This is a genomic window from Leptotrichia massiliensis (assembly GCF_900104625.1).
Lineage (GTDB): Bacteria > Fusobacteriota > Fusobacteriia > Fusobacteriales > Leptotrichiaceae > Leptotrichia > Leptotrichia massiliensis.
In genome coordinates this window covers 1,605,679-1,663,349 of the sequence record NZ_FNVZ01000005.1, presented here as the reverse complement: position 1 = coordinate 1,663,349, position 57,671 = coordinate 1,605,679, and the positions used below count along the sequence as shown (strand labels likewise).

The 57,671-nt window shown below is 29.7% G+C and carries 57 protein-coding genes and 2 tRNA genes (2 of these 59 only partly in view); 38 read left to right on the top strand and 21 right to left on the bottom strand.

Features of this window, described 5'->3' with window-relative positions; all coding sequences use genetic code 11:
• The 15 genes from sufD to hisS all read right to left on the bottom strand — a co-directional run.
• Positions 1–168: the start of a Fe-S cluster assembly protein SufD gene (gene sufD, locus BQ5344_RS11915; RefSeq protein WP_071125475.1), read on the bottom strand. It extends 960 nt beyond the left edge of the window; 168 of the gene's 1,128 nt are visible here — the first part of the coding sequence; it begins with the start codon at positions 166–168; its stop codon lies off the left edge, out of view.
• Between the two features lie 41 nt (positions 169–209).
• Positions 210–1,622 (bottom strand): Fe-S cluster assembly protein SufB, encoded by a 1,413-nt coding sequence (gene sufB, locus BQ5344_RS11910; RefSeq protein ID WP_205408005.1) that lies wholly within the window; start codon positions 1,620–1,622, stop codon positions 210–212.
• A gap of 28 nt (positions 1,623–1,650) precedes the next feature.
• On the bottom strand, positions 1,651–2,397 hold the full coding sequence (gene sufC / locus BQ5344_RS11905; protein WP_021768329.1) for a Fe-S cluster assembly ATPase SufC: 747 nt from the start codon (positions 2,395–2,397) through the stop codon (positions 1,651–1,653).
• A gap of 254 nt (positions 2,398–2,651) precedes the next feature.
• Positions 2,652–3,185: a HEAT repeat domain-containing protein gene (locus BQ5344_RS11900; RefSeq protein WP_071125473.1), complete on the bottom strand. Its 534-nt coding sequence runs from the start codon at positions 3,183–3,185 to the stop codon at positions 2,652–2,654.
• A 147-nt stretch (positions 3,186–3,332) separates the two neighbouring features.
• Positions 3,333–4,145: a pyridoxine/pyridoxal/pyridoxamine kinase gene (gene pdxK / locus BQ5344_RS11895; RefSeq protein ID WP_021768331.1), complete on the bottom strand. Its 813-nt coding sequence runs from the start codon at positions 4,143–4,145 to the stop codon at positions 3,333–3,335.
• A 141-nt stretch (positions 4,146–4,286) separates the two neighbouring features.
• A complete protein-coding gene (metF, locus tag BQ5344_RS11890) occupies positions 4,287–5,162 on the bottom strand; it encodes a methylenetetrahydrofolate reductase [NAD(P)H] (protein ID WP_071125472.1) in 876 nt (291 codons plus the stop codon).
• 334 nt (positions 5,163–5,496) lie between these two features.
• Entirely contained in the window at positions 5,497–6,699 is a 1,203-nt protein-coding gene (locus BQ5344_RS11885; protein WP_071125471.1) for an argininosuccinate synthase, read from the bottom strand.
• 17 nt (positions 6,700–6,716) lie between these two features.
• Positions 6,717–7,316 carry a peptidylprolyl isomerase gene (locus BQ5344_RS11880; protein WP_083378261.1) on the bottom strand — a complete coding sequence of 200 codons (600 nt, stop codon included), beginning with the start codon at positions 7,314–7,316 and terminating at the stop codon, positions 6,717–6,719.
• A gap of 231 nt (positions 7,317–7,547) precedes the next feature.
• A complete protein-coding gene (locus BQ5344_RS11875; protein WP_071125470.1) occupies positions 7,548–7,916 on the bottom strand; it encodes a TIGR02328 family protein in 369 nt (122 codons plus the stop codon).
• Positions 7,900–8,295 carry a YbgA family protein gene (locus tag BQ5344_RS11870; RefSeq protein WP_071125469.1) on the bottom strand — a complete coding sequence of 132 codons (396 nt, stop codon included), beginning with the start codon at positions 8,293–8,295 and terminating at the stop codon, positions 7,900–7,902. The genes BQ5344_RS11875 and BQ5344_RS11870 overlap by 17 nt, the downstream gene beginning before the upstream one ends.
• Before the next feature lie 353 nt (positions 8,296–8,648).
• Entirely contained in the window at positions 8,649–9,053 is a 405-nt protein-coding gene (locus BQ5344_RS11865) for a MarR family transcriptional regulator (RefSeq protein ID WP_071125468.1), read from the bottom strand.
• A 213-nt stretch (positions 9,054–9,266) separates the two neighbouring features.
• Positions 9,267–9,479: a zinc ribbon domain-containing protein gene (locus BQ5344_RS11860; protein ID WP_083378260.1), complete on the bottom strand. Its 213-nt coding sequence runs from the start codon at positions 9,477–9,479 to the stop codon at positions 9,267–9,269.
• 53 nt (positions 9,480–9,532) lie between these two features.
• Positions 9,533–11,314: an aspartate--tRNA ligase gene (aspS, locus tag BQ5344_RS11855; protein WP_071125467.1), complete on the bottom strand. Its 1,782-nt coding sequence runs from the start codon at positions 11,312–11,314 to the stop codon at positions 9,533–9,535.
• 40 nt (positions 11,315–11,354) lie between these two features.
• Positions 11,355–12,053: a DUF554 domain-containing protein gene (locus BQ5344_RS11850; protein WP_021769287.1), complete on the bottom strand. Its 699-nt coding sequence runs from the start codon at positions 12,051–12,053 to the stop codon at positions 11,355–11,357.
• 8 nt (positions 12,054–12,061) lie between these two features.
• A complete protein-coding gene (hisS, locus tag BQ5344_RS11845; RefSeq protein ID WP_071125466.1) occupies positions 12,062–13,315 on the bottom strand; it encodes a histidine--tRNA ligase in 1,254 nt (417 codons plus the stop codon).
• 237 nt (positions 13,316–13,552) lie between these two features.
• On the opposite strand from hisS, the gene BQ5344_RS11840 reads away from it, so the two are divergent.
• The 6 genes from BQ5344_RS11840 to BQ5344_RS12330 all read left to right on the top strand — a co-directional run bounded on the left by BQ5344_RS11840 (position 13,553) and on the right by BQ5344_RS12330 (position 19,588).
• On the top strand, positions 13,553–14,533 hold the full coding sequence (locus BQ5344_RS11840; protein ID WP_071125465.1) for a KpsF/GutQ family sugar-phosphate isomerase: 981 nt from the start codon (positions 13,553–13,555) through the stop codon (positions 14,531–14,533).
• Positions 14,534–15,085: 552 nt separating this feature from the next.
• Positions 15,086–16,546, top strand: a complete 1,461-nt coding sequence (locus tag BQ5344_RS11835) for an oligosaccharide flippase family protein (RefSeq protein ID WP_071125464.1) — start codon at positions 15,086–15,088, stop codon at positions 16,544–16,546.
• 35 nt (positions 16,547–16,581) lie between these two features.
• Positions 16,582–17,460 carry a glycosyltransferase family 2 protein gene (locus BQ5344_RS11830; protein WP_071125463.1) on the top strand — a complete coding sequence of 293 codons (879 nt, stop codon included), beginning with the start codon at positions 16,582–16,584 and terminating at the stop codon, positions 17,458–17,460.
• Between the two features lie 57 nt (positions 17,461–17,517).
• The gene (gene mnmA / locus BQ5344_RS11825; protein WP_071125462.1) at positions 17,518–18,624 is read left to right on the top strand and encodes a tRNA 2-thiouridine(34) synthase MnmA; all 1,107 of its coding nucleotides are present in this window, start codon (positions 17,518–17,520) and stop codon (positions 18,622–18,624) included.
• Positions 18,625–18,644: 20 nt separating this feature from the next.
• A tRNA-Cys gene (locus BQ5344_RS11820) sits at positions 18,645–18,719 on the top strand.
• Positions 18,720–19,414: 695 nt separating this feature from the next.
• The gene (locus BQ5344_RS12330; protein WP_162840189.1) at positions 19,415–19,588 is read left to right on the top strand and encodes a hypothetical protein; all 174 of its coding nucleotides are present in this window, start codon (positions 19,415–19,417) and stop codon (positions 19,586–19,588) included.
• Between the two features lie 98 nt (positions 19,589–19,686).
• Here BQ5344_RS12330 and BQ5344_RS11815 read toward each other — a convergent pair whose 3' ends face one another.
• Positions 19,687–20,544 carry a YitT family protein gene (locus BQ5344_RS11815; RefSeq protein ID WP_021769295.1) on the bottom strand — a complete coding sequence of 286 codons (858 nt, stop codon included), beginning with the start codon at positions 20,542–20,544 and terminating at the stop codon, positions 19,687–19,689.
• Between the two features lie 451 nt (positions 20,545–20,995).
• On the opposite strand from BQ5344_RS11815, the gene BQ5344_RS11810 reads away from it, so the two are divergent.
• The 10 genes from BQ5344_RS11810 to queA all read left to right on the top strand — a co-directional run bounded on the left by BQ5344_RS11810 (position 20,996) and on the right by queA (position 33,365).
• Positions 20,996–21,619 (top strand): MliC family protein, encoded by a 624-nt coding sequence (locus tag BQ5344_RS11810; RefSeq protein ID WP_071125461.1) that lies wholly within the window; start codon positions 20,996–20,998, stop codon positions 21,617–21,619.
• Between the two features lie 154 nt (positions 21,620–21,773).
• Positions 21,774–24,242, top strand: coding sequence for a helicase C-terminal domain-containing protein (locus BQ5344_RS11805; RefSeq protein WP_071125460.1), 2,469 nt, complete (start codon positions 21,774–21,776; stop codon positions 24,240–24,242).
• A 50-nt stretch (positions 24,243–24,292) separates the two neighbouring features.
• Complete coding sequence (locus BQ5344_RS11800) at positions 24,293–26,341, top strand: HD family phosphohydrolase (protein WP_071125459.1); 2,049 nt, start codon at positions 24,293–24,295, stop codon at positions 26,339–26,341.
• A gap of 19 nt (positions 26,342–26,360) precedes the next feature.
• A complete protein-coding gene (gene ybeY, locus BQ5344_RS11795; protein WP_083378259.1) occupies positions 26,361–26,822 on the top strand; it encodes an rRNA maturation RNase YbeY in 462 nt (153 codons plus the stop codon).
• 36 nt (positions 26,823–26,858) lie between these two features.
• Positions 26,859–27,698, top strand: a complete 840-nt coding sequence (locus tag BQ5344_RS11790) for a diacylglycerol kinase (protein ID WP_268872986.1) — start codon at positions 26,859–26,861, stop codon at positions 27,696–27,698.
• 146 nt (positions 27,699–27,844) lie between these two features.
• A complete protein-coding gene (locus BQ5344_RS12540) occupies positions 27,845–27,973 on the top strand; it encodes a hypothetical protein (protein WP_268872985.1) in 129 nt (42 codons plus the stop codon).
• Between the two features lie 852 nt (positions 27,974–28,825).
• Positions 28,826–29,908 (top strand): peptide chain release factor 1, encoded by a 1,083-nt coding sequence (prfA, locus tag BQ5344_RS11785; protein ID WP_071125457.1) that lies wholly within the window; start codon positions 28,826–28,828, stop codon positions 29,906–29,908.
• Positions 29,901–31,037 carry a peptide chain release factor N(5)-glutamine methyltransferase gene (prmC, locus tag BQ5344_RS11780; RefSeq protein ID WP_071125456.1) on the top strand — a complete coding sequence of 379 codons (1,137 nt, stop codon included), beginning with the start codon at positions 29,901–29,903 and terminating at the stop codon, positions 31,035–31,037. The genes prfA and prmC overlap by 8 nt, the downstream gene beginning before the upstream one ends.
• A 121-nt stretch (positions 31,038–31,158) precedes the next feature.
• Positions 31,159–32,244 carry a hypothetical protein gene (locus tag BQ5344_RS11775; RefSeq protein ID WP_021770278.1) on the top strand — a complete coding sequence of 362 codons (1,086 nt, stop codon included), beginning with the start codon at positions 31,159–31,161 and terminating at the stop codon, positions 32,242–32,244.
• Positions 32,245–32,342: 98 nt separating this feature from the next.
• Positions 32,343–33,365 (top strand): tRNA preQ1(34) S-adenosylmethionine ribosyltransferase-isomerase QueA, encoded by a 1,023-nt coding sequence (gene queA, locus BQ5344_RS11770; RefSeq protein ID WP_071125455.1) that lies wholly within the window; start codon positions 32,343–32,345, stop codon positions 33,363–33,365.
• A gap of 282 nt (positions 33,366–33,647) precedes the next feature.
• Here queA and BQ5344_RS11765 read toward each other — a convergent pair whose 3' ends face one another.
• Positions 33,648–33,899 carry a hypothetical protein gene (locus tag BQ5344_RS11765; protein ID WP_071125454.1) on the bottom strand — a complete coding sequence of 84 codons (252 nt, stop codon included), beginning with the start codon at positions 33,897–33,899 and terminating at the stop codon, positions 33,648–33,650.
• 334 nt (positions 33,900–34,233) lie between these two features.
• Here BQ5344_RS11765 and BQ5344_RS11760 point away from each other — a divergent pair, with 334 nt between their 5' ends.
• Genes BQ5344_RS11760 through BQ5344_RS11750 form a run of 3 tightly spaced genes read left to right on the top strand, consistent with a single transcriptional unit; the run spans position 34,234 to position 36,989 of the window.
• Complete coding sequence (locus BQ5344_RS11760; protein WP_071125453.1) at positions 34,234–35,286, top strand: TFIIB-type zinc ribbon-containing protein; 1,053 nt, start codon at positions 34,234–34,236, stop codon at positions 35,284–35,286.
• Positions 35,287–35,316: 30 nt separating this feature from the next.
• Positions 35,317–36,003, top strand: coding sequence for a PspA/IM30 family protein (locus BQ5344_RS11755; protein ID WP_071125452.1), 687 nt, complete (start codon positions 35,317–35,319; stop codon positions 36,001–36,003).
• A 20-nt stretch (positions 36,004–36,023) separates the two neighbouring features.
• The gene (locus BQ5344_RS11750) at positions 36,024–36,989 is read left to right on the top strand and encodes an SPFH domain-containing protein (RefSeq protein WP_071125451.1); all 966 of its coding nucleotides are present in this window, start codon (positions 36,024–36,026) and stop codon (positions 36,987–36,989) included.
• A gap of 364 nt (positions 36,990–37,353) precedes the next feature.
• On the opposite strand, the gene BQ5344_RS11745 is transcribed toward BQ5344_RS11750, so the two are convergent.
• Entirely contained in the window at positions 37,354–37,854 is a 501-nt protein-coding gene (locus BQ5344_RS11745; protein WP_071125450.1) for a TlpA family protein disulfide reductase, read from the bottom strand.
• 244 nt (positions 37,855–38,098) lie between these two features.
• On the opposite strand from BQ5344_RS11745, the gene BQ5344_RS11740 reads away from it, so the two are divergent.
• The 3 genes from BQ5344_RS11740 to BQ5344_RS11730 all read left to right on the top strand — a co-directional run bounded on the left by BQ5344_RS11740 (position 38,099) and on the right by BQ5344_RS11730 (position 40,229).
• Positions 38,099–39,109 carry a YiiG family protein gene (locus tag BQ5344_RS11740; protein ID WP_071125449.1) on the top strand — a complete coding sequence of 337 codons (1,011 nt, stop codon included), beginning with the start codon at positions 38,099–38,101 and terminating at the stop codon, positions 39,107–39,109.
• 107 nt (positions 39,110–39,216) lie between these two features.
• The gene (locus BQ5344_RS11735; RefSeq protein WP_071125448.1) at positions 39,217–39,669 is read left to right on the top strand and encodes an OmpA family protein; all 453 of its coding nucleotides are present in this window, start codon (positions 39,217–39,219) and stop codon (positions 39,667–39,669) included.
• 17 nt (positions 39,670–39,686) lie between these two features.
• Positions 39,687–40,229 (top strand): OmpA family protein, encoded by a 543-nt coding sequence (locus BQ5344_RS11730; RefSeq protein WP_071125563.1) that lies wholly within the window; start codon positions 39,687–39,689, stop codon positions 40,227–40,229.
• 183 nt (positions 40,230–40,412) lie between these two features.
• On the opposite strand, the gene BQ5344_RS11725 is transcribed toward BQ5344_RS11730, so the two are convergent.
• Positions 40,413–40,488: transfer RNA gene (locus tag BQ5344_RS11725), tRNA-Thr, on the bottom strand.
• 150 nt (positions 40,489–40,638) lie between these two features.
• On the opposite strand from BQ5344_RS11725, the gene BQ5344_RS11720 reads away from it, so the two are divergent.
• From BQ5344_RS11720 to BQ5344_RS11700, 6 genes are all read left to right on the top strand, one after another.
• Entirely contained in the window at positions 40,639–40,896 is a 258-nt protein-coding gene (locus tag BQ5344_RS11720) for a SemiSWEET family transporter (RefSeq protein ID WP_071125447.1), read from the top strand.
• Positions 40,897–41,086: 190 nt separating this feature from the next.
• On the top strand, positions 41,087–43,732 hold the full coding sequence (locus tag BQ5344_RS11715; protein ID WP_071125446.1) for a valine--tRNA ligase: 2,646 nt from the start codon (positions 41,087–41,089) through the stop codon (positions 43,730–43,732).
• Positions 43,733–43,976: 244 nt separating this feature from the next.
• Complete coding sequence (locus BQ5344_RS11710; RefSeq protein ID WP_036072041.1) at positions 43,977–44,576, top strand: hypothetical protein; 600 nt, start codon at positions 43,977–43,979, stop codon at positions 44,574–44,576.
• A 59-nt stretch (positions 44,577–44,635) separates the two neighbouring features.
• On the top strand, positions 44,636–44,746 hold the full coding sequence (locus BQ5344_RS12245; RefSeq protein ID WP_158663028.1) for a lipoprotein: 111 nt from the start codon (positions 44,636–44,638) through the stop codon (positions 44,744–44,746).
• Positions 44,747–44,790: 44 nt separating this feature from the next.
• Entirely contained in the window at positions 44,791–45,216 is a 426-nt protein-coding gene (locus tag BQ5344_RS11705) for an NfeD family protein (protein WP_071125445.1), read from the top strand.
• A 35-nt stretch (positions 45,217–45,251) separates the two neighbouring features.
• Positions 45,252–46,166: an SPFH domain-containing protein gene (locus tag BQ5344_RS11700; protein WP_021770292.1), complete on the top strand. Its 915-nt coding sequence runs from the start codon at positions 45,252–45,254 to the stop codon at positions 46,164–46,166.
• Between the two features lie 711 nt (positions 46,167–46,877).
• Here BQ5344_RS11700 and BQ5344_RS12325 read toward each other — a convergent pair.
• A complete protein-coding gene (locus tag BQ5344_RS12325) occupies positions 46,878–47,051 on the bottom strand; it encodes a hypothetical protein (protein WP_162840188.1) in 174 nt (57 codons plus the stop codon).
• 119 nt (positions 47,052–47,170) lie between these two features.
• Here BQ5344_RS12325 and BQ5344_RS11695 point away from each other — a divergent pair, with 119 nt between their 5' ends.
• Together BQ5344_RS11695 and BQ5344_RS11690 are read left to right on the top strand one after the other, a co-directional pair.
• Positions 47,171–47,509: an AbrB/MazE/SpoVT family DNA-binding domain-containing protein gene (locus BQ5344_RS11695; RefSeq protein WP_071125444.1), complete on the top strand. Its 339-nt coding sequence runs from the start codon at positions 47,171–47,173 to the stop codon at positions 47,507–47,509.
• A gap of 2 nt (positions 47,510–47,511) precedes the next feature.
• A complete protein-coding gene (locus BQ5344_RS11690) occupies positions 47,512–47,811 on the top strand; it encodes a type II toxin-antitoxin system RelE/ParE family toxin (protein WP_071125443.1) in 300 nt (99 codons plus the stop codon).
• A 483-nt stretch (positions 47,812–48,294) separates the two neighbouring features.
• On the opposite strand, the gene BQ5344_RS12320 is transcribed toward BQ5344_RS11690, so the two are convergent.
• Positions 48,295–48,465, bottom strand: a complete 171-nt coding sequence (locus tag BQ5344_RS12320; protein ID WP_162840187.1) for a hypothetical protein — start codon at positions 48,463–48,465, stop codon at positions 48,295–48,297.
• Positions 48,466–48,731: 266 nt separating this feature from the next.
• On the opposite strand from BQ5344_RS12320, the gene wzy reads away from it, so the two are divergent.
• The 8 genes from wzy to mutS form a co-directional block, all read left to right on the top strand.
• On the top strand, positions 48,732–50,126 hold the full coding sequence (wzy, locus tag BQ5344_RS11685) for an O-antigen polysaccharide polymerase Wzy (protein ID WP_071125442.1): 1,395 nt from the start codon (positions 48,732–48,734) through the stop codon (positions 50,124–50,126).
• A 16-nt stretch (positions 50,127–50,142) separates the two neighbouring features.
• The gene (locus tag BQ5344_RS11680) at positions 50,143–51,093 is read left to right on the top strand and encodes a hypothetical protein (protein WP_071125441.1); all 951 of its coding nucleotides are present in this window, start codon (positions 50,143–50,145) and stop codon (positions 51,091–51,093) included.
• 21 nt (positions 51,094–51,114) lie between these two features.
• Positions 51,115–51,588, top strand: coding sequence for a GNAT family N-acetyltransferase (locus tag BQ5344_RS11675; RefSeq protein ID WP_071125440.1), 474 nt, complete (start codon positions 51,115–51,117; stop codon positions 51,586–51,588).
• Between the two features lie 9 nt (positions 51,589–51,597).
• Positions 51,598–52,365, top strand: coding sequence for a glycosyltransferase (locus BQ5344_RS11670; protein WP_071125439.1), 768 nt, complete (start codon positions 51,598–51,600; stop codon positions 52,363–52,365).
• Between the two features lie 168 nt (positions 52,366–52,533).
• Positions 52,534–53,307, top strand: coding sequence for an endonuclease/exonuclease/phosphatase family protein (locus tag BQ5344_RS11665; RefSeq protein ID WP_071125562.1), 774 nt, complete (start codon positions 52,534–52,536; stop codon positions 53,305–53,307).
• A 22-nt stretch (positions 53,308–53,329) separates the two neighbouring features.
• Positions 53,330–54,163, top strand: a complete 834-nt coding sequence (locus tag BQ5344_RS11660) for a glycosyltransferase family 2 protein (RefSeq protein WP_071125438.1) — start codon at positions 53,330–53,332, stop codon at positions 54,161–54,163.
• Positions 54,164–54,179: 16 nt separating this feature from the next.
• Positions 54,180–55,373, top strand: a complete 1,194-nt coding sequence (locus tag BQ5344_RS11655; RefSeq protein ID WP_071125437.1) for a CDP-glycerol glycerophosphotransferase family protein — start codon at positions 54,180–54,182, stop codon at positions 55,371–55,373.
• Between the two features lie 651 nt (positions 55,374–56,024).
• Positions 56,025–57,671, top strand: the 5' portion of a protein-coding gene (gene mutS / locus BQ5344_RS11650; RefSeq protein WP_071125436.1) for a DNA mismatch repair protein MutS. The gene runs 1,038 nt beyond the window's last position; 1,647 of the gene's 2,685 nt are visible here — the first part of the coding sequence; the start codon lies at positions 56,025–56,027; its stop codon lies beyond the right edge, outside the window.

Genomic DNA, 57,671 nt, shown 5'->3' with positions numbered 1-57,671 from the left:
ATTTCCATGCTTTATTTCTAGATTATTAAATTTCTTAAATGTTTCAGGCTCTTCGTATTGATAGCCTACTCTTGTCCAATTAACTTTTTCAAGCTTTTTATATTGTTCAAACTTTTTCAGTCTGTATTCACTATTTTCAAGATTTTGTATGCTTGATTTTTCTAACATTTTTGCTCCTTCCATTTTTCAGCAATTTGAGTTTTGCCTGTTTATCCGATTGTTCCTTCCAGCTCCAGCTCTATCAATTTATTAAGCTCTACAGCATATTCAAGCGGAAGCTCCTTAGAAATTGGCTCAACAAATCCTCTTACAATCATCGCCTTTGCTTCATCTTCGCTTATACCTCTTGACATAAGATAAAATATTGCTTCGTCGCTTATTCTTCCGATTTTTGCTTCATGTCCAATATCTACGCTATCATTATTTATATCAATTATTGGTATAGTGTCTGATGTTGATTCATTATCCAGCATTAATGATTCACATTCTACTGTTGATCTTGCTCCAGTTGCTTCTGGCAATACTTTTAAAAGCCCTCTATAAAATGCTGTTCCTCCATTTTTGGAAATTGATTTTGAATGAACTGTCGAACTTGTCTGTTTTCCTTGATGAACAATTTTACATCCTGTATCCAAATATTGTCCAGCTGCTGCAAATGTAACTCCTGTAAATTCACATCTTGAACGATCGCCTTTTAGAATACTCATTGGGTAAAGCATCGAAACTCTTGATCCAAATGATCCAGAAATCCACTCAACTACTCCATCATCTTCCACTATTGCTCTTTTTGTATTAAGATTGTACATATTTCTTGACCAATTCTCAATTGTTGAATATCTTAATCTTGCCCCTTTTCTTACAAATAATTCAACCGCTCCCGCATGCAATGCATTTTTTTGATATTTTGGAGCAGAACATCCCTCGATATAATGCAAATCAGCTCCTTCGTCCACAATAATAAGCGTATGCTCAAATTGTCCTGCTTCAGGTGCATTCAATCTAAAATATGATTGTAAAGGCATATTTACCTTTACTCCTTTTGGAACGTAGATAAATGATCCTCCAGACCATACTGCTCCATGTAATGCCGCAAATTTGTGATCATTAACCGTAATTAATGTCATAAAATATTCCTTTAGCATATCTTCATATTCTACCATAGCAGTTTCAATATCTGTATAAATTACACCTTGTTCTTTCAATTCTTTATGAATGCTGTGATAAACTACTTCCGAATCATATTGTGCTCCTACTCCTGCAAGTGACTGCTTTTCAGCCTCAGGAATTCCAAGTCTGTCAAATGTATCTCTTATATAGCTTGGTACATCATCCCAGTTTTCATTCATAGGTGCCGAATCAGGTTCTAAATAATGCACAATATCATTTACATCAAGATCTGATAAATCTGGACCCCAGTCAGTCATAGGTTTTGAATTGTAAACTTCTAATGCCTTTAATCTAAATTCTCTCATCCATTCAGGCTCATTTTTTCTTTCTGAAATTTTTTTGATAATTTCAGGAGTAAGTCCCTTTTCAGCCTTATATTTATAATGTCCTTCGTCTTTTATATCATAGACACCACGTTCAATATCTGCAACATATGTTTTTTTTCTATTTTCCATTATTCCCACACTTTCTATTCTGTATTAATTATAATCCTAATTCTTCCTTCATTTTAGCATAACCATCTTTTTCAATGCTTTCAACTAATTCTTGCCCACCTGTCTTAACAATTTTTCCATTCATCAAAATATGAACAAAATCAGGCTTTAAATAATCCAGCACTTTATCATAGTGTGTAATTATAAGTAAAGCTGTATCTTTAGTCTTTAATTTTTGAACACCTTCAAATACAACTTTTGTAGCGTCAATATCAAGTCCAGAATCAGTTTCATCCAGAATAGCCAATTTTGGCTCTAAAACTGCCATTTGTAAAATTTCATTTTTTTTCTTTTCTCCACCAGAAAATCCAACATTTAAGTGTCTATCTGCATATTCGGGATTAATGTGAAGTTTTTCCATTTTTTCTACTAGTTCATTGTGAAATTGCATTAAATACTGTTTTTCACCAGTAACAGATTCTTTTGCTGTTCTCAAAAAGTCTTCTACTGTAAGTCCCGGTATTTCTTCTGGATATTGAAATGATAGGAAAATCCCTTTTTTAGCTCTTTCGTCAACAGCATCTTCATTAATATTTTCTCCATCCAAAATAATTTCCCCATCAACAAGCTCATGTTTTGGATGTCCCACAAGAATACTTGCAAGTGTAGATTTTCCTGCTCCATTAGGCCCCATAATTACATGAACTTCTCCTTTATTTATAGTCAAGTTCAGTCCTTTTAAGATTTCCTTCCCCTCTACTTCAGATTTTACGTTTTTCAATTCTAACAAACTCATGTTAATTTTACCTCCAAAATTTTTCTAAATATATCTAATATTTCACCAAACTTAATCGAATCAAAAATTTGAGTGAAACATATCAATTTTTAATTATTTCATAAACTGATTTTATCATAAATTTATTTGTTTATCAAATCAAATTATACTTATATATTTTATCAAAAAATTGTAATAAAATCAATTGTGAAAATAATTTATTTATATTTTTCTATATAATAATTTTTATTTTTTACATACAATAATCTATTTTTTTAATCATCTTTATTTAAAAAATCACATCTTTCCAACTGCTCCATTGCATGTTTCCTTATCATTTCTTCATCACTCTGCAACAGTGATTCCAGCTTTTCTTTCGCCTTAGGCGTATTAATATCTCCCAAAGCAAAACAGCATTTTCTCACTAATGCAAAATTATCATCCCAACTATATTTTTCAAAATTTGAAATTGCCAGTTCGTATATACAGTCTATTGTAGAAGGTAGCTCCATTTGTTGGAGATAAAATACTATATCTTCATGTTTTCCATGCCATTCTTCTTTTGTTAATTTGCATAAAATATCAACAAATTTTTCACTGTATAATTCGAACATGTAAATTGCTGAAATTAAAATATATACGCTGTCTCCATTTTTTTCATTATATGCTTTTTCCAACTCTGTTTTTATATACTCTATTCTTTCATCATCATTTTTTAAAAATTCCTTTTGTAATTGTTGAAAACTTATTTGTTTTTTATATTTTTTCCACATCAAATTTTCCAATTCTTCAAGACTATTTTTTCCCATTATTTATATTCTCCTATTTGATTTTCAGATAAAAAAATGTTGCATTTAATATTGCAATTTATGATAAGTTAAAATTTTACAAAAAAAGTATCCTCTTAAACACCTACTCCAAAGAGAATACTTTTTAAAATATATTTTTATTATTTATTATTTTAAAGCAAATGCCTTATGATTTAAAGGCCCAGTATAGTCGTTTAATTTAAAGGACTGTTTCAAGGCTTCTGTGATTAATTTTTTTGTAGTGGAGACTGCTTCGCTTACTGTGGAACCTTTTGCCAGTTCTGCTGTGATTGAGGCGGAGAAAGTACATCCTGCACCATGATTCCATTCTGTATCAATTTTTTCAGATTCAAAAAATTCAAAATCTTTTCCATCGTATAAGAAATCAATTGATTTTTCTCCAGCGAAAAATTTTCTTCCTTTTATAACAACATTTTTTGCACCTAAGTCACATATTTTTTTAGCCGCTTCCTTTGCTTCCTCAAGCGTGTCAATTTTTTCCATTCCAGCTAACTGTGCGGCTTCAAATAAGTTTGGAGTAACAACAGTTGCGTAAGGCAATAAATGATTTTTCATGGCAACTACATTTTCTGGGAAAAGATTTTCAGTAGAGCCGCTGCTCACTTTGCATACCATAACGGGATCTATAACAACTGGATTTTTACAATTTTTTAAAATAGAACCTACATATTCAATAATTTCAACTGTAGGAAGCATGCCAGTTTTTAATGCATCCACTCCAATTCCATTTACAACTGTATCAATTTGCTCTTTTATAACATTCAATTCAATTGGAAAAACTTTGTGAGCCCAGCTATTTTTAGGATCCATTGTAACAATAACTGTCAGAGCGTTCATTCCATACACTCCTCTTTCCTGAAACGTTTTCAGATCCGCCTGTATACCAGCTCCTCCGCTTGTATCAGATCCTGCAATTGTTAATACTTTTTTTATAGACATTTTGTTACCTCCTGTTTTATATTTTAATTATTTCAGTTTCAAATTATCAATAACCCTTGTTTTTATAAAAAATAATATGATAAAAACATCTATACAATCAAAATATTTCAAAAATTAATTTGTTAAATAAATATTTAAAATTTATCTTGCAAATTCAATATTTTTCATAATTTCCTTTGCTATTTCAGGTTTATTCATTGTATAAATATGAATTCCCTTGATTCCATAAGCCAATAATTCTATGATTTGCTCACTTGCGTACATTATTCCAGCCTTTTTCATAGATTCTGGATTATCTCCGTATTTTTCCAATAATTTATCTAATTTGTGAGGTACAGAGCATTTTGACAGCTCTATAATTCTTTTTATCTGCTTTGCATTTGTAACTGGCATAATTCCTGCAACTAAAGGTACTTTTATATCTAGTTTTTCTGCTTTTTCCTTAAATTTTATAAAAATATCATTATCAAAGAACATTTGAGAAGTTAAAAAATCTGTTCCAGATTCAACTTTATTCTTTAAATGAAAAAGATCAACCAAATCATTATTTTCATAGTGAGTTTCTGGATAAAACGCACCACCAATTGAAAAATCATCAAATTCACTGTTTTTTCTCAAGTCACTAATCAGTTCAGAAGCGTACTTATAATCGCCCTTGTTATAAATATCTTCTGTTTCTCCTTGCGGAACATCTCCACGAAGTGCCAAAATATTTTTTACATTTTTACTTTTTGCTTCCTGCAAATAATCATGAATTTCGCTTTTCTTACTTCCAACACAAGTTAAATGAGCCAAAACTTCTGTTTTCAAATTATTTTTAATGTGAGAAGCCATTTCAATAGTCCCACCTTTAGTTTGACCGCCTGCACCGTATGTAACGCTAATAAAATCAGGCTTGCATTCAACCAGTTCAGCCGTCACCTCTTTTAATTTCTCTTGCGAAAAATTTTTGTTTGGTGGAAAAATCTCAAAGGAAATAAGATGCTCCTTCTGTTCAAACATATCTTTTATTTTCATTAAAACCTCCTATATTAAAAAATTTTATCTATTTATTACTATTTTTCAAATTTTATCTATTTTTAACCAATTCTTCTATATTGTACTACAAAAAATTGGTTTTGTAAATTTTTTAACTATATATTTTAATTCTTATTTGTAATAAATTTTAGTTATAATCAATCTATATTAAAAATTCGAAATCTATGATAAATATTTTTCTTTAATAAAATAAATTAATAAACTTTTACTGCAAGATAAGGATTTGTCAAAATGAGCGATTCTGTAAAAATAAATAAAGAACAAATAAAAAAGAATTCCCAAAATTGTTATTTTAAGAATCCTTCAATTAATTTTATTTATGTTTTTTATAAGCTCTGATTCTGTTTGGAAGTGAGAATAATTTTATAAATCCTTCTGCATCTTTGTGACTATAAAGTTCACTTGCACCAAATGAAGAAATTTCTTCATCATACAATGCAAAATCAGTAAATCTTCCAGCGATTTTTATACTTCCTTTGTATAGTTTCAGTTTTATTGTACCATTTACATTTTTTGAAGTTTCATCTACAAATGCGTCAAGTCCTTCACGAAGGGGTGTAAACCATTGTCCTGAATAAGCTATACTTGCATATTTTTGAGAAACAAGTTTTTTAAATTCAAAAGTATCTTTATCAAAAATTAAAGTTTCAAGCTCTTTTAGTGCTTCCATTAACAATGTTCCACCTGGTGTTTCATAAATTCCTCTTGATTTCATTCCAACTAATCTATTTTCAACAATGTCAATAACACCAACACCATTTTCTCCAGCAATTTTATTTAATTTTCTTAATAATTCCACTGGCTCCAATGCTTCTCCGTCAACTTTTACTGGCCAACCTTGTTCAAATGTAATATCTACGTATGTTGGCTTGTCTGGTGCTTTTTCAGGCGGAGTTGTCATCATATAGACAATATCTTCCTTATGCTCATTTTCAAGCCCTTCAATATCTCCGCCTTCATGTGAGATATGCCATAAATTCTGATCTCTTGAGTAAATTTTTTCTTTCGTTACAGTTATTTTTATATTATTTTTTTGTGCATAGTCAATTGCATCTTCTCTTGAAGAAATATCCCAAAGTCTCCAAGGTGCAATAATTTTTAATGTTGGATCTAATGAAAATACGCCAGTTTCAAATCTAACTTGATCATTTCCTTTTCCAGTACATCCGTGACAAATATACGTCGCTCCTTCTTTGTGGGCAACATCCACCAATGCTTTAGAAATTAATGGTCTTGCAAATGAAGTTCCCAATAAATATTTATTTTCATAAACTGCCCCTGCTCTTAAAGCACGGAAAGCATAATCTTTTACAAATTCATCTTTTTTATCTTCTACATAAACCTTAGAAGCTCCAGATTCGATAGCTTTAACTTTTACAGCTTCCATATCTTCATCTTGTCCAACATCAACACAGCACGCAATTACTTCTAAATCATAATTTTCTTTTAGCCAAGGTATGATAATCGATGTATCAAGTCCACCTGAATATGCTAAAACTACTTTTTCTTTTGCCATTTTTTTGTTCCTTTCAATTAAAATTTATTTGGAAAATTTTGCTTTAAAGTTTTATTCCAGCTGTCAATTCTATTTTTTTGAGTTTTTAGGAAAGCATCAACATCTCCTTCAACTACAACTTTTGTCATTACATCTCCATTAGATAATTTTTTTACAACAGCTAAATCAGCATCCGACACAACTTCTCCAAAAATTGTATGATTACCATTTAACCATTCTGTTGGTACAGTTGTAATGAAAAACTGACTTCCATTTGTTCCTGGTCCAGCATTTGCCATAGCTAGTTTACCAGCTTTAGAAAAATTCAGTCCATTATTAACTTCGTCTTCAAATCGGTATCCTGGTCCTCCCATTCCTGTTCCAGTCGGATCTCCTCCTTGTGCCATAAAGTTGTCAATAACCCTATGGAATTTTAATCCATCATAATATCCTTTTTTTGCTAAGTTTACAAAATTAGCAACAGTTACAGGCGATTTATCAGGTAACAAATTAATATTAACATCACCTTTTGCAGTAATAATCTTTACTTTCATTTTATACTCTTTACTGTATGATTGCACAGCAACAGTCATCATCATTAAAATTGATAACATCAGTAATGATACTCTTTTAATCATACATCTCCTTTCATTTCAATATATATTTTATGTTTTAAAGAAAGATTAGCTTTAAATCTAGCTTTAAAAATCTAAATACATTTTATCATATTGTAGAGGATTTTTGAATAAGATTTTAAAATAATTCTCTTTTCACAGCTATTTTTATTATTTAAAAATTATTACATGAATCATTAGCTTGTGTTTCCTCTGTAGGACAATGAGTTGTAGTAATTAAAACAATCAAAACTTTTATAGTTCTAATTCAATCCCTTTTTTTTGCAAATTTTCGATACACTCAACTAAATATTCATTATCGTGTTCTTTGTAAATTGGGCTATCTATAATTTTTTCTTCAAGATTATTATAATTTTCTGCTTTCTTTCCTCTATAATTCTTATCTCTCCATTCTTTAGAAACTTTATACCCTCTTTTTTCCATTTCATCCATAACCAATGAATGATAAATAAATAAATAATATGGAGAATATAAAAATACATAGTCTACTGTTTTATGTTTCTTTTTCCATCCATTTCCCCTAAGTGCACAACATTCTCTATGTTGACCAAGAAGCTGATTTTTAGGCAATAGATGAATAATTTGTTCATGCCATAGTCTCATCTTTTTCTCCTGTTAATAAAGTAGATTCTTGTAAATATTTATTTGGATATTTCTTTAGTAAAGTATTGATATATTTAATTACCGATTTCTGATTATTTCTCCCTCCCATATACTCTTCCAGTATGTTAAATAATCCTTGTTTTTCGATCTTCGTTGCCTTTTTTTTGAAATATCCCCATAAATGAAGAATTGCATTACTAAAATCTTTTTTACTTTCTTTCATATCCCTTACTTTTTGTATTCTTTCATTAATAAATACAATATCAATTTCTTTTTCTTTCAAATAATTTCTTATTTCCAAGTACACTTTATGCGATTTGCTTAACACATAATATTTATTTTTTGCCCATAGCTCTTCGCATTCTTTTTTTTTATTCATGTGGTTCACATCAGCCCTTCTTTCAAGATATTCAAATCATATATGAGCATTAACTTCATCTATGTTCTTCTTTCAATTTTTCGTTAGTTAATTTTTTTAATAACTATTTTTTCTATGTTTGCGAGTATTAAAAATTTAATCTAATTTTCATGCATTTGTTATGAAAATAATTTATTAAGTATATTCCAACCCATTTAAAATTGAACTACTAAAAATTATAGTAAATTTAGGGTTTGTGTAAAATAGTCATAGCTTTTGAGTTTGATTTTAAAGAAGTTTTGCTGTAAAATCTAACCTCAGAAATTATAAAAACGGCAAGTTAATAAAACTGCCGTACTAAATTTATCTATAAATTATTTACCATCAAATACTGTTGGATAAGCTTTATCATTATTAAATGCCCAAGAACCATTGTAATAATAGCTGTTATCATTTGAATTATAAACTAGGTTTTTACCTGCTTTTAAATGCATATATTTGTATTTTTTCAAATATTTTTCAGTTTTTTCAACATTTTGAATTAAGACTCCAACTTTTACATTTTCATAAGTTTCTCCATCAAATACACATTTTTCAAAATCTACATCAACTCGGTAATCTTTTTCATTAATTTTTTTAAAATCACTATACACTTTCGGAATATTACAATATGAATCTTTTTCTAATTTTGCAGTTTTAGTATGTACTTTTTTTATTTCTGTACCTCCTGCAAAAGCCACCATAGACATAATAAACAATACAAACATACTTTTTTTCATAATAAATTTCCTCCTTGATTTTATTATTATTATAATTTCTCTATAATATTATATCATATTTTCTTTGATTTTTCTATTTTTTAGGTAAAAAATAAAAATTTTTATTAAAAATACATCTAAAATTAATCAATAAATGTATATTTGGGTAAACAAAAAACTGCTTCATTTACAGTACTGAAACAGTTTTTGAATAAATATGTTCATTAAATAATGTTATTTAGGAATTTCATAGGCTTGGTGACAAATTGGACATTGCATAAATTCCTGCTTCTTGCTTATTGGGAACACAGGTATCCAAAAAAGCGTAAACCATTGTTGTGTGCTTATGAATTGTAAATCTGATACATTGTGGCATCGAGAACATTCATAACTTCCTACCACACCTAGATTTTTTATTTTATTTTTTGTTCCAAATATTATAATCATTTTGTAGGATTCTCCTTTCGAGTTTAAGTATCTATGTTTATTTGTAGTACGATTTAATCTTCTTTTTCATTTTCTAATAATTTCAATCTTAAATCATCTGCAAGTACATTTTCTTCAATTTCAGCAGGAGCTCCAGTCATTAAATCCTGTCCTTTATTTGTTTTAGGGAATGGGATTACTTCTTTTATTGAATTTTCTTTTAGCATTGCCATAAGCCATCTGTCGATTCCGAAGGCAAGTCCTCCGTGTGGCGGTACACCGTATTTTAGTACTTCCAGAAAGAAGCCAAATTTTTCCTGCTGTTCTTCTTTGCTAAGCCCTAATTTTTCAAATACTTTTTCCTGTAATTCCTCTTCGTGAATTCTAATACTTCCACCACCGATTTCATAACCGTTTAGAACCATATCGTAGGAATCTGTCTTTATTTTATCAAGTTCATTTGAATCAAGATATTTTCTATCTTCCTGTTTTATTGAAGTAAATGGATGATGTTGAGCCTTATATCTATTTTCCTCTTCGCTCCATTCGAACATTGGGAAGTCAATTACCCATAGGAATTTGAAAGAATCTTTGTTAATTAATTCCAGTTCTTCTCCAAGTTTTAGCCTTAATGCTCCCAGCCCATCATGAACAATTTTATATTTATCAGCTAATATTAAAGCAATTTCGTTATTTTTAATTCCTAATTTTTGAGTAATTTCAGTTAATTTTTCTTCAGTAAAAAATTTGGCAATTGGAGAATTAATTTCACCATTTTCATTGATTTTGATATAAGCCAGTCCTTTTGCTTTAAAATATATTTTTACAAAGTCTTCTAAATCTTTGATGTATTTTCTTGAAAATTTTTCAGCATTTGGAGCAACAATCGCTTTTACATTTCCACCATCTTTTACTGCATTTTCAAATACTCCAAATCCACAATTTTGTGTTTCTTTGGATAAATCAATCAATTTCATGTCAAATCTTAAATCAGGCTTATCTGAACCATAAAAATTCATTGCATCATCATAACTCATTCTTTCAAAATTTTCGGTAATTTCAATGCCTGTAACATCTTTAAATACTTGTTTTGCAAGTGCTTCTGTTACATTCAAAATATCTTCCTGTTCAATAAACGACATTTCTAAATCTAATTGTGTAAATTCAGGCTGTCTGTCTGCTCTTAAATCCTCATCTCTAAAACATTTTGCAAGCTGGTAATATTTATCAACACCTGATACCATAAGGATTTGCTTAAATAATTGTGGAGATTGTGGCAAAGCGTAAAAGTCACCTTTGTTTATTCGGCTTGGAACAACAAAATCTCTCGCTCCTTCGGGAGTAGCTTTTGCTAGAATAGGAGTGTCAATGTCTAAAAATCCGTTATCATTCATAAATTTTCTAATTGAAAACAGCATATCGTTTCTTTTTATAATGTTATTTAACATTTTTGTACGTCTTATATCGAGGTATCTGTAAGTTAGACGCATATTTTCATTAAGATTTCCTGTTTCATCAATTTCAAACGGTAATTGCTTAGAGCGGCTCAAAATCTCAATGTTTTTTGCTTCAACTTCAATATCTCCAGTAGGAATATTTTTATTTTTGCTGCTTCTTTCAGTTACTTTTCCAGCAACTTTTATAACCCACTCATTTTTTAATTTTCTAGCTTCCTCAAAAAGCTCTTTTCCTGAAACTTCTTCATTCACTAAAATTTGAGTAATTCCATATCTATCTCGCAAGTCAATGAATGTGAAATGCCCCAGATCCCTAACTTTTGAAACCCATCCAGATAAAATAACTTCTTCTCCGACGTTTTCCATTCTTAATTCATTTAATTTATAATTTCTGTACATTTTATTTCCTTTCTTTATATTCAAATTTCTTTTAATTTATTTATATAAAAATCTCTAAAATAATTGGTATAAATAATGCCGGTAACATATTTGCAATTTTTATTTCTTTTTTTAATAATAAATTTACTCCGATTGCCATAACCATTATTCCACCAAGAAAATTTATATCTGAAATTGTTTTTTCAGTTAAATATGGTTTTAGATAATTAGCAAAAAGATAGAAAAATCCTTGGTAAATAAAAACTGAAACAGCTGAAAACATAACGCCTATTCCATATAGAGATGTTATAACGATGGAAATTACTCCATCTAAAATTGCTTTTATCTTTAACGTTGTATCGTCACCTGTAAGTCCGCTGTTTATTGCTCCTACAATTGCCATTGCTCCTGTACAAAATAAAATTGTAGCAGTTGAAAAGCCTTTTGCAAAACTTTTTTCAGAATCATTAGTTTCTGGATTTTTGATAGCAAAATTAAGTTTTTTTTCCAAAAATAATCCCAAATTTTTTAATTTTAAATCAATATCTATGATTTGTCCAATTATCGAACCGATAATCAGATAAATTAAAACAATAATATCTCGATTTGAATTTATCGTGCTTTTCAAACCAGCAACTATTATAAATAGTCCAGCACACTCCATTATAAGATCTTTCATTTCATTTTTAAATTTATGGCCTACGAAAAATCCTATCAAACTACCCAAAATAATAGCTAAAAAATTTATAAAATTTCCCATAGCCCCCCCTATTTTTCAAGACTTTTTCTTTCAAAATGTTTCAAAACTTGCTCAAAACTGTATTTTTCCTGTTCTCCAGTACTAAATTTCTTCATAGTAACTACATTTTCATTTTGTTCATCTTCACCTAAAATTATTACAAATTCTGAATTTTCTTTATTCGCTTTTTTCATTTGGGCTCCAAAACTTTTTGGATTGTAGTCAAAGTTGACTTTTATTCCATTTTTTCGTAGTTCTTCTACTATTTTTACAAAATATTCTTTTGTTTCATCAAAATAAATAACGTAAATTTTGTTTTCTTTTTTTGCAATCAAATTTTCATCCATAAGCATTGCAATTCTTTCCATTCCAGCGGCAAAACCTATTCCTGGCACTTTTGCATTTCCAAGTATCTCAAGGAGTCTGTCGTAACGTCCTCCAGCCAGCACAGTTGCCTGTGAGCCTAATTTGTCAGATTTTATTTCAAAGACTGTATCTGAGTAATAGTCAAGTCCACGCACCAGCTTGTCATTCACTATATAATTAATATTCATTAATTCAAGATATTTTTTTGCATCTTCAAAATAATTTTTGCTTTCTTCGTCAAGATAGTCGTATAATTTTGGAGCGTTGATAAATTGTTCCTGATCACCCTTATCCTTTGAATCTAATGCTCTTAGTGGATTTGTTGCATATCTTCGTTTTGAGTCGTCACTAAGTTTATCCAGTCTTTTTTCCATAAATGCTTTTAAATCATCAATGTATTTTTTTCTTGAATCAATATTTCCAAGACTGTTTATTTCCACAGTCAGTCCAGTAATTCCAAGTTTTTCAAGAAATTCACATCCCATTCGAATAATTTCTGCATCAAGATAAGCAGAACGGACTCCGAACATTTCTATACCCATTTGGTGAAATTCCCTAAATCTTCCTTTTTGTGGGGCTTCGTAACGGTACATTGGACCATGATAAAACCATTTTACAATCGGAGAGGATTTGTGGAAACCAGCTTCCAAATAGGCACGCACGACTCCAGCAGTACCTTCTGGACGCATCGTAACATTTCTATTACCTTTATCTACAAATTCGTACATTTCCTTTGAAACAACATCTGTTTCATCCCCAACACCACGTCTAAAAAGCTCAGTTTCTTCCAGAATAGGCGTTATAATTCGTTCAAATCCATATTTTTCAAATACATTTTTTGCTGTATCAACAATTAAGTCATATTTTTTTACATCGTCAGAATATCTATCTTTCATTCCCTTTAAAACATTAATCATTCTTAATTTGTCCTTTCATCACATACAATTTTAGCAATTAAAAATTTATCTTCTCATATTATATCAAAAAATGTAAGTTATTATCAACATTTATTTTGAATTTATCTTTAAGCATTCAAATAATATTTTATGAATATTCTTTTTGATAAAATAAATAAATTATGTTATACTTTTGATTGAGAAGAATAAGGCGGAATAATAAATAAAATTGATTGAAAAAAGGGAGCAGAACTAAAAATGGAAATAGATATTTTAAAGGAAGCTAAAAATGTATTTGATATTGAAATTGCAGAACTGGAAAAATTAAAAAGCAAGCTAGGAGATGATTTTCAAAAATTAGTCCGAATGATTTTAGAATTGAAAAACAACAATAAAGTTGTTGTAACAGGGATTGGAAAGTCAGGAATAATTGGTAAAAAAATTACAGCGACACTTGCCTCAACTGGTACAACATCGGTATTTATAAATTCAGCAGAAGCACTTCATGGTGATTTGGGAATGATCAGTGATGGAGATGTAGTAATTGCCATTTCAAACAGTGGAAATTCTGACGAAGTATTAAGCATTTTAGCACCAATAAAAAAAATTGGAGGAAAAATTGTTGCATTTACTGGAAATCCTAATTCTACATTGGGAAAATATGCGGAACTTACGATAAATGTGGGAGTAGAAAAGGAAGCGTGTCCGCTGGGGCAAGCTCCGATGAGTTCGACTACAGCGACACTTGTAACTGGGGACGCTCTAGCCGTATGCCTTATGAAATTAAAGAATTTTACAGAAAACGACTTTGCCAGATACCACCCGGGAGGAAGCCTTGGAAAACGGCTATTATTACACGTTTCAGATTTAATGCACATTGGAGAAGAATTGCCAGTTGTAAAAGAAGATGAGAAAATTGAGAATGTATTAATGCTTCTTACAAAGAAAAAATTAGGAGCTGTGTGTATTTCGGACACAGGACTTGAAAATGGCAAACTGCTTGGAATTATAACAGAAGGAGATATTCGGCGTGCATTGGAGCATAAGGAGAAATTTTTTGATTATGTGGCTTCTGATATTATGATTTCTACACCCGTAACGATTGAAAAGGATGCGATGGCTCTTGATGCGCTTCATCTGATGGAAAATAGAAAAAGCCAGATTAATGTATTACCAGTCGTAGAAAGTGGAAATGTTGTAGGCTTGATACGGGTACACGATTTAATAGGATTAAGATAGCAACATATTTAATTTTTTTATTAATAACAAAATTGTTTCTTAAATATACAGATAAATAATTTTTAAAAATTCTAAATTTTTTTGATTAATTGCTGTTTTTTCTATATTTTTTTCTTTTTTTAAACGTAAAGGGGATCAGTCGCTATCCCCTTTACAATCCCAGCTTGTCTAAGCATTTTTTTGAAATAAAATTGAAACTCGCTTTTTAATAACAGTTATTATCAACTCTATAAATTGATTGTAACTTAAAAGTTTCAAAAAAGCTCAAACAATCAATTTTATTCCAAAAAAATCACGACAGTCTTTAGTTTAATTATAATAGTTAATTTTAAGTAAAACAAAAAACAAGTGAAATTTTGTTAAAGAGAAAATAATGATTTAAGAAGAAAAAATATTAATTCAAATTATCTAAAAATAACAAAATATAAAAATCAAGATAAAAAAAATTATTTGTCTGAATACTTATAGAGATAAAATGTTGTTAAAAACTATATGTTTAAAAATTAGTTTAAATTAAGTAAGGTTTATGAAAAGTTTTGGAAATGGAGAGAGATGGATAATAAGAATTTATTGAAGGGAACGATGGTTTATTCTCTTATGAATTTGGTTACAAAGATGGGGTCGTTTATATTTTTGCCGATAATAACGAGGTTATTGACACAGGAAGAATTTGGGATTGTGGGAACATTGGCTCCGATTACTTCATTATTTACTGTAATTCTAGGGCTGGGGCTTTATAATGCTCAGATGAAGAAATATGTAGATTTGAAGGAAAGTGAAGATGAATTTGGAAGTTATATGTTTTCTTCAACTTTGATTATAGTAGTTTTTAATATACTTACTTATATTTTTTTATTTACACCTGTAGCCCAAAAACTATTTTCATATATAGTTGATTTAAGCAAGGTAAATTACTATCCTTTGATAATTGTCAGCGTCTTAATTGCCACAACGAACGCTTTTAACAATCTTTCGACAACTTTGTTTAGAATGAAGAGAATGTATATGAAGGTTGCGATAGGGAGTGTTGTAAGCCTTTTTACAACTTATATTCTGGCAATTTACTTTATAAAATACTTAAAATGGGGAGTTTTTGGAAACCAGTTTGCAAATTTAATTGCGCTGATTATAGTATTTCTGTTCTATTTTAAGGATTATTTTGGAAAATTTAGATTTAAGTTGAACTTTGATTATGTGAAATATTCGCTAAGAAATGGATTGCCACTAATCTTTATTGAACTTACGGATCAGGTTGTGAATTTGAGTGATAGGCTTGTTTTGGCAAAATTTGTTTCTCTTGCGGTAGTTGGGGGATATACACTTGCATTTACTGGAGGAAGGGTTTTGTCGGTTGTTACAGGTTCTTTTGTAAACAGCTGGACGCCAGAGTTTTATGAGGCGATGAAGGAGGATAGGACAAATCCAAAAATAACACGAAGTGTGGAAAACTTTATTGCAATTATTTCCTTTGCCTGTGTAATTGCACAGTTGTTTGCTCCAGAAGGGATAAAATTGATATTTCCAAAAAGTTATTATCAGGCGATAAATTATATGCCTTTAATTCTAGCTGGAATTGTCGTTCAGGCACTATTTTGCCTTGATTATTTTTTTCATTTTCACGAAGATAGCATATACATTTTTTATTTTACAATGTTTGCAATGATATTTAATTTAGTTGGAAATATAATTTTTATACCGAAATTTCCAGAAATTGGGCCTATTATTGCGGCGTGGACAACATTACTTGCTTTTTTATTTAGAGCAATAATGGAAATGATGATTATAAGAAAAAAATACAAGATTTCGTTTAATTATAAAAAATTATTTTTATATTTCATAATTATTGTAAATCCTGTGATATTCTATTTGTCAAATGATCAGCTTTCATGGATGAAATTTGGCTTGAAAATAGTTTATTTGGCGATAGTGACAAAATTGCTTGTAAATAGTGAAGTTTACGCTAAAATTGCAAATCTTGTAAATGGAATAAAAGGAAAAATTATAAAACGTTAAATTTTAAAGCTTTGGAAAATAAGGGGAAATAAAAAATGAAATTTACGATTTTCACACCAACTTTTAATCGAAAGGAACTACTTGAAAAATTGTATAAATCACTTCAAAAGCAAACCTACAAGGATTTTGAGTGGCTTATTGTAGATGATGGCTCTGCTGATGGAACTAAAGAGAAGGTAGAAGAATTTTTGAGTGAAAAAAAGCTGGATATAAAGTATTATTTTAAGGAAAACGGAGGTAAACAGCGGGCGTATAATTTTGCAACTGATAAAGCAAATGGAGAGCTTTTTATATGCCTTGATTCTGATGATGAATATGTTGAAAATGGTCTTGAAACTATTTTGAAATATTGGAAAAAATATGAAAAAAATAATAATATTGCGGGAATGGGGTATTTGTCAACTTATCCAGATGGAGAAGTTATAGGCTCTAGTTTTCCAGAAGAAGAGATGGTTTCAACACAGTTTGATATTTACAATAAATACGGAGTTAAGGGCGATAAAGGGCTTATGTTTCGGACTGAAATTATAAAAAAATATAAATTTCCAGTTTTTGACGATGAAAAATTTATTACAGAAGCTGTTGTCTACAATAGAATTTGTGAAAAGTATAAAATGGTTTATGTGAATGAAAAAATTGAGATAAAGGAATATCAGGAAGATGGATTGACAGCAAAATACAATAATTTATTGCTACGAAATCCGAAAGGACAGGCACTTTATCATAACGAAATCAATTCTCAGAATTTATCTTTTAAGCAGAAAATTCTAAATAATGCTGTTTATTACAAATTTTGCAGGGCAGCAGGATATAAATTTGGAAAAATATTTAAAGAAAATAAAAATAAATTGTTTTTAATTTTTGCTTTAGGAATTGGGGAATATATGTGGCAAAAAGAGAAAAATAAAAAATAAGATTTTGAGTTTAGGAACATAGAAATTAAAAATTTAGAAAAGAGAAAGAAATACAAAATGAACAAAAAATTAGATGAAAAAAAAGTAGCAGTTGGAATGAGTGGCGGCATAGACAGTTCTGTCGCTGCTCTTTTGTTGAAACAGCAAGGCTATGAAGTTATAGGAGTTACATTAAAGCATTTGCCTGATGAGCTTTCAGAAAATCCTGGAAAAACGTGCTGTTCCCTTGATGATATAAATGATGCCAGATACACTTGCTACACATTAGGAATCCCCCATTATGTCCTAAATGTCGTGGAAGGATTTAAAAAGGATGTAATGGATTATTTTATAAAAATGTACAATGCTGGAAAAACTCCTTCACCTTGTGTAATTTGCGATGAAAAGGTAAAAATAAAAAAACTCGTAGAATTTGCTGATAAAATGGGAATAAAATACATTTCGACAGGGCATTATTCAAAAGTTAGCGAGAATAATATGCTTTTATGGGACAAAAATAACAGAAAAGATCAGACTTATATGCTTTATCGGCTGGATAAGAATGTTGTGGAAAGATTTTTGTTTCCCCTTGCAGAATACGAAAAATCAGAAGTTCGTGAAATTGCAAGACAAAATGGTATTCATACCCATAATAAGCCTGACAGCCAAGGAATCTGCTTTGCTCCCAACGGATATATTCCATTTTTGAAAAAAGTGCTTGGAAATGATGTAAAAAAGGGGAATTTTGTGGATAAAAATGGTAAAATTATTGGAGAGCATATAGGTTATCAGTTTTATACAGTTGGGCAGCGGCGTGGACTGGGGCTTAATTTAGGAAAGCCGTTTTTTGTGCTTGAGCTTCGACCTGAAACGAATGAAGTGGTTGTGGGGGATTTTGAGGAATTGCTAATAAAGGAAATAGAAGTGATAAATTGTAAATTTCATTATGATTTAGAAGAAATGATTGGAAAAAAATTAACTGCACGTCCGAGATTTTCTTCAAAAGGGCTGGCTGGAGAATTGAAACTTTTAAAAAGTGAAGAAAGCAATGAAAATAGGATAATTTTTGAATTTGATGAAAAGACTCACGAAAATTCAGAAGGGCAGCACATTGTATTTTATTTAGATAATGAAATTGTTGGTGGCGGCGAAATAAAAATATTTGACAAAGCCCTAAAAATATGATAAACTTAACAAAGTCAAGTGGCGACATGGTCGAGGGGCTTAGGCAGAGGTCTGCAAAACCTTGTACACCGGTTCGAATCCGGTTGTCGCCTCCATTAACTAATTACTGATAATAATTAATTTGATAACTACTTCAATGTGGTTATTTTTTTATTTTTAAAATTTTAGAAATTATATCATAAATTTTGAACATTTTACTGGTTAATAAATGTTTTTTCTTTTTTCTAAAGCAGAGGAAATCAATCGCCATTTCCTCTGCACTCCTGGCTCGTCTAAGCATTTTTTGAAAACAAAAATTAAACTCGCTTTTTAATAAAAGTTATTTTTATTTCTTCAAATAATTACCATTTTAATATTTTGAAAAAGCTCAGACAATAATTTTTATTTCCAAAAAATCACGACATTTTAATTCAATTATAAAAATTAATCTAATAGAAAAAATCCTAAATCGGTTTATTGAAACTAAAACATTTATTATAAATTTCCGAGATTTTAATTTTTCAGTAAAAGACAATTTATTTGAGCTTTTCTATTTCATTTAAATTGATAATAACTTTATGAGATTAAAATAACTTTTGTTAAAAGCGAGTTTTGTCTTTTGCTGTAAAATTGAAATTCGAGAGCGGGGATGCAAGGGCATGGCGTCTGATGCCCTTGCGTTAAAAAAACTGTTATTAAATAAAATAAGAAAAAACATTTAGAAGTATAAAAGAAAAAAATTGATTTTTATTAATTCTAAAGGTATACTTTAACAAATAAAGAATAAAAATTGAAAAGGGAGTTATTTAAAATGCGAATAAAAATAATTAGAGTAATATTAATGATAATTTTTGGAATGATTGTTGTTAGTTGTAGCCTTTTTGATAGTAATGAGTGGAGAGAAGCACATCGTAGAAGTGTTGAGCATGGTAGAACATGTTATGAAAGAGCAAATGGAAGTATTTATTGTAAGGATACTAAATAGTAAAGAGTTATTTGAAAAAATAAATAGGTGTTAGAGAAAGCCTTTTGTAATAAAGTATTATTGTAATTGGCTTTCTCTTTTTTTGTGAAATGTAAAAATTAATGTAATTGATCGAAACCTTCTCCAAAAACTTTTGTTGTGTCAGTTACTGTTACAAAGGAAGTTGGATCGTGAGTTTTTAGGAATTTTCTTAGCTGAATAAACTGTCTTCTTTCGATAATTGTGAGTAAAATATCCTTTTCAGCTCCAGAATAGCCTCCAACGGCTTTAAGTACAGTACAGCCTCTGTCAAAATCCTTTAAAATGTAGTTTAAAACGATGTCCTTGTTTGAAGTGATAATCATAATCTGTTTACGTGAATTAAATCCTTCAATAAACTTGTCAATGATAAATCCTGTTACGTAGACACTTAAAAGTCCCACAAGTCCAAGTTCAATTCCAAAGGCGAAAATAGCTAAAAGAGTAACAATTGCATCTACGATGAAGCTAGACATTCCGTAACTTATGTGGCAATATTTTGTAAGAATTCTTGCAATGATTGAAGTACCGCCAGTAGAAGCTTCATAAAAATAAATAATTGTTATTCCTAAAGCACATAATGCACTTCCAAAAATTGTTGCTAAAATTAAATCGTGAGTAAGAGCATAGTTAGGGTAAAATTTTTCAAAATATGAAAGAAAAACGGATAAAATTACCGTAGCATAAATGCTTTTTATACCAAACTGTCCGCTGATTACAATAAACGCAAGTGTAAACAGGATGAAATTACTAACTGCAACAAAGAATCCTGTTGAAATGTTAAAAATACTATTGACAACCAGTGCCAGACCTGTTACTCCTCCACTTGCTATTTTATTCTGGAAAAAGAAAAAATGTAATCCAAACGCCAGGATAAAAGTTCCAAGTCCAATTAAAAAATACTCTTTAATCAAGGTAAAAATTGTTTTTGTTTTCATAAAAATAAAATGTCCTTTATAAAAAATTTACGTTAATTTCAGGCAACGTATATCCTTTGTATAGAATTATACATGATATTACTTTTTTTTTCCTTTAATTATTGAACAAATTTTGAAAATATTTTTGTCTTTGGAGTCTGATATGTTATTATTAATTATAAATAGAGAGTTTGAGTGTGCAAAAAAAATAAAATTATAGGATTTTTAGATTAAATTTTGATAAGAAATATTAAAAAAATTTTTTATTAAATAATTGAAATTAAAATAAAAGTGTGGTATACTAATCTCGAAATTTTAGAAGAGATTTGTAAAATTTCAAAAATGTAATTGTTATAGCCAAATTTCTTTAAAATGAATAAATTTTGGGCTATTTCTAAAACAAAATTTATATGTTTCATTTTTAGGAGTTCGAGCATATAATAAAAAATTTGAAGAAAAGAGAGTGGATGTTATGAAATCAGCAAACAAAATGATTTTAACAGCTTTAGTTGGAGTTTTGGCTCTTAGTTCTATTGGTTTTTCAGCAACAAGAGCAAAATCTTCAAGCAAAGCATCAAATGTAACAAGAAAATTTAGCTGCAGCAGCAGAAATGTGACAGTGCAAAATCTTTCAACAGACAAAGTAAGATTGACAGATGGAAATGGAAAAGTTTACAATCTGAAATTAACAAGATCTGGTAGTGGAGAAGAATATACAGGTGGAGGAGTTTCTATTCACATAAAAGGAAATGATGCAGTTTTCACAAAGAATGGAAGCGATGAAAGTTGCTATATGACAATGGATGACAATTCAAGTAGCAACAATCAAAGTTCTAGCGGTAATTTACTAAGAAAATACAGCTGTGATGGTTATCAAGACATATCAGTTGAAAATGTTTCAACAGACAAAGTAAAAGTAGCTGACGGTTATGGTGGAATACACACTTTAAATTCAGCATCATCTGGTAGTGGAGAAAGATATTCAAATGGAAATATCTCTATCCATATGAAAGGAAACGAAGCTGTTTACACAGAAAATGGAAAAGATAAAAGCTGTAGCCTTCAAAACTCTGGGCATGGTTCAATTGAAGAATAAGGCCTAAAAAATTAAAATTAACAATTAAAAACTAATTTAAAAAGCTGTTTATATAATTTTTAAAATTATATCAAATGGCTTTTTTCTATATTTTTAAAAAGAAAAGTTGAAAAAAAGCCTATTATATAGTAAAATCTTTACTATAGGAGGAAAGATGAAAGTTGCTGAATTTATTAATGCGAAAACGATAGAAAAAATGCGTCTGGAAATTAGCGAATCTGGTGGAAATGAAGTATTTTTTCGTGGGATTCCTGATGGAGAGGGGATAGTTTCTGAAGTCGAAGTTATTGCGAGAGGAAATTCCAGTTCTGTTGCTGCATTATTAAATATGATGAGAAAAAATGAAGTTATAATACATAATCATCCGTCTGGAGTGCTGATCCCATCAGATGAAGATGTGAGTATTTCCAGCATGTATGGAGAAGTTGGGGGAGCTTCATACATTGTGAATAATGCTGTGGATGATATTTATGTGATTGTACCTTTAAAAGAATTTATAAAAATAGATGTGGATGAATATTTTGGGGAAAATGGGGCTATTCATAAGAATTTTGGGAAATTTGAGGTACGGCGTGAGCAGTATGAAATGGCTAAGTTTATTGAAAATAGCATGAATGAGAATAAGAAACTTATAGTAGAGGCTGGTACTGGTACTGGAAAGACGATTGCCTATTTATTGCCAACATTGCTTTACGCTATTGAAAATAATCTAAAGGTAATTGTTTCCACAAATACCATCAATTTGCAGGAACAGCTTATTAATAAGGATATTCCGCTTTTAAAGAAAATTATTGACGAGGACTTTAATTATCAGATTGTAAAAGGACGTGGGAATTATCTTTGCAAGAGAAAACTTTACAATATAGATGTTACAGAGAAGGAAACAGATACGGAAGAGGAAAAAGCTGAAAAAAATATTATAAGAAATCTTATTGACTGGGATAAAAATGTTACGAGGACAGGTGACAGGAATGAGCTAAAATACGAAATTTCAAACAGTATCTGGGAAAAAGTGAATAGTGAAGTGGATATGTGTAAAGGAGTAAAGTGTCCGTATTATTCAAAATGCCACTTTTTTAATGCTAGAAAAAATGTTGCGGATGCCACACTTCTTATTGTTAATCACCATATGTTCTTTGCAGATTTAGCAATTAGAAATCAGACAGGATTTTATACAAATTATTCAATTTTACCAAATTATGATATTGTTGTTTTCGATGAGGCTCACAATATAGAAGATACGGCTCGAAATTATTTTACTTTTGAAACATCAAAAATATCATTTGGACGGCTTATGGGGAATATTTATAATAGACGTGTCGTAAATTCCAGCAATGGTGGGGCTATTGTAAGGTTAATGACTTATTTGAACGAAAGTCTTTCAAGTGAAGAATATGAAAAAGTTGATGAATTGAAGGAAGATGTTATCGCAGAATTGAACGTATTTTACGATAAAGGAATAGATATTTTTGATAAATTGATTTATCTTTTTTCAAAAAATAATGACAAAAGGGAAATCAAGATAAAGATTGATAAGCAGAAAATGCGAAGTAATAAGGCTTTTCGTGAAGTTATGGAAATTAATAGCCAATTTAAGGAAAGTTATGGAAATTTAGTTATAAGAATTAACAAGTTTTTAAATACTGTGAGCAATTATAATTTAGAAGACAAAGAAGGCTTTTTATTTGAGTTTTCAAGATACTATGAAAGATTGAAGCAGTACTATAAGAAATTTGAGTTTATTTTAGAGGGAAAAGAGGAAGGATATGTTTACTGGGCTAATGTCACTACAATCCGTCCAAATGTAAAATTATACGCTACTCCTTTTGATATTTCAGATGAACTGAATGATAATTTATTTACAAAAATGGATAGAATGGTTTTTACTTCAGCAACACTTGCTGTTGACAATAAGTTTGACTATTATAAAAAAAGTATTGGGCTTATGAAGGAAAATCGTAGAAAAATAGATGAAAGAATTGTAAAATCTCCATTTGATTATGAAAAGCAAATGAAAGTTTATATTCCAGAAGATGCACTTGATCCAACAAATATTGAATTTATAAGAGATTTAGAAGAATTTATTGAAGGGGTAATAAAAAGTACAAAAGGACATTGTTTTTTATTATTTACTTCATACAGTACTTTGAACTTTTTGTACAACCAGTTAAAATCACGTTTTTCAGAAAAGGAATATACGCTTATAAAGCAAAATGATTTTCCACGGCATGAAATGATAGAAATATTTAAAAATTCTAAAAATCCGATATTATTTGGGACAGACAGTTTTTGGGAAGGTGTCGATGTACAGGGAGAACAGTTAAAATCAGTAATTATCACAAAATTGCCGTTTAAAGTGCCAAATGATCCTGTAACTGAGGCGATTATTGAAAATATTAGAAAAAATGGACAAAATCCATTTAATGATTATCAAGTTCCACAAGCTGTAATTAAGTTCAAGCAGGGAGTTGGAAGGCTTATAAGAAGTAAAACTGATAGCGGAAACATTATAATCCTTGATAATAGGATAATAAAAAAAATGTATGGAAAGAAATTTTTGACAGCTTTACCAAGAAATAAAGTCATTGAAAGTAAAAGGGATATTCTAAAAATAATGAAATAGAAAGTTTTAATAAAAAGGAGTTTTATAAAATTTAGGAAAGGAAAGGGAAAATGAGAGTAAGTGCGTTAGGGCGAGAATTTGTTTTTGAAGTAAAAGAAAAAAATCCTAAAAATAATGAAATAAAATATACTAACAAAAATAAATTTATGTTCAGATTTATTATTTTAACAATCACATTTATGATATTTGGGCTAATTATTGAAATGTCAAGGTTAAATGTGAATTATGTCATTGGAAGTGTTGCAAAATCGGATATTGTAGCGTATAAAAATGTATCTTATTTTGTGGATATTTTGGATGACAGTATTGAAGAAAAGATAATGAAGACTACCCAGCCTGAATTTGATAAAATAAAGGATGTAAACAAACAAACCATAATTTCGCTTAATAAATTTTTACGTGATATACGAAAGTTGACTGATGATGCGTCAATTGAAAAATACATAAAAGAAAATAATTACACATTTACAATTGAAGATATTAAGGAAATAGCAATAAGAATAGAAAGTGTGGAGTATTCTGTAAATTTGACAGATATTATATCTGAAATTTATGACAACGGAATTTATAAAATGGAGAATTTGTCAAAAATCATCAGAAAAAAAGATATAAAAGCAGATAATATTGATATGAAAGTCTTGCAAAACTTTATAAAGCCAAATCTAGTTATAAATGAAGCGGCTACAAAGAAAAAAATTGCAGATAATATGATGTCATTACGAGATAAGGAAATCAAAATTTACAAAGGAGATATCATTCTAAAAAAAGGTGAAATTATTGATTCAGATACATTTTTGAAACTCGAAAAATTAAATCTTGTAAGAAATGGGGATAAATTTAGAAAAACTGTTGGACTTGTAGCTACTTTTACGCTAATTATGACATTGATTTATTATTTGTTACGAAAAAATGCAAGAAAAGTTGTGGAATCAAAGGCATTTTATCCGACGCTTCTTACAATAATATTTGTAAACACAATTTATATTTTGTTTTTGAACAATGAATTTTTTATTTATTTACTTCCATTTGCAATGCTTCCGATTATATCAACTATTTTAGGAAACAAAGTATATGCAGTTATAATGACATTTTCAAATATGATCATTTTATCAAGGGAAGAATCATGGTTTCTGGTAACAATAGCAGTTTCACTAGTTGCAATTTATAAAGCTGCGGGTCTTGTAAGTAGAAGTGATATTGTAAAACTTAGTTTCTTTTTGGGAATATTTCAAGCTTTGATGTCGTTTAGTTATGGATTGGTTAATCAGTCAAGCTTTGGTTTGATAATGTTAATGATAGTATTTTCAGTATTTTCAGGAATTTTGACTGGAATGGTGTCGCTTGCGGTGTTGCCATATTTTGAAGATTACTTTGAAATTCTGACAACGATGAAATTGCTTGAATTAAGTGATTTTTCACATACATTACTTAGACAGTTGCTTATGAAGGCACCTGGAACTTTTCACCACAGTATAATGGTTGGAGCTCTTGCGGAAGGTGCTGCTGAAAGTATAGGAGCAAATGCCACATTTGCAAGGATTGCTTCATATTATCATGATATTGGTAAAATGAAACGTCCAGAATTTTTTGTGGAAAATCAGAGAGGTGGAGTAAATCCGCATAATAAGGTGAAACCCTCGCTAAGTGCGTTAATATTGACTTCACACACAAAAGATGGTTATATTATGGGAAAAGAAAATAAATTACCAAAAGAGATTTTAGATGTAATATTGGAACATCACGGAACAACTTTGACACAGTATTTTTACTATAAAGCATTGGAAAATGGAGAAGAAGTGGTGGAAAGCAACTTTAGATACAGCGGGCCTAAACCCACAACAAAGGAATCTGGAATAATCCTATTGGCAGATACGGTGGAAGCGGCTACAAGAACGCTTGAAAACAAAAGCAAGGAAGGAATTGAAAACTTTATCAGGTATTTAGTAAAATCCAAAATTGAAGACAAGCAACTAAGTGACTCCGATTTAACTTTGGGAGAAATAGAAACTGTAGTGCAGTCATTCATAAATACACTGCAAGGTGTTTACCATGAAAGAATAAAATATCCAAAAATGGATGAAAAAATGAAAAAAAATTAAAACTAAAATGGAGAAAACTATGTTAAACATTGATATAACTTATAATATCGACCAAATTGAAAATTTTTTTGATGATGAAAAAATAAAGGAATTTGTCAGTTACATCTTAACAGATGAATACAAGGAAGAATTTGACAAAAATGAATATTATTTGTCATTATTAATTACAACAAATGCGCAAATTCAGGAAATAAACCGTGAATATCGTCAAAAAGACACTCCAACCGATGTAATTTCTTTTGCTTATAATGAAACTGAAAACTTCGGAGCAATGAATATGTTAGGCGACATTGTAATCTCAATCGAGCGTGTAAAAGAACAATCTAGTGAATACGGACATTCTGATGAGCGGGAATTTTATTATGTTTTGTGTCACGGGATGTTACATTTGCTTGGATATGACCACATTGAAGAGGAAGACAAAGTTGTTATGAGAAGACGGGAAGAAGAAATTTTGAGTAAATTTAATTATTGCAGATAAATTTACCTGTAATTAAAAGTGGAAAGGAGTAGAAAATTGGAAGAAAAAAATAAAGAAAATAGAGATAAAGAAACTAAGAAAGATAAAAAGTCAATATTTTCATTGTTTCATAAAAAAGATAGATACAATTGGGATATCAAAAAGGAAAGAGCAAGAGATAAACGGCTTGTGGATAGCTTTAATTTTGCAATTGATGGTATGATTTCAGCATTACGGAATGAAAAGCATATGAAAGTACATATACTTGCGGCAATTGTTATCGTGATTTTGGCAATTTTGATAAATGCGAGCAAAGTGGAGATTCTTGTAATTTCCCTGTCTGTATGTTTTGTAATAATTACGGAACTTATAAATACAGCCGTTGAAGCACTTGTGGATTTGATTTCTCCTGAACGGCATCCACTTGCAAAATTGGCTAAGGATGTGGCGGCTGGAGCAGTATTAGTTGCGGCAATAAATGCAGTTTGTGTTGGATATTTGCTGTTTTATGATAAATTGCTAGATATTTTTGATGGTACGAATAAATTGCATATTATAGCTGGAAGAAAGGGTAATATTACACTTTTAATATTACTTCTGGTTGGAATTTTAGTAATCGTTCTAAAATCCTTTTTTCAAAAAGGGACACCTCTTGAAGGAGGTATGCCGAGCGGACATAGCGCCATAGCTTTTGCAGCTTTTGGAATATTGCTTTTTATGACATCTGACATAAGAATATTAATTTTAGGTTTTTTTATGGCAGGGCTGGTAGCACAGAGCCGTGTTAAATCTGGAATTCATAGCATAAAAGAAGTTCTTGCGGGTGGACTGCTTGGATTTTCAGTTGCATTTATCATATTGTTTGTAATGTTGCAATTTGGGATTTTGTATAATTAACACTAAATCTGTTTTAAATAACGAATTTATTACAAATTTTTCTAACTTAAAGAATAAAACTTAATATTTTAATTGATAAAAAGAAGATGATATGCAATATTTAAGAAAATCTTATTGATGGCTATTATTGCTGTGGCAGTTATAGGATGCACTGCAGAAGATATAGCCATTTAGAAAATGCAGGTCGAATAGCAGCTGAAAGATGTGTAAAGTGTTATGAAGGGGATGATGAAATTTATTATTGCAAGGACAAATACGGAAATAGGATATATTAATGTATGAAGTGTAGATATTGAAACAATATTAGAATGGATAATGACTGATAAAAAGGAATGAAACAGATATAAAGGGCAGGGACTTTCCATACAGGAGAAGGCTTTCTTGCCCTTTTTTCTTTTGGATAAATATTGTATTTCTATTCTATCTGATACTATTTCCCATTTAAATAGTAAAAATGAGAAAATTTATGGAATTAAAGCCTTTTAATCATTAATTATTTATCTTAAGGACTTTTATAATTTTATTTATAAATACTATGATTAATAATGGTTTTTTTATTTAATGTTTTCTAAATTTAAGAACTTAAAACATAATTTTCATTTTTTAAACAGATTCTAGTATAAATTAATTTGTCGGAGCATTTTTCTGTGATGGCAAAACTGTCTGAGCATAGCGAGTTTTTTGTCAGCACAGAAAAATGTCATAGACTAGCCATAGGTTGTAGGATTTGCGGCAATGAGCAATCCTACGAAAATAAAAAAGAAAAAACATAGTAATATAAAAAAATATTCATTAATAATAAACAGTTTTTGAAAATCTGAATAAAAAGCCCTTATATAAATAATTAAAAATTAAATTTAAATTTTTTTAACAAGGATTAAATTAATTATTACAGAATTTTTTTGTCTCATTTTTTTAGTTGTATTTTCAGCAGTATATTTTACATTAGTACTGCATTTGATTATACAATACACCATACAATAATTGATAGAAATTTGTACAAGAAAAAATTGAAAAAAGTTTAAAAATATGCTACAATAATTGGTGTTGAAAGTTACTTTATTAAAAAAAATCAATATAATAAAGTTCAAAAATTATTTAAAAATTTAGGAGTTGAAAAATAAATTATGTTTCAAAAATTAGACGATGTTGTTTTAAAGCATAAGGAACTTACAGAAATGCTTATGGATCCCGAAGTTGTTTCAGATCCAAAGAAAATTATGGAGTACAATAAGGCTTTAAACAGTATTGATGAAGTTGTTCAAAAATATACATATTACAAAAATCGTAAAGAAGAAATGGAAAGCTTGAAGGAAGATTTAAAAGCTGAAAAAGATTCAGAAATGAAGGAAATGATGCTTGAAGAAATTCATTCAATCGAAGAAGAAATTCCACAGCTTGAAGAAGAATTAAAGATCCTTTTACTTCCCAAAGATCCTAATGATGATAAAAACGTTATTATGGAAATCCGTGCTGGAGCGGGTGGAGATGAAGCGGCATTGTTTGCAGCTGATATTTTCAGAATGTTTACAAGATATGCAGAAAGAAACCGTTGGAAAACTGAAATCATTGACAAAAGTGAAATTGGTGTTGGCGGACTGAAGGAAGTAACATTCCTGATTAAAGGTAATGGAGCTTATTCAAGATTAAAATTTGAAAGTGGAGTTCACCGTGTACAAAGAGTTCCGGCTACTGAATCTTCTGGAAGAGTTCACACATCTACAATTACAGTTGCGGTATTGCCTGAAATAGATGATGTAAGTGAAGTTGAAATTAATCCAAGTGATTTAAAGATTGATACATACAGATCAAGCGGAGCGGGTGGTCAGCACGTAAATACTACTGATTCTGCCGTAAGAATTACTCACTTGCCAACTGGACTTGTGGTAACTTCGCAAGATGGACGTTCACAAATAAAAAATAGAGAGGCTGCAATGAAAGTACTGGCTTCTAAGCTATATGAAATGGAATACGAAAAACAAAGAAGTGCAGTTGAAAACGAAAGACGTTCGCAAGTTGGAAGTGGAGATAGATCTGAAAAAATAAGAACATATAATTTTCCTCAAGGAAGAGTTACCGATCATAGAATTAAGTTGACTCTTCATAGATTAGATGGTGTTCTAGATGGGGATTTAGATGAAATGATAGATGCATTAATCGCTTATGAACAGGCAGAATTATTAAAAGAGGTTGGAAGTAGCAATGAATAATTTGCTGGATATTTTGAATAAATCGGTTAATTATTTGGAAAAAAAAAATATAAAAAATGCTAGGTTGACAGCAGAAAGTATAATTTCAGAAGTGATGGAAATGGAAAGAATAATGCTTTATGCTGAATTTGAGCGTATATTATCAGAAGACGAGTTAAAAAAAATTAGAGAAAAACTAAACGATGTTATAAATAATGATAAAAAAATATCTGACAATAATGATTTTGAAAATATGGAAAAATCTGAAAAGCAGTTAAAATTATTGCTTGATAAAAGTATTTTATATCTTGAAAAGAATAGTATTGATGAAAGTAAGCTAATTGCTGAAATTATATTTTCACATGTCTTGAATGTCGATAGAATGATGCTTTTTACAAAATATAGAGATGAAATTGAAGATGAAAAAATCGAAAAAATCAGATATTTTATTCAAAAAATAGGACGTGAAAAATTTCCAGTTCAATATTTGTTAAATGAACAGGAATTTTATGGAAGAAAATTTTACGTTGACAAGGGAGTTTTAATTCCACGTCAGGATACTGAAATTTTGGTTGAAAAAATAATTCAAATTTTAAAAAATAACATTCAAAAAAATAAAAATTTAGAAAAAAATTTAAAAATTCATCCAAAAATACTTGATATTGGCGTTGGAAGTGGTATAATAGGAATAACAGCCGCATTGGAAATAAAGGATTCCTATGTATTAGGTGTGGATATTTCCGAAAAGGCACTTGAAACTGCTGAAAAAAACAAGGAACTTCTAAAAGTTTCAAATATAAAATTTTTAAAATCAAATTTATTTGAAAATGTTGAATTTAAGCAGTTTGATATGATAGTGTCAAATCCACCGTATATTTCCCTTAATGAAGCTGGTATTATGTCAGATGACACTTTATTGCATGAGCCAAGTGAAGCACTTTTTGCAGAAAATGATGGATTATATTTTTATTATGAGATTTGTCAGAAAGCACTTGATTATTTGGCTGATTTAGGGTATTTGCTATTTGAAATTGGCTATAAGCAGGGGAAAAATGTTGCTGAAATTATGACAAGCTCAGGCTTTAAAAATGTAGAAGTTATAAAGGATTTAGCTGGACTGGATAGAGTTGTTGTGGGGCAGAAATTATAAATAAAATTAAGAATTAACAAAAGGATTAAATAATTTCAGATTTTTATTTTACCATAAAATTTTTATAAAAGGAACTTAAAACATCAGAAAATATTTAATCAAAAAGAATGGAGATGAATTAATGATTAGTGATAGGAGAATTTTTAAAAAGACAGGAGCATTGTTATTAGGCTTAACATACTCAATAATATCATTTGGAAGTGAGAATATAAAGGATGTGGTTTCAGCATCAGAAAAAATTGAAACTGTAAATACGCCAAAACCTGAACCAAAATTAGTAGCTTCAACAAGAACAAATGTTAGCAATTCTCAATTGGAAAAATTAATTAAGGACCAATATAACAATAAGAGCATTGACTTAAATGTAAATACAAGTTTAAGAAATATGCGTGATAGTGGAAGTTATGAACGTCCAAATGTAGATACTACTTATACAGCAAATAGGAAAACTCAGCAAGGTACGCCTGATGTAAAATTATCAAAAGAGCAATTATTAGCTGTAGCTGAAAAAATTTTCCAAAATGAAACAGGCGGGATTAGAAATAATTTAGTTGACTGGAATGATGGAGAAAATTTTCCATCACTTGGAATAGGACATTTTACTTGGTTTAAAGCAAGTGGCGGAAGAAAAGGTTTTGGAGATAGCTTGCCTGATATGGTTGCTTATTATAAACAGCAAGGTATTACATTGCCAAAATTACTTTCGGAATTTAGATATTCGCCTTGGAGCAGTAAATCGGAATTAATGGCTAAAAAAGCTAATGGTGATAAGGATATTCAAGAATTAATTGCATTTTTTGATAATACAAGAGATATTCAAGTAATGTTTATTTATGACAGGTTAAAAGGTTCACTTGATAAAATGATTGAAGCGTCTTCAAACAAGGAAAATTTAAGAAATCAGTTTGAAAGAATGGTAAATACTCCTAATGGACTTTATGCGTTGATTGACTACGTAAACTTTAAAGGTGAAGGATTGAAAGGTGTTTCTGCATACAATAATATAGCTTGGGGATTAAGACAAGTGCTTGAAAATATGAAAGGAACAGCAGTAGGACAAAGTGCATTAGTAGAATTTAGCAACTCTGCCAAGGATGTGTTGGCAAGACGTGTGAGAAATGCTCCAAGAAATGAGAGAAGATGGCTACAAGGATGGTATAATAGAGTAGACACATACAAAACTTTTGAAATTGGAAGAGCATATTAATTGAATAATAATTATGGCAGGGAATTATTAAATTCCCTGTTTCCTTTGAAATAAAAAAATAAAAAAAAGAAAATACAGAAATAGGAGAAATAAATTAAATGAAAATTTCAGATTTTGATTTTGAACTGCCTGAGGAACTGATAGCACAACATGCTGTAAATCCGAGAGATCATTCAAAATTATTAGTATTAAATAAAAAAGAAAAAACATTAGAATATAAAAAATTTTATAATATTATCGATTATTTAAAAAAAGATGATGTTTTAGTAATTAACCGTACGAAAGTTATTCCCGCAAGATTGTTTGGGCATAAGGAAAATGGGGTTGTGCTGGAATGTTTTCTTTTAAAAAGATATGACTTATATACGTGGGAAGTTTTGCTAAAACCTGCTAAAAAATTAAAAATTGGACAAAAACTTATATTTCTGGAGGGAGTATTAGAGGCGGAACTTCTAGAAATAAAGGAAGATGGGAACAGAATTATAAAATTTAATTTTGAAGGAAGATTTGAGGAAATTTTGGATAAATTGGGAGAAATGCCGCTTCCACCGTATATTGTGGAAAAACTGGAGGATAAGGATAGATATCAGACTGTTTATGCTAAAGAGGGGGAATCAGTAGCCGCACCGACTGCAGGTCTTCATTTTACAAATGAACTTTTAGGTAAAATCCGTGAAAAAGGAGTTATTATAACAGAAGTATTTTTGGATGTGGGGCTTGGAACATTTCGTCCAGTACAGGTGGAAAACGTTCTGGATCATAAAATGCACAGCGAAAAGTACCGAATTCCTGAAGAAACTGTTAAAATTATTAACAAAGCTAAAGAAAAAGGGAATCGTGTAATTGCGGTAGGAACGACCTCAGTAAGAACATTGGAATCTTCAGTCGATGACAATGGAAAGCTCATAGCTTCAGAAGGGGATACAAATATTTTTATTTATGGAGATTATAATTTTAAAATTGTTGATGCAATAATTACAAATTTCCATTTGCCAAAATCTACTTTAATTATGTTAATTTCATCATTTGGTGGTAAGGAGTTTGTTTTTGAGGCTTATAAGAAAGCTATTGAAGAAAAGTATAGATTTTATAGTTTTGGAGATTCGATGTTTATTTATTAAAATATTAATTCTGATAAAAAATAAAAAACTGTTTCATAAACTTTACAGATCTAAATTAATGAAACAGTTTAATTTAATTAAAGTTATTGGTTAAGTAGAATTAAATTACTAAAATTATAAACTATTAAATGTTATGTTAAAATACTAAAATAATAATTACAACTTATAACTAAAATCTAACTATATATATGTTATAACCGTACTTAGCTTTTGCAGTTTTGACTATTTCATCAGATGAATTAGTTATATCACTTGCCCCTAAGCTTTTTAGTCTTTGGTACATTAGTAATCTCTTACATATATTGTTTGACCTTTTATGTTATTTAGTATAGATTTGATATCATTAAGTATATCTTGTGACAATCCTAAAGTTGACATGTATTTAGTAAATCCATTACCATTAGGTATATACATTGCATTTTTTGAATCAGGGCTCTTAATTACATCAGAAGAACTCGTGGATGATTTAGATATACCTGCTAATCCAATAACTGCAGAAAATAAAAATATAGCTAAAAATTTAAATTTTTTCATGATAAACTCCTCCTTGAAATAAACATTTAATAAGTCTAATTTTAGATAGATATATAATGTATTTTTAATTAACATAAATTATATTGCTTACCTTTCAATAGAAGTGTACCATACAAAATAGGTAAATATAATGCAATTTTTGAGTTATTTCCTAAAAATTGTAATTGTTTACCTAAATAAAATATTTAGTGATAATTTGTTTTTAAGTCTTATTTATTACGACTTTTTACATTTTTTTATGGTATAATGTAAAGTAATGAAAAAATAATTTTTTATATTGTTTAGGAAAAATTTAAATAAAAAATGGTGTTATTTAAATAAGGAAGTGGTTAATATGAAAAGTGATGATTTCAGATGTAAAAATTGTGGCGGAATGATGCGGTTTGATCCAAAATCTGGGAATTTGAAATGTGAAAATTGTGGAACAGAAGAAGAATTGCTAAAAAATTTTACAAACAAAAGACATGGTATAAATAATTATGAAAATAGAATAAAAAATCAAATAAGTGAAGGAAAGACAATTGTGGAGTGTAGTTCTTGCGGAGCTACAATTGAAATGGATGCTTTTGAAACTTCCCAAACATGTCCTTACTGCGATTCAAATATTGTGCTTAGTGAAAAGGCGGTATCTGTGCTGGAACCTGATGGAATGAAGCCTTTTTTGATTGATAAAAAAGAAGTTGGTCAGCTTTTTTCAGAATGGATAAAAAAAAGATGGTTTGCTCCAAATGTTCTGAAAACTTTGTATCAAAGTGGGAAAGTTACAGGGATATATCTTCCATATTGGTCTTTTGATACTGATGCGGATAGTGAGTATACTGCTGAAGGAGGAATCGATAGAACAGAAACTTATGAAGAAGATGGGAAAATAAAGACTAGGATAGTTACAGACTGGTATTTTGTAAGAGGAAATGTTCAAAATGAATTTGAAAATGTAATAATGCGGGCCTCTAGAACATTAAAGGACAGTCTTCTAAAAAGTCTAGGCGGATTTAATGTGGATGATACAATAGATTTTACTTCCGGGTATTTGTCAGGTTATAATTCTGAAATTTTTAAGGTTCCTATGAGGCAAGGATATGAAGAATCTAAGCAAATAATGGAAAATAGAATTTATAATACTATCAGTTCGGATGTTTTAAGAAGATATGACAGGGTAAGGAATATAAGATTTGATGTTTATTGGAGCAATGAATATTATAGACTTTTATTATTGCCTGTGTATTCAATGTCTTATTCTTTTAATGGAAAATCCTATCAAGTTCTTATAAATGGAGAAAGTGGAATAATGGTGGGAGAATATCCGAAATCTGCAATTAAGATAGCATTTGCTGTGATAGCAGCAATAATTGTAGCTGCAGCAATAATTTACTATTTATATAAATAAAATTTAATAAAATAATTAGGAGGAATAAAAATGGCTGGTATTTTAGAAAGATTTAAAACAATTATGTCGTCTAATATTAATGCATTATTGGACAAAATGGAGGATCCTGAAAAAATGATAGATCAGTATCTAAGAGATATGGAAAAGGATCTAGGTAGTGTAAAGGCCGAAACTGTTGCTGTAATGGCACAAGAAAGTGCTGTGAAGAGAAAAGTTGCTGAATGTGAAGATGAAATTAAAAAAATGGAAAATTATGCAAAAAAAGCTCTTCAAGCTGGAAATGAAGCGGACGCAAGAATGTTTTTGGAAAAGAAGGAGTCTATCAAGATAAAGCTGGATTCTTTGGAAAAGGAAAAAATGATTGCAGTTGAAAATTCTTTGAAAATGCGAGAAATGCATGATAAACTTACATCAGATATACAAAAACTTAATGCAAAAAGAAATGAAATAAAAGCAAAAATAAAAATGGCAAAATCTGCAGAAAAAATTAACTCAATGACATCTTCTACTGGAATAAGCGGGAAAATGGACTCATTTAATTCTATTGAAGAAAAAGTAGATAGAATGTTAGATGAAGCAAATGCGTCTATAGAGCTTAATTCACCTAAAAAAGATGAAGTAGATGATCTTATGAAAAAATATGACAGTGGAGAATCAGAAAGTTCATCAGCAGTTGATGAAGAACTGGAAAGATTGAAAAAGGAAATGGGTTTATAAATTGAAAGGAGCAGTTTAAAATGGGATTATTTGGCAATCAGCTTGCGAACGTAGTAGAATGGGAGCAATTTAATGATGAGATGATTTTTTGGAAATGGTCAAATAAGGAAATAAAAAAAGGTTCAAGATTAATTATAAGACCTGGACAGGATGCAATTTTTCTTTTTAATGGAAAAGTAGAAGGTGTGTTTGAAAATGAGGGAAGTTATGATATTGCCTCTCAAATTGTGCCTTTTCTATCAACATTGAAGGGGTTTAAATTTGGATTTAATTCAGGAATGAGAGCAGAAGTGCTTTTTGTCAATACAAAAGAAATCACTGTAAAGTGGGGAACCAAAAACGCCATTAATATTCCAGCACCAGGACTTCCAGGAGGGATGCCAATAAGAGCCTTTGGTACAATGGCTTGTAAAGTCGATAACCATAACGTATTAATTGATAAAATTGCTGGAATTAAACAGCAATTTAATATTGATGATGTAAAGGAAAGAGTAATTTCAATGCTGGATCAGCTTCTTATGAAATGGATAGCAAGAGAAGGAAAGGATATGTTCAATCTTCAGGTAAATTCATTTGAAATAGGGAACGGCATAAAAGAAGATATGGACTTTGAAATGCGAAAAATAGGACTTTCTATTCCTAGTTTTTCTATTTCCAGCTTCAGTTACCCAGAAGAAGTCAAGAGAATGCAGGAAAAGGCGGCAGGACAAAGTATGGTTGGAGATGTAAATAAATATACTCAAATGTCTATGGCTGACTCAATGGAAAATGGCGGAGGAGCAGGAAATATGGCTGGAAGTATGGCAGGTATGCAGATGGGAATGATGATGGGACAGCAGATGGCAAATCAGATGAACCAGTCAAATCAAATGCAAAACAGCCAGCAATCTGTAGGAAACGCTGCCGCACCAAAGTTCTGCCCAGAATGCGGTACAAAAACAAACGGCAGTAAATTCTGCCCAGAATGTGGAACTAAATTGTATTGATTTTTATAATTCGGAGCATAAAATTATATGGACTAATATTTCTTAATATTTTTTAGGATTAGTCCATATTTTTATTAATGTAGATTATTTTAGTAGTTTAATTTTAAATAGGTTTGAGTGTACAATAATATTGTTTGTTATTATTGGTTTGATATTGAAAAGTTTTAAATACAAGTGAAAAAATAAATTTTATGTTATTTTGTCATAAAAAAACATGATCTTTAAACTGATTTTTATGTCTAGTTATTAGATCATGTTTTATAATTATTTTAGTAGATTTAATAGTAAAATGATTGTAATAATGAATTCAAAAAACTTATAAAACTTACTAATTTTTATTTTTTTGATTATTTAATCAAAAAAACTAATTAATATAGAATAATTGTTTTAAACTATCGTAATCCAGTATTCCTTCATTAATATTTTCTATAACTGAATTTTGAATTACAACGTTAGTTGGAACGCTTTTAATTTTAAATCCTTTCATTAATGATTGATTGGCATCGTAGTAAACGGGGAAAGTAAATTTATTTTCTGCAACAAATTGCTTTGTTGATGTTAAATTTGTTCTTCTGCTTGTAAATATAACTGCTACATTTATACTATCTTTATTTTCATCATAAAATTTTTGAACTTCTGGTAATTCAGTGTGGCAGTGTGGACACCATTCAGCAGCAAATACTAATAATGTAGGTTTACCATTATTCAATATTTTTCTACTTTTTATATATTTTCCACTAAATTCTCTTAACTCGAAGCTAGGAATCTTTGCTCCAATTTCCATATTTACCTCAAAAGGTTTTGTTTTTCCGTATCCAACTAAAAATACCATAAACATTGAAATAATAACTAATAATTTTTTCATTTGTATCCCTTCTTTCTATAAATTTAAAATTGTTAATTAGATTATATAATATTATTCAGAATATGTAAAATAATTTTTTTTTACAAATATATTATTTTTATTTGACATTATCTGTAAAAATTATTATAATTATATAGGTAGTGAAATAAATTTGAAATTAAACTCAAAGAAGTTAAAACATGGTTAATAAAAATTTTTAAAATAAATTAGATGTTAAAAAATAAAGGAGGATTGAAAAAGGTATATGAAAAAAATAGGAGCAATAGTAGTAATAATGCTGGTTATTGTTTTTTTATCGTGGCAAACAGGAAAGGTAGAAAAGAAATCGTTAAGTGGTGTTTCAAAGGAACAGATTGTATTAGAGAAAAACAAAGATAAATATAATAAACATATACGATTTTATAACAGAATATTAAATGTTGATAAAGGGTTGTTGTATTATTTTGAAGATGCAGGAATGGATAAACAATTTAAAAATATTCAGACTGAAGATATTGAAGCAGATATTGCTATAGATAAAAACTTTATTGATAAATTAAAGGAATTATCAGCAAGCAAGGACAAAAAAGATGAACTAGATAAAAAGGCGATTGCTATGATTCCAATACTTGAAAAAATGTTGCCAGTTGCTGAAGAAATGAAAACATATTACAAAAACAAACAATATTTACAAGATAATTACGCAAAAGCACAAACATTGCATACAGAATTACTTGCTTCACTAGATAAATATAATCAAGTGACAAAAAGTTATAAAGAAGTTTTTGAAAAAAAATCCAATGAAATCAAAAAACTGATGATAAAAGATTATGATAAACGAAAACAATTTATAACATACAACCAATTTATATTTATTGAGGAAGGCGATAAAATTATAAAGGAAATCCATAAGCAAGAACTTGATGCAAGCGATTTTACAGTAAAAGGAAATGCCAAAAAATTCAAAAAAATTCAAGAAAAAATGGATAAACTTTTTAACAAATTTGAAAAATCTATAAAAAATACAAAACAACTCGGAAAAGAAGGATATAATCCTGGAGACCACAGTGAATTTATCCAGAAAGCAAATAAATTTAGACAATCTGTAAATGTATTTATCCAAAGAATAGAGAAAAAGGAAAAAGCTTCGCATTCATCTGTAAGTGATAGTTTCTTTGCACAGACTGAGGAAGGGACACCAGAAAATGTACTTGCAAACTTCAACGAAGTAATAAAGGAACACAACAAATTATTAGCGAAAAAAACTAAAAAATAATAATTAAAATTAATTTATGAAAGAAAGATTTGATTTTATCAGATTTTTCTTTTTTTTTACAAAAATGTGGTATAATTATAACGAAAAAATATTAAGGAGTGATAGTAATGAAGAAAGCAGTTATATTTTTGGTAATGGCAGTTGGAATAAATGCAATGGCACATTTAGGAGGACCTTGTTCTGTAAGTGAGAAAAAATGTGTTATAAGAGGATTCAAGGTAGATGGAAATGTTCTGAATGAATCAGAAGTTTCTAGTATTAGAGAGATTGTTGATATATTGAATAAATATGGCAAATCAGGGACAATTGATGTTATAGGACATACAGATTCTACAGGTTCACAAAAACATAATTTAAAATTATCAGAAACAAGGGCAAAAAATTTTGCAAGATTAATGAGGGAATTTGGGCTAGATAAAAGATTTTCCTTTGGAAAAATAAAAGGTGAAGGAGCAAATTCGCCTGTGGATACAGATGACAGAGTTGAAGGTAGATATAATAACCGAAGGGTTGAAATTCTTTTGAATAATGTGGAATTTGAAAATCAAGAAGGTAAGTAAAATTGGAAACAAAGATTATGAAAAAATTAATTATACTTTTGATGATAGTAACAGGTATGAGTGTGCAGGCAGAGGAAATTTTAAAAAAAGAAGAAAAAATTAATATGGGAAATACTAATTATATTCCAGAAAACCCAATGTCAACTCAGATAAATTTTGGATTTCTGCCTTGTATTATAACAGATGGAAAATGCGTAGTTCATGGATTTAAGGTAGATGGAGAAAAAGTGAATGAATCTGAAAGTTATGATTTGAAATACATTGCAAATATGCTTAATGTCCATATAGAAAAAGGTTCTCTTGAAATTATAGGACATACAGATTCAACTGGTTCAAAAAAACATAATCTAAAATTATCTTTGGAAAGAGCAATAAATGCAGCTAAATTATTGCGGGAATATGGATTAGATAAAAGATTTTCCATTGTGAAAATTATAGGAAAAGGTGGGGAGGAACCTATGGATACAAATGAAACTGTAGAAGGAAGATATAATAATAGAAGAATTGAAATCATTTTAAATGATTTGGAATATAAAGAATCAAAATTTATAAATGAATAAATATCAAATGAATTTAAAGAAATATTATTATAAATTTTTATGATTATTATTCTTTTTGAGTTATAAAATATTTTATAATTTAATACCAAAAATTAAAGTTAATATTTTCAAAAATTTATAAAAAAAAACTATTTTACTGAAATAAAATAGTTCTAAATTATAATATGAGTGATTTTTATAAAGTGGTGCCGCTTGTCGGACTCGAACCAACCACCTACTGATTACAAGTCAGTTGCTCTACCAGATGAGCTAAAGCGGCAAAATTTACAAAGATATTATATCGGATTTTTATTGTAATGTCAAGGGAAATTTAATTTGATTTTTTGTTGTTTTTTCAAAAGACTTTGTGATATACTTTTATTATTAATACTTGTTAATTTTATTGAAATTTAAAAGATTGGAGAACAAAATGAGTGAAAAGAATTTAAAAATCTTAGGATGGATTGGAACATTACTTTCTGTAATAATGTATGTGTCTTATGTTCCACAAATAATGGGAAATTTGCACGGACACAAAACATTTTTCTTACAGCCTTTAGCAGCAGCAGTTAACTGTACGATATGGACAAGTTATGGGCTTTTAAAGGAAAAAAAAGATTATCCTTTATCAGCAGCAAACTTTCCAGGGGTAGTCTTTGGGCTACTTGCAACGATTACAGCATTTTAGAAATTTAATTTTAAAGATTTAATATGAAAAGTTCATTTGAATGATGATTAATCATTTTAGTGAGCTTTTTTTGTTAATTTTTTTATAAAAGTAGAAAAAAACTCATCTTTGTGATAAAATATACAATATGATTTGTGAAATAAAAAAATTTAAATAAAAACTATATATAATTAAAACAGGAGGAAAAATAATGCCAAACGAACTGAATAAAGTTTATTCACCAAATGAAATAGAAGATAAATGGTATAAAATATGGGAAGAAAAAGGGTATTTTAATGCACAGCACAATGCAGAAAAGCCAGGATATTCAATTGCTATTCCGCCGCCAAATGTTACAGGAATTTTGCACATGGGGCATATGCTTAATAATTCAATACAGGATACTATTATTAGGTATAAGAGAATGAGCGGCTTTGATACACTTTGGATTCCGGGGATGGATCATGCTGGGATTGCTACGCAAAATAAAGTTGAGAGAATGCTGGCTGATGAAGGAACTTCCAAAGAGGAAATTGGATATGATGAGTTCTTGAGAAGAACTTGGGAATGGAAGGAAAAACATGGCGGGCTGATTACAAAGCAGCTTAGAAAACTGGGAGTTTCGCTGGACTGGACAAGAGAGAGATTTACTATGGATGAAGGGCTTTCGGAAGCTGTAAAGGAAGTGTTTATCAAACTTTACAATGATGGGCTTATTTATCGTGGAGAATACATTGTAAACTGGTGTCCGCACGACAAGACAGCACTTGCTGATGATGAGGTAAATCATGAGGATAAAAATGGAAAAATCTGGGAAATTAGATATCCGATTAAAGATAGTGATGAGGAATTTGTAATTGCTACGACTCGTCCTGAAACAATGCTTGGAGATACAGGGGTTGCAGTAAATCCAAATGATGAAAGATATAAGCATCTGATTGGAAAAACTGTAATTTTGCCTCTTATGAACAGAGAAATTCCAATTGTGGCAGATGAATATGTGGATATGGAATTTGGGACTGGAGTAGTTAAGATGACTCCGTCACACGATCCTAACGACTTTGAAGTGGCAAAAAGGACTGGACTTGCATTTTTAAATATTTTTACAGAAGATGCGCATGTAAATGAAAATGGTGGGAAATATCAAGGGCTAGAAAGATTTGCAGCTAGAAAGGCTATACTTGCTGATTTGGAAGAGCAAGGACTGCTAGTTGGAGTGAAAGATCATAAAAATGCTGTGGGGCATTGCTACAGATGTAATTCGATTATTGAGCCAAGAGTTTCTACGCAATGGTTTGTAAAAATGGAGCCGCTTGCAAAAAGAGCACTAGAAGTTGTAAAAAATGGAGAAATTCAAATTACGCCAAAAAGATGGGAAAAAGTTTATTATAACTGGCTGGAAAACATAAGGGACTGGACAATTTCGCGTCAAATCTGGTGGGGACACAGAATACCTGCCTATTATTCAGAAGACGGAACAGTTTTTGTGGCAAAAAGTCTGGAAGAGGCAAAAGTGCAGGCACGTGAAAAATTTGAAAAAGATGTGAACTTGACGGAAGAAACTGATGTGCTTGATACTTGGTTTTCATCAGCATTATGGCCATTTTCAACATTGGGCTGGCCAAATGAAACTGAAGATCTGAAAAAATTCTTTCCAACAAATGCACTTGTTACAGGGGCAGACATATTGTTCTTCTGGGTAGCAAGAATGGTAATGATGAGTCTTTACATAAAAGATGAAATTCCATTTAATTATGTTTATCTGCACGGAATTATACGGGATGAAAAAGGTAGAAAAATGAGTAAATCTTTAGGAAATTCGCCTGACCCGCTTGACTTGATAGCAAAATACGGTGCAGATGCAATAAGATTCAGCTTTTTATACAATACTTCACAAGGGCAAGACATCCATTTTTCAGAAAAACTGCTTGAAATGGGTTCAGCTTTTGCAAATAAAGTATGGAATGCATCAAGATTTGTATTGTCAAATCTGGAAGATTTTGATGTTTCAACAACTGTGGATAATTCTGAATTTAAACTTGAAGATAAATGGATTTTATCCAAATTGCAGACTGCTTCAAAATTAATTAATGAAAATATGGAAAAATATGAACTGGACGCTGCTGCAAAATTGGCATACGAATTTTTCCGTGGAGATTTCTGTGACTGGTATGTAGAAATTGCCAAAACACGTGTCTATGGACAGGAAGGCAGTGATAAAGTTGTGGCACAATGGGTGTTAAGACATGTTCTTGATAAAGGGCTGAAAATGCTGCATCCATTTATGCCGTTTATTACTGAGGAAATTTGGCAAAAATTACAGACTGGCGAAGAAACAATTATGTTATCAGATTTTCCAGAAGAGGAAAAAGAGTTTATAAATATTGAGGCTGAAAAGGAATTTGACTATCTGAAGGAAATTATTTCGGCAATTAGAAATATCCGTGGAGAAGCAAATGTTTCCCCATCTAAGAAAATTGAAGTTATTTTCAAGACAGCTGATGAAAATGCAAGGAATATTTTACAAAATAATGCCAAAATACTGGATAAACTGGCAAATGTTGAAAAATATGAATTTAATGTGGAAATTCCAAAACTTGTAGGATTTAGATTGGTTGATACAACTGAGATCTATGTTCCGTTAGCAGAGTTAATTGATTTAGACAAGGAAATTGAAAAATTGGAGAAAAGTATTGAAAAAACTCAAGTTGAACTGGATAAAGTATTGAAAAAATTATCTAATGAGAATTTTGTAAACAGGGCAAAACCTGAAGCTGTGGAAAAAGAAAGAAGAATAAAAGAAGAGCTTGAAAACAAAATTGCCAAGTTTAAAGAATCAATGAATTTGTATAAATAGTATTGGGATTTAAGTTATCAGACAAGTTTAATGAATAAAAAACTTGAAAAATTAAGATTATAATTGTAAAATACATTAAACAAAATAAATTTAAAATGGAGGAAATATGAGAAAGCTTTTGATATTGGTCTTATTGGCTTTAGCTTTAAGTTCGTGCTTATCAGCTAATGTAGGTGTTGGACCAGGTGGATTGCATGGTGGAGTTGGAGTTTATTTTTAAATTTAAGGAAAGGTTGTAAAGACTATGAAAAAATTCTTAATATTGTTGTATTTAATGATATTTTCTATAAGTTTTACAGCACAATATAAAATTTCTAAAAGAACTTCTGTAAAAATGACGCAGAGCGAAATGGAAAAAAATTCTGTGCTTATAGAAAAAAGTGTAATAAATACATTCACAGAATCTGGATTGAAAAATCATTTTTCACGTATAGAAGATAAAAAAAATAAAAATTTATCAGACGAGATATACAGCAAGTTTGTTGATGAAACGCTTATTATACTGTCTACAAATGCTCAAATAACAATCACTAAAATTGAATTTTTAAGTGAAAAGAAAGCAGAAATAACAGCTAAATACAAAACTCCGACAATAGGAACAAATTCTCTGCCTAAATATGATGCAATGTTTAAAAATGAATTTAAAAGACAAATGGGTTATTCTTTTGAAAAAATTGATGGAAAAATTTTATCAAATACAGACAAACAAAAAATAGACAGCATAATAAAGGATACTGCAAGAAAAGTTGTGAAATTAAATTTAAAAAATGCTGTTTATAGTTATGGAGAAAGCAGAGAATTAATGGAAAAAGTTGATGGCAACTGGAGATTTGTTATAAAGTAGAACGATAAATTTGTTACTAAAATTTAAAAATTTATAACTGAAAAAGTTAGGAGGATGAAATGAAAAAACTAATTATTTTGATTATGATTTTGTTTACACTTGCAGCTTGCAGCAGTACTGGAAAAGGAACAAATTCGATTCATGTTGGAGTAGGTTTTTCAGGACTTTAAGATTTTGTAGTTGAAGTATTTATCAGAAAAAAGGAGAGAGAAAAATGGGAGCATTATTTTGGGCAATTTTGTCAGGAGCAGCGGCAATTCTGGAAATAATTATTCCGGGGCTTGTAACAATTTGGTTTGCACTTTCAGCTTTAATTGTAATGTTTCTTGCAAATTTTATAGAAGATTCGCTAATACAGTTTTTAATATTTGCTGTACTTTCGGTAATTTTCCTAATATTTACACGTCCAGTCTTGAGAAAATATATTGAATTGCAAAGAAAGACAAATTTTGATGCAAGCATGAAAGGGACTGATGTAAAAATTGAAAAAGTAGTCGATACTAAACAAACTGAAAAGGAATATGAAGTAAAATTTAAAGGATCCATTTGGACAGGAGTAAGCGAGGAAATATTGTCAAATGGAGAAATTGTTAAAATTAAAGGCTTTAAAGGCAACAAGATAATTCTTGAAAGAAAATGATAATTTTTTAAATAAAAATAGGAGGTAATATTATTATGTATTGGAGTTTACCATTAATAGTTATTCTTATTGTAATAGCGTTAATTTACATTTTTAAATCAATAAAGATTGTACCAGAATCACGTGTACTTATTATTGAAAAATTGGGGAAATACGATAGATCCCTAAGTTCGGGGCTTAGCTTTCTGAATCCATTTTTTGACAGGGTTGCAAGAAGCGTGTCTTTAAAGGAACAAGTTGTGGATTTTCCTCCACAGCCTGTTATTACAAAGGATAACGCCACAATGCAAATTGATACAGTTGTTTATTTTCAGATAACTGATCCGAAGCTGTACACTTATGGAGTAGAACGTCCACTTTCAGCAATTGAAAATTTGACAGCAACAACTTTGAGAAATATTATTGGAGATATGACAGTCGATCAGACATTGACTTCAAGAGATATTATCAACACGAAAATGCGTCAGGAACTGGATGATGCCACAGATCCTTGGGGAATAAAAGTAAACCGTGTGGAATTGAAAAGCATCTTGCCACCAGCGGACATTCGTGTAGCAATGGAAAAGGAAATGAAGGCAGAGCGTGAAAAAAGGGCAAACATTCTGGAAGCACAAGCAAAAAGAGAAGCGGCAATCTTGGTTGCAGAAGGAGAAAAACAGGCTGCAATTTTAAGAGCAGAAGCTAAAAAAGAACAACAGATAAAAGAAGCCGAAGGGCGTGCAGAAGCAATTTTATCAATTCAAAAAGCACAAGCAGAAGCGTTGAAACTGTTAAACGAAGCAGCACCAACAAAAGAGGTATTGTCACTAAAAGGAATGGAAACATTTGAAAAAGTGGCAGACGGAAAATCAACAAAAATCATTATTCCAAGCGAGCTGCAAAATCTGGCTGGAATGGTTACAGCATTTTCGGAACTTGCTAAAAAAGATAAAGATGTGGAACAAAAATAGATTATATGGGACTGGACAACATGTTCAGTCTTTTTTTTGGAAATTTTTATAATAGGGTTGTTTAATAACGAATTCATAATCATTCAAGTGAATTATTTTTATTTATTTTTTAGATATTGTGATTAATAAATATTTTTTCATATTATTATGTTTTTTCTTTTTATTTTTGTAGGATTGCTCATTGCCGCAAAACCTTATCTTGCAGTAAAAGTTTATCCTAATAATTAAAATTGTGGCAAGATTGCTACGCAATAACCTATGGCTAGTCTACGACATTTTTCTGCACTGACAAAAAACTCGCTATGCTCAGACAGTTTTGCCAGCACAGAAAAATGCTCCGACGGGTTATTTATACTAGAATCTGTTTGAAAAATGAAAATTATATTTTAATTATTTGAAAATATTAGATTTATACCCTTTATTAGAAAAGTTTGTAATAATTTCGTTATTTAAATGGGTAAATAGTATTAAATCGCTTAAAATCTAAAGGATAGTAGTTAAAATTTTGAAAATAACAAATTGAAGAAATATAGAATACACCTTGTATTACAACATAAAATATTGTACAATAAAAATATAAAAACATAAGCAGTTAACACATAAAATGGAATGATAATTTGACATAGATATTTAAAACAGAAGGGGGAATGTGTTCCTTTCTTTTTTGGTTAAGTATTGTATTTTTATTCCATTAATTCATAAATTAATATTTTATTTAGTATCTTCACAAAAAACATTTCCATATTGATCTCGATAACATTTTCTTCCTCTTTCAGCTGCCTTTTGACGTGCTCTTTCCCATGCTTTTGGATCAAGCAATTCACATCCGACAACATTTAATACAAGTATAGCGATAATCAAAATTTTTAAAGTTGATAAGTTCAATAATTATAAATTTTGACTTTAGATTATAAATATTTTTGCTCTAAAATGTAATTGACAAAACTTGAAATTAGGTTTATAATTTTACCAAGAAACAAAGAAACCAAAAAAGGAGATTTTTTATGGAAAGTAATATTTTGGAAATGAATAAGACAATCTCGATTTCTTCTAAAAATCAGATTACAATTCCTAAAAAAGTTATGGAACATCTAGGTTTTACAAAAGAGGCAAAAATAAAGGTTAGCAAAGGATCTTTGATTGTAACGCCTGTGAAAGAAAATGAAGATATGGAATTTTCAGATTTGATTTTGGAGGACTTGATAAAGGAAGGATATTCAGGAGAAGAACTTCTAAAAGAATTTAAAGTGAGAAAAAATAATGTCAAGCCTGCAATTCAGAAATTAATATCAGATACAGAAAAAAATGGAGTAAGCTATGAGGATGTATTTGGGAAGGATTAATAATGGAAACGGAAGTGATTATATTCACTGGTGCGGCAAAATATTTTAAGAAATTAAAAGACAAAAAATTAAAAGAAAAATTTGCTGAAGCGATTAAAAAAATTAAGGAAAATCCTGAAATAGGAGAAATGAAGAAATCCGATTTAGCAGGCATATATGGTTATGATATTTTTTACAATAAAATTAACTATGAACTAGCGTATACAATTAAGATAGAAGATAAAAAAATAGTTATTGTACTATTAGCAGGAACAAGAGAAAATTTTTATAAAACTTTAAAAAAATATTTGAAGTCACAATAAAATAGTGTAAGAAAAAAGTCAAATTTTTCAAGTAATTTGTGAAAGATTTGATTTTTTTAATAGCATTTTTACTATTTTTATTACACTTTTTCTTTTTTCACATGTTTACTCATTACTTTAAATCCTTATTTTACAGTAAATATTTATCCCAATAATTAAAATTAGTTACATAATACTTAATTACCAGATTTTCCAATTCCAAGACTTTTCTTTTTACTTGTCAGAAAATTGCAGTCGAACAAATAAAAGTTCTACTGATTTAGTAAATTAGAAAGATATTTGCTATAGAATTTTTTAGATTTTAAATTTTCAGTAAAATAGGATTTGTTTAAGTTTTTCTGTTTATTTGAATTATTTAGAGAAGATAAATCAATTTTTTGAAATAAAAAAAGAAAATTACTCAAAATTTTATATAGAGCAATTTTCCCTAAAACAAATATTTCAACTTTGTATTTTTATTATATTAATTCATAAATTAATATTTTATTTAGTATCTTCACAAAAAAAATTTTCATATTGATCTAGATAACATTTTCTTCCTCTTTCGGCTGCCTTTTGACGTGCTCTTTCCCATCCTTTTGGATCAAGTAATTCACATCCGACAACACTCAAGCCAAGTATAGCGATAATCAAAATTTTAAATAGACTTTTCATATAAAAATCAGCTCCTTTGTATTATTTTGTTTATTGTTTTAAAAAGTATTGTTTATTTAAATTATATCACTATTTTTTTTTTTTTTTTTTTTTGGATTTCATTAGAAAGTTGTTAGTTTTAAAATTTTTACTTAGTAAATGGAAACTATCTCAAAGTAAAAAAATTAAATAACGATGATACAACATTTCTGATTGAAGTTTTAATGGTGATATGGTAAAATTTTAGATGAAATAATAAGAAAAAATTGAAAAATAGAGGTAAATTGATGAAAAAAGATAAAATTGGGTTTTTGATATTTCATATATTTTTTATTGCGTTTGTGTTGTTTTTAAAAAGTGTATTTACTTTTCAGAATGAGGCGCTGGAGATGAAATTTTTGGAATGTCTGCTTATGAGTGTTTATATTTATACGTTTTTTACAGCGAAAATTTATTTGGAGTGGTTAAATTCGTATATGATTTTTTTGTATACGCTGTTTTTGTTTAATTTTACAAGAATATTTCTGGATATTGTGAATTATAAGGAGTTTGGATGGGCTACGAAGTTTGCTAACTTTTATTTTTTTTATGATGTGAGAAATGAGATAATAAATGTTTTTTTGCTAGTGTTACTGTTTACGCATCTAGGATTTTTCATTGCGATTTCAAATGAGAAGATTAGTGAGATTAGAAGCAGTGTTACGCTTGAAAGCAGAAGGCTGTTTACGAATGTCGGAATGGCTCTGTTTATAATTTCATTGCCTGCTCTAGCTTACAAGATGTTTATTCAGCTGAGGGTTATTTTGCGGGCTGGATACGAGGCTTATTATACGGGAATTTTAAAAGGGGTGGATTATCCTGCATTTACAAAAGGCTCTGGTACAGTAATGACAATTGGATTTTTGATATTTTTAATTTCAATTCCATCCAAAAGAAAATTTTTGACAATTTCTTCACTTTATCTTATGGTAAAACTGCTGGATTCGTTTAAGGGAGCAAGAGCAATATTTTTGACACAGCTTCTTTTTATAATGTGGTATTACGCAAAAGTCTATGGAATCAGGATAAAAGCTAAGACAATGGTAAAATTAGTAGGATTTACAGTGATTTTTTCACAAATTCTAGTGTCTGTGCGAAGTAAAAAAATATTCAGTCTGGATCTAGTAAACACAATTTTTAATTTTTTGTTTTCTCAAGGAGTAAGCTATCTTGTGCTTGGCTACACAATCAATTTCAAGCACAGCATTGTAGGAAACGGAAGCTACCCCTACATCTTGCAGGGGATATTTGGCTTTAAGCCACAGTCGCTCGAAACACTTGCCACAACCAACTCCATTGCGGATAAATTAACATATTACCTAAATTCGGGTGCTTATTTGAAAGGAGAAGGAATCGGCTCAAACTATATCGCAGAAATGTATGATTTAGGCTACTTCTGGTTAATTGTAATTTCAATTCTGCTTGGAATTTTTATTATAAAATACGAAAAATATGTTGTGAAAAATAGATTTTTATTATTAACAAGCTATTACTTCATACCAAATTTATTTTATATCCCAAGAGGCTCATTCTTTGGGGAAGGGCTAATAAAAAATATGGCAATGCTAATAGCAGTTTATGTGATAATTTTCAGTTTTGACTACATGTATAGGAAAATTGAGGAGAAAAAGGAACTAATTTGATTTTTTAGGGAGTTGAGTGGGATTGAATGAGAAAGAACAAGTATTTAAAGTTCATTGGGTAGAGAAATTAAAAATGGTATTTAAATTGATTTGTATTCCAGTATTGTTTTTTTGGGGGTGGAGATTTTCTTTGGATTTTTCAATAAATGAAATATTTTTTAAATGCTTTTTAACTGTTCTGCTTTCAATCATAATATTTTTAATTTTATCAATTTATGCTTTTAATAAAAAAATCCTAATCTCTGATGGTATTTTGACATATTATGAAAGAGGAAAAGAAGTTTGGTGCAGGAGAATAGGAAAAGATAATGTTAGGATATTTAACGAGAATAATTTATTTTATGGTGATGTTAAATATCTTTCGATAGATTATTGTTATGTTGTTATTTCTTTATTTGGAAAGAAAAATTGCTTAAAACTTGAAAAAATTATTTGTGAATTTCAACTTGAAAAAGAGGAAATTGAAAATACAGTATTTGAGATTCCAAAAAAGGAATTACTTTTAGAAAAATGTAAAAATATTTTTAAAAATAATGCTATTGGGGTAATTTTTGCTTTGATAATATTTAAAATAATATATTATCATGCTATTTTTTTGAAATATTTTGTGATAATTATTCCTTTGGGAGTTATTATTTTAGAAATTATTTCTTTAATCAGAATAAAAATTTATACACCGAAAATTATAAAAATATTTAATAATTTTATAAGTATTGATGATGAAAAATACAGTAAGTATGATATAAAAAAGTTCATGATTACAAGTCCGAATACAAAAAGTGAAACAATAGATTTTGGATACAGAATATTAAAAATTTTTGGAAATAATGAAAAAAGGTTTATTACACTAATTACCTCTAAAAATTCAGAGTTTAAAAATTCTGGAAAGGATGAGGATTACGAAACTTTTTATGAAGAAATAGTGAGATTTTGTATTGTTAATGGAGTTGAGTATGAGTTGGTTTAGAAAAATAGGAGTTTAATATTGATGGAAGTAGAAAATATAAAAATAATAAAAGGAATAAATGATAAAAATAAAAATGATATAGTCAAATGGACTAATGAAAAGGGAAAGGACTTTCTTGAGCAATGGGCTGGAGCAAGTCTTGATTTTCCACTTACAGAAAGTCAGATTGATGATTTGAAGGATATTTACTCGATTTTTTGTGAGAATGAGTTTGTGGGGATTATTCAGAAAATAAGGAAGGAACACGATAATATTCATATTGGAAGATTTCTGATTAATCCTGAGCTTATTGGAAAAGGACTTGGAAAAAAGGCTTTGATAGAGTTTATAAATTTAATTTTTCAAGATGAGGACGTGAATTCGATTACGTTAAATGTGTTTGATTATAATGCGGGAGCAAAGAAATTGTATGAGAAAGTTGGATTTAAAGTTGTGAATGTTACTGAAAATCCGATGAAAAAGTATATGATGATTATGAAAAAAGGTGAAAAATAGGAGAAAATAATGATAGAAAAAAAAATATATTATGTCTGGATTGGAAATGCTAAAAAGCCAGATATTTTTTATAAATGTCTGGAATCGTGGAAGAAAAATCTGCCTGATTTTGAAATAATAGAGATAAATGAGAAAAATTTTGATATGGAAAAACACCTTGCGAAAAATAGATTTTTTCGTGAATGTTACGAAAGAAGGCTTTGGGCGTATGTTTCAGATTATATGAGAGTGCATTTTATGTATGAAAATTCTGGAATTTATGTTGATACAGACATGGAAATAATTAAGGATTTGAAACCAATTTTGGAAGGAAAAGATGAATTTTCTAAAAATGGGAAGATGAATTTTTTTATTGGCTATGAAGATGAAAAACACATAAGTGTTGGGATTTTTGGGACAACGAAGCATAATGAAGTGTTAAGGGACATTAAAGATTTTTACGAGAATGACATTTGGAAACAACCGATTTGGACAATTCCTAAAATTTTTACCTATACTTTTGAGAAAAAATATAATTTGAGCGAGAAAAGGGAAAATGTTTTGAAAAATGGAGAAATAGTTGTTTTTCCAAAAGAATATTTTTATCCTTATGGATTTAAGGAAATTTATTCTGAAGATTGCATAAAACCTGAAACATACGGAATTCATTGGTGGAATGATAGCTGGAGCAGTTTGAAGGCTAGATTGTTTTTGGAAACGAAGCATTTGAGCGGGATAAAAAAACTGGTTAAAAAGATGAGGATAATTGCGAGGTTTTATTTGAAGGAAAAGAGATAAAAATAAGGAGTATTTAGATAGAAATAAAAAAGTAAAAATAAAAAGGTTTGGTAGATACTGAAAAAAGTGATATAATTGAATGAAAAATTTGAAATAACAGATAAAATTTGTAGGAGAGAAGCTGTTATTTTGATAAAAAAAAGAAGGGTTAGGAGAAACAATAGAAAAATGAGTAATTTAAAAAAAATATTGTTGTCACTTATGATTTGTGGGGCAACTGTTAGCTGGGCGAAAGAATTTAAGATAATGACATATAATATTTATGGAGGAAGGCTTACCGATGGACAGAAGTTAGGTGAAAGCATTAAGCCGTACGGGCCTGATTTTGTGTCGCTTCAGGAAGTTGACAAATTTACGAAAAGAAGTAATTTTCGTGATATAACTTCTGATATTGCGAAAGTTCTTGGATATGATTATTATTTCTTTAAGAAATCAAGAGATTATGATGGTGGAGAATACGGAATTTCATTTATTTCAAAATATCCGCTTGAGAAGATATATACTTATGAGTTACCGTCGGAAGGGGTTGAGAAAAGACAGCTTGTAGTTGCAGAACTGTCTAAAAAGACTTTTGGGAAAAAAGTGTTGGTTATGAATACACATTTGGACTTTAAACAGCATATGAAGCCTGAGGAAATGGAATCGCTGGACTTGCTTACAAAATTTTTTGACAAGGATGATATAAAGTTTTTGAGTGGAGATTTTAATTTTTTACCAACGACAAAATATTACGGAGAAATTACAAAAGACTGGAGAGATACTTATATGGAATCCAATGCTAGTGGTGTAAGAACACTTTCAGATCCACGTATTGACTATATTTTTGGTAGCCAGTCGAAAAAATGGAAGGTAAAATCAAGCTATTTTATTAATGATGCAACGCAGGACTGGACAAAACTATCGGATCATCTTCCATATATAACGGTTTTGGATATAAAATAAAAAAAGAAGGAGATTTAAAAATATGAAGGTTTCCCTTATAATGCCAACAATAAATGTTACAACAGAACTGGATTTGTTTCTAAAAAGCCTGAAGGCACAGACTTATAAAGATTTTGAGCTAATTGTAGTGGATCAGAATGAAGGAAATGAAGTTTTTGAAATTGTGAAAGACTACGAAGAGGACTTTAAAATAAAATATGTAAAAAGTGATGAAAAAGGGTTAAGCCTAAATAGAAATAGAGGACTTATCTTGATGAAAGGCGAAATTGTGGGATTTCCTGACGATGATTGTGAATATAGTCCCAACACACTTGAAAAAGTTGTAGAATTTTTTGAAAGAAAAAAGAATTATCGAATTTACTCGTGCCGTACGCTTGAACGTGGAAAAGACTATGGAACAGGTGTTATGGAGAAAAAAGATACCGAAATAACGAAGGATAGTGTCGATACAACTGTGAAATCTATAACTTTTTTTGTAAATTATGGCAAGGATGATATTATTTTATTTGACGAAAATTTAGGAGTTGGTGCAACTTTTGGAAGCGGGGAGGAAACAGACTATGTGCTGACATTGCTTCACAAAGGCTATAAGGGAAGATATTTTGCAAACGATATAATTTACCATCCAGCTAAAAAGGGAAATTATAATGATTTGGAACGTGCCTATAAATATGCTCTAGGTTTTGGAGCATTGGTAAAAAAGGAAGTAAAGGGCAGAAAAAACAGATTTTACATTCTGAAATACTGGAAACGGCAGTTTAGAAGTTTTTTTGGAATGATTGTTACTAGAAATAGAAGGTATCATAGGGTTGTGATGAAGGGGAGAAAAATAGGATATACAAAATATAAAATTTAAAAAATAGGAGAAGAATATGGATAAGATAAAATGCTTGATAAATATGATAATAGCTTATCTAATTTATCCATTTAACAAAGGGAAATTTAAAAATAGAAATATTTGGCTTGTGGGTGGAAACGCAGGAGAACTTTTTGTGGATAATGGACGTGCGATGTATGAGTATTTACGGTCAAGACAGCAGGAAGAAGTGTACTGGGTAATAAACAGAAATTCCAAGATTGCAAAAAAAATTCCAGGAGAAAAATTGATAAAAGGAAGTGTAAAAAGCTATCTGTATTTTATGAATGCAAAAGTTGCATTATTTTCCCACTCAATTTCTGCGGACATTGTCCCATACCTGTTTGTAGTGCCATTAATAAACAAATTTCATAAAAAAGTATTCAAAGTATTCCTGAATCACGGAACAGTAGGCTTTAAAGTTCGACAGGCAATGAATCCAAAAACAGGAAAAGTAGCAGAAGCCCTTGTAAAATCGTATGATTTAAACATCTGTGACTCAGAATTTGAAAGAAAAGTGAAAACAGAAATATGGTGGGAAGTTCCAAAAGAAACAGCAGTTATAACAGGCTACCCAAGATATGATAAATTATACAACCTTCAAGTTATTGAAAAACAAATATTTTTCATGCCAACATGGAGAAGCTGGCTAAAATCAGAAAACTCAGAAAACCAAAAATTTGAAGATACAAAATATTTCCAAAATATTGCAAATTTAGTTACAGACAAAAAATTAAATGATTATCTGGAAAAAAACAATATAAAATTAAATGTCTACATTCATCAGTTAATGCAGGATTATCTAAAAAACTTTGGAAATATAAAACTTGGAAAAAATATAAAAATACTTCCAAAAGAAGTAAACATAACTGAAGAACTGCAAAAATCAAAATTATTAATAACAGACTATTCAAGCGTAGCCTACGACTTCTATTATCTAAATAAACCAATCATCTTCTTCCAGTTTGATAAACGTGAATATGAAGAAAAAGTTGGCTCTTACATAGACTTAGATAAAGATTTATTTGGAAAACAAGCCAAAACTGTAGAAAAATGCGTTGAAGAAATCATTGAAATCTCGGAAAATAATTTTCATTATGATAAAGAAATGAAGCAAAAGTCTGATAAGTTGAGAGAAAAGTTTTTGAAGTATGTGGATAAGGGAAATTGTGAGAGAGTTTACGATGAAATTTTAAAAAGAATAAACTGATTATATTTTTGATATCTATTTTAGATTATTTTTATTAACAATAGTTTTTTCTTTTATAATTTTCATCTTTTCTAACGTAAGGGCATCAGACGCCATGCCCTTACAACCCCGCTTACCGCAAAACTTTCTTATAAAAGAAAAATAGAACTCGCTTTTGAATAAAAATTATTTTATATCTAAATAAATATGTATAATTAAAAAATATTTCAAAAGCTCAAACAGCTATTTTTCTTCTAACGAAATTTTGCTCGAAAATCTTTTAATTAGAATAGTTGTTATAACTAAATTAAAATTGTCGTGATTTTTTGGAAATTAAATCGATTGTTTGAGCTAAGTTTTACGTAGCGAGTTTCGATTTTATTTTCAAAAAATGCTTAGACGAGCGGGGTTTGTAAAGGGGATGGCGATTGATCCCCTTTACGTATAGAAAAAGAAAAAATATAAAATATAGAAAAAGTATTTATTAACAAAAATTTATTTTGTTAAAAAAAGATTATAAAGTGTGTAAATAACAATAATTATTAAATAAAAAAATTGATATAAAAATGGAAAAGAAAAAATTTTTATTAATTTTTTAAAAAATTGAAAAAGAAAATAAACTATGATAAAATTTAAAGATAAAAAAATAAAGAGAACAGAGGTAAAATAACGATGGCAGATACACCGCTTATGAAGCAATATAAGGAGATAAAATCAAATTTTGAGGACTCTATATTGTTTTTTAGATTGGGTGATTTTTATGAGATGTTTTTTGAGGATGCGGTGAAAGCGTCACGAGAGCTGGGACTTACGCTTACTTCGAGAAATAAAGAAAAGAATGTGGATATACCGCTTGCGGGAGTTCCATTTCATTCGGCAGATTCATATATAACAAAACTTGTTTCAAAAGGTTATAAAGTTGCGATTTGTGAGCAGACAGAAGATCCAAAGATGGCAAAAGGAATTGTAAAACGGGAAGTTGTGAAGATTATAACGCCAGGGACAGTTGTGGATGTGGAGGCACTTGATGCCAAGAGCAATAATTACTTGATGAGTATTTTGAAAATTGAGAATAAATTTGGAATTGCGTATATTGATATAACGACTGGAGAATTTAAGGTAACGGAAGTTGAAAAGGATGATGATTTTGTAAAATTATTTAATGAGATTAATAAGATTGAGCCTAAGGAAGTGCTTGTTACAGAGGATTTTTATGGAGAAATAAAGGAAAAGTTAGATGATTTTTTACAAAAGAATGATTCAGTTGTAACTTTTGTGAATAAGGTTCGGGACAGTGCAAAGTATCTTATGGATTATTTTGAGATTGTGTCGCTGGAAAGTTATGGGATTAAGGATAAAAAAGCGATAATTGGAGCTGCAGCCATGGCACTTGATTATTCAGCTGCTATGCAGGTTGAGCATGAGCTGACTGTGGAAAAAATTGAGTTTGTGAATATTTCCAATTATGCTGAAATAAATGCGATTACAAGCAGAAATCTGGAACTTTTGAAAAATCAGAGGGAAAAAACTGTCTATGGTTCGCTTTTGTGGGTGCTGGACGAGTGTAAAACTTCGATGGGAACACGGCTTTTAAAAAGATTTATAAATAATCCGCTTTTAAATGTTCATAAAATAAGAAAAAGACAGGAAGATGTACAGTATTTTATTGATAATATCTTGATTCGTGAAGATTTGAGAGAAAAACTTGATGATATTTACGATTTAGAGCGGCTTTTGGGGAAAATAATCTTTGGAAGTGAAAATGGAAAAGATTTGACGGCATTGAAAAAAACGATAAAATCGGCTGTTGAAATAATGAAAATTTTGGGAAATACTGATTTTTTTAGGAATATTGATGCAAATATTTTGTTTGAGTGTTATAAAATAATTGATGACAGTATAAAAGAAGATGCGCCATTTTCGGTACGTGAAGGCGGAATTATAAAATCTGGATACAATGCGGAACTGGATCAAATTAGAAATATTATGAATTCTGGGAAGGACTTTTTGCTGGATATTGAACAGCGGGAAAGGGAAGCAACTGGAATTAGAAATATAAAAATAAAGTTTAACAAGGTTTTTGGTTACTTCATCGAAATTACAAAAGCAAATCTGGATATGGTGCCAGAACATTACATAAGAAAACAGACTCTTTCAAATTCAGAGAGATACATTACGCCTGAACTGAAAAAATATGAGGACACAATAATAAATTCCAAAGCAAAAATCGAAGATTTAGAATATCATTTGTTCAAGGAAATTAGCGGAAAACTCAAGGAACATCGGAAAATTTTGTCAGAACTTGCAGAAAGGCTGGCA

Bases quoted from the DNA above. Each gene is read 5' to 3' on its own strand.
- BQ5344_RS11705 (WP_071125445.1), top strand. From the start codon at position 44,791: ATGGGAGCATTATTTTGGGCAATTTTGTCAGGAGCAGCGGCAATTCTG.
- BQ5344_RS12245 (WP_158663028.1), top strand. From the start codon at position 44,636: ATGAAAAAACTAATTATTTTGATTATGATTTTGTTTACACTTGCAGCT.
- BQ5344_RS12330 (WP_162840189.1), top strand. From the start codon at position 19,415: ATGCGAATAAAAATAATTAGAGTAATATTAATGATAATTTTTGGAATG.
- BQ5344_RS11870 (WP_071125469.1), bottom strand. From the start codon at position 8,295: ATGAATAAAAAAAAAGAATGCGAAGAGCTATGGGCAAAAAATAAATAT.
- BQ5344_RS11765 (WP_071125454.1), bottom strand. From the start codon at position 33,899: ATGAAAAAATTTAAATTTTTAGCTATATTTTTATTTTCTGCAGTTATT.
- prmC (WP_071125456.1), top strand. From the start codon at position 29,901: ATGAATAATTTGCTGGATATTTTGAATAAATCGGTTAATTATTTGGAA.
- BQ5344_RS11730 (WP_071125563.1), top strand. From the start codon at position 39,687: ATGAAAAAATTAATTATACTTTTGATGATAGTAACAGGTATGAGTGTG.
- BQ5344_RS11850 (WP_021769287.1), bottom strand. From the start codon at position 12,053: ATGGGAAATTTTATAAATTTTTTAGCTATTATTTTGGGTAGTTTGATA.
- BQ5344_RS11715 (WP_071125446.1), top strand. From the start codon at position 41,087: ATGCCAAACGAACTGAATAAAGTTTATTCACCAAATGAAATAGAAGAT.
- BQ5344_RS11750 (WP_071125451.1), top strand. From the start codon at position 36,024: ATGGGATTATTTGGCAATCAGCTTGCGAACGTAGTAGAATGGGAGCAA.
- mnmA (WP_071125462.1), top strand. From the start codon at position 17,518: ATGAACAAAAAATTAGATGAAAAAAAAGTAGCAGTTGGAATGAGTGGC.
- BQ5344_RS11775 (WP_021770278.1), top strand. From the start codon at position 31,159: ATGATTAGTGATAGGAGAATTTTTAAAAAGACAGGAGCATTGTTATTA.
- queA (WP_071125455.1), top strand. From the start codon at position 32,343: ATGAAAATTTCAGATTTTGATTTTGAACTGCCTGAGGAACTGATAGCA.
- wzy (WP_071125442.1), top strand. From the start codon at position 48,732: ATGAAAAAAGATAAAATTGGGTTTTTGATATTTCATATATTTTTTATT.
- BQ5344_RS11700 (WP_021770292.1), top strand. From the start codon at position 45,252: ATGTATTGGAGTTTACCATTAATAGTTATTCTTATTGTAATAGCGTTA.
- BQ5344_RS12540 (WP_268872985.1), top strand. From the start codon at position 27,845: ATGCACTGCAGAAGATATAGCCATTTAGAAAATGCAGGTCGAATAGCA.
- BQ5344_RS11695 (WP_071125444.1), top strand. From the start codon at position 47,171: ATGGAAAGTAATATTTTGGAAATGAATAAGACAATCTCGATTTCTTCT.
- BQ5344_RS11690 (WP_071125443.1), top strand. From the start codon at position 47,512: ATGGAAACGGAAGTGATTATATTCACTGGTGCGGCAAAATATTTTAAG.
- BQ5344_RS11710 (WP_036072041.1), top strand. From the start codon at position 43,977: ATGAAAAAATTCTTAATATTGTTGTATTTAATGATATTTTCTATAAGT.
- prfA (WP_071125457.1), top strand. From the start codon at position 28,826: ATGTTTCAAAAATTAGACGATGTTGTTTTAAAGCATAAGGAACTTACA.
- BQ5344_RS11660 (WP_071125438.1), top strand. From the start codon at position 53,330: ATGAAGGTTTCCCTTATAATGCCAACAATAAATGTTACAACAGAACTG.
- BQ5344_RS11900 (WP_071125473.1), bottom strand. From the start codon at position 3,185: ATGGGAAAAAATAGTCTTGAAGAATTGGAAAATTTGATGTGGAAAAAA.
- BQ5344_RS11885 (WP_071125471.1), bottom strand. From the start codon at position 6,699: ATGGCAAAAGAAAAAGTAGTTTTAGCATATTCAGGTGGACTTGATACA.
- BQ5344_RS11830 (WP_071125463.1), top strand. From the start codon at position 16,582: ATGAAATTTACGATTTTCACACCAACTTTTAATCGAAAGGAACTACTT.
- hisS (WP_071125466.1), bottom strand. From the start codon at position 13,315: ATGATTAATGTTTTAAAGGGAATGAAAGATAGATATTCTGACGATGTA.
- BQ5344_RS11655 (WP_071125437.1), top strand. From the start codon at position 54,180: ATGGATAAGATAAAATGCTTGATAAATATGATAATAGCTTATCTAATT.
- metF (WP_071125472.1), bottom strand. From the start codon at position 5,162: ATGAAAATAAAAGATATGTTTGAACAGAAGGAGCATCTTATTTCCTTT.
- pdxK (WP_021768331.1), bottom strand. From the start codon at position 4,145: ATGTCTATAAAAAAAGTATTAACAATTGCAGGATCTGATACAAGCGGA.
- BQ5344_RS11670 (WP_071125439.1), top strand. From the start codon at position 51,598: ATGATAGAAAAAAAAATATATTATGTCTGGATTGGAAATGCTAAAAAG.
- BQ5344_RS11815 (WP_021769295.1), bottom strand. From the start codon at position 20,544: ATGAAAACAAAAACAATTTTTACCTTGATTAAAGAGTATTTTTTAATT.
- BQ5344_RS11740 (WP_071125449.1), top strand. From the start codon at position 38,099: ATGAAAAAAATAGGAGCAATAGTAGTAATAATGCTGGTTATTGTTTTT.
- aspS (WP_071125467.1), bottom strand. From the start codon at position 11,314: ATGTACAGAAATTATAAATTAAATGAATTAAGAATGGAAAACGTCGGA.
- BQ5344_RS11755 (WP_071125452.1), top strand. From the start codon at position 35,317: ATGGCTGGTATTTTAGAAAGATTTAAAACAATTATGTCGTCTAATATT.
- BQ5344_RS11835 (WP_071125464.1), top strand. From the start codon at position 15,086: ATGGATAATAAGAATTTATTGAAGGGAACGATGGTTTATTCTCTTATG.
- BQ5344_RS11745 (WP_071125450.1), bottom strand. From the start codon at position 37,854: ATGAAAAAATTATTAGTTATTATTTCAATGTTTATGGTATTTTTAGTT.
- BQ5344_RS11760 (WP_071125453.1), top strand. From the start codon at position 34,234: ATGAAAAGTGATGATTTCAGATGTAAAAATTGTGGCGGAATGATGCGG.
- BQ5344_RS12320 (WP_162840187.1), bottom strand. From the start codon at position 48,465: ATGAAAAGTCTATTTAAAATTTTGATTATCGCTATACTTGGCTTGAGT.
- ybeY (WP_083378259.1), top strand. From the start codon at position 26,361: ATGTTAAACATTGATATAACTTATAATATCGACCAAATTGAAAATTTT.
- BQ5344_RS11860 (WP_083378260.1), bottom strand. From the start codon at position 9,479: ATGATTATAATATTTGGAACAAAAAATAAAATAAAAAATCTAGGTGTG.
- BQ5344_RS11675 (WP_071125440.1), top strand. From the start codon at position 51,115: ATGGAAGTAGAAAATATAAAAATAATAAAAGGAATAAATGATAAAAAT.
- BQ5344_RS11665 (WP_071125562.1), top strand. From the start codon at position 52,534: ATGAGTAATTTAAAAAAAATATTGTTGTCACTTATGATTTGTGGGGCA.
- BQ5344_RS11735 (WP_071125448.1), top strand. From the start codon at position 39,217: ATGAAGAAAGCAGTTATATTTTTGGTAATGGCAGTTGGAATAAATGCA.
- BQ5344_RS11865 (WP_071125468.1), bottom strand. From the start codon at position 9,053: ATGAAAAAAAGTATGTTTGTATTGTTTATTATGTCTATGGTGGCTTTT.
- BQ5344_RS11875 (WP_071125470.1), bottom strand. From the start codon at position 7,916: ATGAGACTATGGCATGAACAAATTATTCATCTATTGCCTAAAAATCAG.
- BQ5344_RS11810 (WP_071125461.1), top strand. From the start codon at position 20,996: ATGAAATCAGCAAACAAAATGATTTTAACAGCTTTAGTTGGAGTTTTG.
- BQ5344_RS11880 (WP_083378261.1), bottom strand. From the start codon at position 7,316: ATGATTAAAAGAGTATCATTACTGATGTTATCAATTTTAATGATGATG.
- BQ5344_RS11800 (WP_071125459.1), top strand. From the start codon at position 24,293: ATGAGAGTAAGTGCGTTAGGGCGAGAATTTGTTTTTGAAGTAAAAGAA.
- sufC (WP_021768329.1), bottom strand. From the start codon at position 2,397: ATGAGTTTGTTAGAATTGAAAAACGTAAAATCTGAAGTAGAGGGGAAG.
- BQ5344_RS11840 (WP_071125465.1), top strand. From the start codon at position 13,553: ATGGAAATAGATATTTTAAAGGAAGCTAAAAATGTATTTGATATTGAA.
- sufB (WP_205408005.1), bottom strand. From the start codon at position 1,622: ATGGAAAATAGAAAAAAAACATATGTTGCAGATATTGAACGTGGTGTC.
- BQ5344_RS11805 (WP_071125460.1), top strand. From the start codon at position 21,774: ATGAAAGTTGCTGAATTTATTAATGCGAAAACGATAGAAAAAATGCGT.
- BQ5344_RS11720 (WP_071125447.1), top strand. From the start codon at position 40,639: ATGAGTGAAAAGAATTTAAAAATCTTAGGATGGATTGGAACATTACTT.